Source organism: Pseudomonas sp. OST1909, from assembly GCF_015277575.1.
Taxonomy (GTDB): Bacteria; Pseudomonadota; Gammaproteobacteria; order Pseudomonadales; family Pseudomonadaceae; genus Aquipseudomonas; species Aquipseudomonas synxantha_A.
Genome location: NZ_CP063780.1, coordinates 3,912,987 through 3,970,657 on the forward strand (window position 1 = coordinate 3,912,987; position 57,671 = coordinate 3,970,657).

35 protein-coding genes and 1 pseudogene (2 of these 36 cut by a window edge) are annotated in these 57,671 nt (G+C 61.8%); 13 read left to right on the forward strand and 23 right to left on the reverse strand.

The genetic code is table 11. From position 1 onward, the window contains the following. The 5 genes from IH404_RS16935 to IH404_RS16955 all read left to right on the forward strand — a co-directional run. On the forward strand, positions 1 to 1,524 hold the final stretch of the coding sequence (locus tag IH404_RS16935) for an RHS repeat-associated core domain-containing protein (protein WP_194438526.1). It extends 3,189 nt beyond the left edge of the window; the window shows 1,524 of its 4,713 coding nt (coding positions 3,190-4,713); its start codon lies beyond the left edge, outside the window; the stop codon is at positions 1,522 to 1,524. Then, positions 1,521 to 1,850 carry a contact-dependent growth inhibition system immunity protein gene (locus IH404_RS16940; protein WP_194438528.1) on the forward strand — a complete coding sequence of 110 codons (330 nt, stop codon included), beginning with the start codon at positions 1,521 to 1,523 and terminating at the stop codon, positions 1,848 to 1,850. Before IH404_RS16935 ends, IH404_RS16940 begins: the two co-directional genes overlap by 4 nt. Positions 1,851 to 2,052: 202 nt before the next feature. Beyond that, the gene (locus IH404_RS16945; protein ID WP_242462611.1) at positions 2,053 to 2,418 is read left to right on the forward strand and encodes a hypothetical protein; all 366 of its coding nucleotides are present in this window, start codon (positions 2,053 to 2,055) and stop codon (positions 2,416 to 2,418) included. A 43-nt stretch (positions 2,419 to 2,461) separates the two neighbouring features. Further along, on the forward strand, positions 2,462 to 2,746 hold the full coding sequence (locus tag IH404_RS16950; protein WP_057703180.1) for a hypothetical protein: 285 nt from the start codon (positions 2,462 to 2,464) through the stop codon (positions 2,744 to 2,746). Then, positions 2,740 to 3,156, forward strand: coding sequence for a hypothetical protein (locus IH404_RS16955; protein ID WP_194438529.1), 417 nt, complete (start codon positions 2,740 to 2,742; stop codon positions 3,154 to 3,156). The genes IH404_RS16950 and IH404_RS16955 overlap by 7 nt, the downstream gene beginning before the upstream one ends. Positions 3,157 to 3,380: 224 nt before the next feature. Here the strand turns inward: IH404_RS16955 and IH404_RS16960 are convergent, their stop codons facing one another. The 3 genes from IH404_RS16960 to IH404_RS16970 form a co-directional block, all read right to left on the reverse strand. Beyond that, entirely contained in the window at positions 3,381 to 4,610 is a 1,230-nt protein-coding gene (locus IH404_RS16960; RefSeq protein ID WP_194438531.1) for a M20/M25/M40 family metallo-hydrolase, read from the reverse strand. Between the two features lie 46 nt (positions 4,611 to 4,656). Continuing rightward, positions 4,657 to 5,715 carry a diguanylate cyclase gene (locus IH404_RS16965; RefSeq protein WP_194438533.1) on the reverse strand — a complete coding sequence of 353 codons (1,059 nt, stop codon included), beginning with the start codon at positions 5,713 to 5,715 and terminating at the stop codon, positions 4,657 to 4,659. 80 nt (positions 5,716 to 5,795) lie between these two features. Further along, on the reverse strand, positions 5,796 to 6,428 hold the full coding sequence (locus IH404_RS16970; protein ID WP_194438534.1) for a LysE family translocator: 633 nt from the start codon (positions 6,426 to 6,428) through the stop codon (positions 5,796 to 5,798). A 172-nt stretch (positions 6,429 to 6,600) separates the two neighbouring features. On the opposite strand from IH404_RS16970, the gene IH404_RS16975 reads away from it, so the two are divergent. Next, positions 6,601 to 8,025, forward strand: coding sequence for a PLP-dependent aminotransferase family protein (locus IH404_RS16975; RefSeq protein WP_194438536.1), 1,425 nt, complete (start codon positions 6,601 to 6,603; stop codon positions 8,023 to 8,025). 56 nt (positions 8,026 to 8,081) lie between these two features. On the opposite strand, the gene IH404_RS16980 is transcribed toward IH404_RS16975, so the two are convergent. After that, positions 8,082 to 9,521 carry a serralysin family metalloprotease gene (locus IH404_RS16980; RefSeq protein ID WP_242462612.1) on the reverse strand — a complete coding sequence of 480 codons (1,440 nt, stop codon included), beginning with the start codon at positions 9,519 to 9,521 and terminating at the stop codon, positions 8,082 to 8,084. A gap of 118 nt (positions 9,522 to 9,639) precedes the next feature. Then, a complete protein-coding gene (locus IH404_RS16985; protein ID WP_005788981.1) occupies positions 9,640 to 10,110 on the reverse strand; it encodes an Lrp/AsnC family transcriptional regulator in 471 nt (156 codons plus the stop codon). 123 nt (positions 10,111 to 10,233) lie between these two features. On the opposite strand from IH404_RS16985, the gene IH404_RS16990 reads away from it, so the two are divergent. After that, the gene (locus tag IH404_RS16990; protein WP_194438537.1) at positions 10,234 to 11,478 is read left to right on the forward strand and encodes a methionine gamma-lyase; all 1,245 of its coding nucleotides are present in this window, start codon (positions 10,234 to 10,236) and stop codon (positions 11,476 to 11,478) included. Positions 11,479 to 11,706: 228 nt separating this feature from the next. Then, positions 11,707 to 12,378 carry a helix-turn-helix transcriptional regulator gene (locus tag IH404_RS16995; RefSeq protein ID WP_194440685.1) on the forward strand — a complete coding sequence of 224 codons (672 nt, stop codon included), beginning with the start codon at positions 11,707 to 11,709 and terminating at the stop codon, positions 12,376 to 12,378. Positions 12,379 to 12,447: 69 nt separating this feature from the next. Here the strand turns inward: IH404_RS16995 and IH404_RS17000 are convergent, their stop codons facing one another. The 4 genes from IH404_RS17000 to IH404_RS17015 all read right to left on the reverse strand — a co-directional run bounded on the left by IH404_RS17000 (position 12,448) and on the right by IH404_RS17015 (position 40,697). Further along, on the reverse strand, positions 12,448 to 14,406 hold the full coding sequence (locus tag IH404_RS17000; RefSeq protein WP_005788986.1) for a MacB family efflux pump subunit: 1,959 nt from the start codon (positions 14,404 to 14,406) through the stop codon (positions 12,448 to 12,450). A 3-nt stretch (positions 14,407 to 14,409) separates the two neighbouring features. Then, the gene (gene macA, locus IH404_RS17005; protein ID WP_194438539.1) at positions 14,410 to 15,561 is read right to left on the reverse strand and encodes a macrolide transporter subunit MacA; all 1,152 of its coding nucleotides are present in this window, start codon (positions 15,559 to 15,561) and stop codon (positions 14,410 to 14,412) included. An 894-nt stretch (positions 15,562 to 16,455) separates the two neighbouring features. After that, the gene (locus IH404_RS17010; protein WP_194438541.1) at positions 16,456 to 27,783 is read right to left on the reverse strand and encodes a non-ribosomal peptide synthetase; all 11,328 of its coding nucleotides are present in this window, start codon (positions 27,781 to 27,783) and stop codon (positions 16,456 to 16,458) included. Beyond that, positions 27,780 to 40,697 (reverse strand): non-ribosomal peptide synthetase, encoded by a 12,918-nt coding sequence (locus IH404_RS17015; protein ID WP_194438542.1) that lies wholly within the window; start codon positions 40,695 to 40,697, stop codon positions 27,780 to 27,782. The genes IH404_RS17010 and IH404_RS17015 overlap by 4 nt, the downstream gene beginning before the upstream one ends. Before the next feature lie 632 nt (positions 40,698 to 41,329). On the opposite strand from IH404_RS17015, the gene IH404_RS17020 reads away from it, so the two are divergent. Together IH404_RS17020 and IH404_RS17025 are read left to right on the forward strand one after the other, a co-directional pair. After that, positions 41,330 to 41,581 carry a DUF3077 domain-containing protein gene (locus IH404_RS17020; RefSeq protein ID WP_194438543.1) on the forward strand — a complete coding sequence of 84 codons (252 nt, stop codon included), beginning with the start codon at positions 41,330 to 41,332 and terminating at the stop codon, positions 41,579 to 41,581. Positions 41,582 to 41,782: 201 nt separating this feature from the next. Then, entirely contained in the window at positions 41,783 to 42,727 is a 945-nt protein-coding gene (locus IH404_RS17025; protein ID WP_194438544.1) for an aliphatic sulfonate ABC transporter substrate-binding protein, read from the forward strand. Between the two features lie 78 nt (positions 42,728 to 42,805). Here the strand turns inward: IH404_RS17025 and IH404_RS17030 are convergent, their stop codons facing one another. From IH404_RS17030 to IH404_RS17040, 3 genes are all read right to left on the reverse strand, one after another. Then, positions 42,806 to 43,987 (reverse strand): sugar transporter, encoded by a 1,182-nt coding sequence (locus IH404_RS17030; protein WP_194438545.1) that lies wholly within the window; start codon positions 43,985 to 43,987, stop codon positions 42,806 to 42,808. A 112-nt stretch (positions 43,988 to 44,099) separates the two neighbouring features. After that, the gene (locus IH404_RS17035) at positions 44,100 to 44,462 is read right to left on the reverse strand and encodes a type 1 fimbrial protein (protein ID WP_005789000.1); all 363 of its coding nucleotides are present in this window, start codon (positions 44,460 to 44,462) and stop codon (positions 44,100 to 44,102) included. Positions 44,463 to 44,548: 86 nt separating this feature from the next. Next, on the reverse strand, positions 44,549 to 45,547 hold the full coding sequence (locus IH404_RS17040; RefSeq protein WP_005789002.1) for a bile acid:sodium symporter family protein: 999 nt from the start codon (positions 45,545 to 45,547) through the stop codon (positions 44,549 to 44,551). Between the two features lie 85 nt (positions 45,548 to 45,632). On the opposite strand from IH404_RS17040, the gene IH404_RS17045 reads away from it, so the two are divergent. Further along, positions 45,633 to 46,421, forward strand: a complete 789-nt coding sequence (locus IH404_RS17045; RefSeq protein WP_194438546.1) for a helix-turn-helix transcriptional regulator — start codon at positions 45,633 to 45,635, stop codon at positions 46,419 to 46,421. Between the two features lie 94 nt (positions 46,422 to 46,515). After that, positions 46,516 to 46,947, forward strand: a complete 432-nt coding sequence (locus IH404_RS17050) for a hypothetical protein (RefSeq protein WP_194438547.1) — start codon at positions 46,516 to 46,518, stop codon at positions 46,945 to 46,947. A 29-nt stretch (positions 46,948 to 46,976) separates the two neighbouring features. Here the strand turns inward: IH404_RS17050 and IH404_RS17055 are convergent, their stop codons facing one another. The 11 genes and pseudogenes from IH404_RS17055 to IH404_RS17105 all read right to left on the reverse strand — a co-directional run bounded on the left by IH404_RS17055 (position 46,977) and on the right by IH404_RS17105 (position 57,167). Continuing rightward, positions 46,977 to 48,095, reverse strand: coding sequence for a carboxylate-amine ligase (locus IH404_RS17055; protein ID WP_194438549.1), 1,119 nt, complete (start codon positions 48,093 to 48,095; stop codon positions 46,977 to 46,979). Positions 48,096 to 48,101: 6 nt separating this feature from the next. Beyond that, positions 48,102 to 49,046, reverse strand: coding sequence for a class I SAM-dependent methyltransferase (locus IH404_RS17060; RefSeq protein WP_005789011.1), 945 nt, complete (start codon positions 49,044 to 49,046; stop codon positions 48,102 to 48,104). Between the two features lie 11 nt (positions 49,047 to 49,057). Further along, positions 49,058 to 50,437, reverse strand: a complete 1,380-nt coding sequence (locus IH404_RS17065) for an iron-containing redox enzyme family protein (protein WP_194438551.1) — start codon at positions 50,435 to 50,437, stop codon at positions 49,058 to 49,060. Positions 50,438 to 50,623: 186 nt separating this feature from the next. Next, positions 50,624 to 50,884 (reverse strand): annotated as a pseudogene (locus tag IH404_RS17070) (type II toxin-antitoxin system RelE/ParE family toxin); the annotation flags it as partial. 15 nt (positions 50,885 to 50,899) lie between these two features. Continuing rightward, the gene (locus tag IH404_RS17075; RefSeq protein WP_194438553.1) at positions 50,900 to 51,094 is read right to left on the reverse strand and encodes a stability determinant; all 195 of its coding nucleotides are present in this window, start codon (positions 51,092 to 51,094) and stop codon (positions 50,900 to 50,902) included. Positions 51,095 to 51,242: 148 nt separating this feature from the next. Continuing rightward, positions 51,243 to 52,985, reverse strand: a complete 1,743-nt coding sequence (locus tag IH404_RS17080; RefSeq protein ID WP_003192009.1) for an ABC transporter substrate-binding protein — start codon at positions 52,983 to 52,985, stop codon at positions 51,243 to 51,245. 32 nt (positions 52,986 to 53,017) lie between these two features. Further along, on the reverse strand, positions 53,018 to 53,290 hold the full coding sequence (locus tag IH404_RS17085) for a DUF2160 domain-containing protein (RefSeq protein WP_005789020.1): 273 nt from the start codon (positions 53,288 to 53,290) through the stop codon (positions 53,018 to 53,020). Positions 53,291 to 53,301: 11 nt separating this feature from the next. Next, the gene (locus IH404_RS17090; protein ID WP_005789022.1) at positions 53,302 to 54,102 is read right to left on the reverse strand and encodes a carbohydrate ABC transporter permease; all 801 of its coding nucleotides are present in this window, start codon (positions 54,100 to 54,102) and stop codon (positions 53,302 to 53,304) included. Positions 54,103 to 54,112: 10 nt separating this feature from the next. After that, on the reverse strand, positions 54,113 to 54,979 hold the full coding sequence (locus IH404_RS17095; RefSeq protein WP_005789024.1) for a sugar ABC transporter permease: 867 nt from the start codon (positions 54,977 to 54,979) through the stop codon (positions 54,113 to 54,115). Then, positions 54,976 to 56,073 carry an ABC transporter ATP-binding protein gene (locus IH404_RS17100; RefSeq protein ID WP_194438556.1) on the reverse strand — a complete coding sequence of 366 codons (1,098 nt, stop codon included), beginning with the start codon at positions 56,071 to 56,073 and terminating at the stop codon, positions 54,976 to 54,978. The genes IH404_RS17095 and IH404_RS17100 overlap by 4 nt, the downstream gene beginning before the upstream one ends. Beyond that, positions 56,073 to 57,167, reverse strand: a complete 1,095-nt coding sequence (locus IH404_RS17105; RefSeq protein ID WP_057703149.1) for an ABC transporter ATP-binding protein — start codon at positions 57,165 to 57,167, stop codon at positions 56,073 to 56,075. The genes IH404_RS17100 and IH404_RS17105 overlap by 1 nt, the downstream gene beginning before the upstream one ends. 377 nt (positions 57,168 to 57,544) lie before the next feature. Here IH404_RS17105 and IH404_RS17110 point away from each other — a divergent pair, with 377 nt between their 5' ends. Beyond that, positions 57,545 to 57,671: the start of a sigma-54-dependent Fis family transcriptional regulator gene (locus IH404_RS17110; RefSeq protein ID WP_005789029.1), read on the forward strand. Its footprint extends 1,688 nt past the window's final position; the window shows 127 of its 1,815 coding nt (coding positions 1-127); its start codon is at positions 57,545 to 57,547; its stop codon lies beyond the right edge, outside the window.

Below are 57,671 nucleotides of genomic sequence, written 5' to 3' on the forward strand. Positions count from 1 at the left end.
CTACAAAAACTGCGCCTGCCCGACAACAACCGCCTCACCTTCAACCACGACAAAGGCGGCCACCTCGCCACCGTCGAACTCAATGGTGAGGTGCTCACCTCGCACTTATTCAAGAGTGGTCGCGAGCACCAACGCCAACAAGGTCAACTGCTCAGCCATTACCACTACGACGACCAGAACCGCCTGCACGCCCATGCCGTTACGCAGCAGCAAAACTACCTCTACCAACGCCAATACGACTACGACAAAAGCGGCACCCTCACCCGCCTGCTCGACACCCGCAAAGGCGAACACCTTTACCGCTACGACCCACTGAATCGTCTGACCCGCGCCGATCATTCCCAAGACGTCCAGGAGCGCTTTGCCCACGACCCAGCGGGCAACCTGCTGATGCAAGACCGCCCCGGCCCGGACATCGTTGCCGGCAACCGCCTGATGATCCAGGGCGACCGCCATTACGACTACGACGCCTTCGGCAACCTGATCCGCGAACGGCGCGGCAAAGGCCAGCAACTCGTTACTGAGTACCGCTACGACTGCCAGCATCGGTTAATCAGCATCACAAAACCGAACGGCGAAACCGCCAGTTATCGCTATGACCCGTTTGGCCGGCGTGTCAGCAAGACCGTGGAGGGCAAGACCACCGAGTTTTTCTGGCAAGGCGACAAGCTGATTGCCGAGCACCACGCGGAACGCCATCGCAGCTACATTTACGAACCGAACAGCTTCCGCCCACTGGCACTGCTGGAAGGCTATGGCCCACAGGACACCACGCCCTACCACTACCAACTCGACCATCTGGGCACACCGCAGGAACTGACCGACACCGAAGGCGAAATCGTCTGGTCCGCCCACTACCGCGCCTACGGCCAGATCGCCCGCCTCGACGCAGGCAAAATCGATAATCCGCTGCGTTTTCAGGGTCAATACTTCGACGCGGAAAGCGGCCTGCACTACAACCGCCATCGCTACTACAATCCGGATATTGGCCGCTACCTGACGCCGGATCCGGTGAAGTTGGCGGGTGGGGTCAATGCGTACCAGTACGTGCCCAACCCTACGGGATGGGTAGATCCTTTAGGGCTGAGCTGTAAGGTTGGAATTTGTCCTGGCTCAAAAGTCGGGGCCCCAACAGAAAAAATACCCAGCGGCATACTAGACGAGCATGAAAAAGCAGGTGGACATCTGATTAAGAAGCACGTAGAGCGGACTGACTATCAATTGGTAGAAAGACTTGAGGCGGAGCCACATATACCTGCAGCATCTACGTTCAAAACTTTAGAAGACGCAGAAGCACTTGTATCCAAAAGCTTGGCTTCGCATAGTCAGGAAATATCCAAATTCCTAAAAGGAACGAAGGACAAGCATATTATCAGAGAGCATTCGAGCCAACCCGTAGGGTTGAGCGTTATAAGAGGCACCGTAGAATCCATACCTGTTTGTAAGTTTATGCTAGTTTTAATTCGAAAACCAAAAATGCCAGATGGCTACCTTTTACTGACAGGATACCCAATAGAAAAATGAATAACCAACTAACTGAACTTCAGCAATTTTTTGGAGCTTACTTCCATCAAGACTGGGTAGACGAGCACGCTACAGCTGACGAGGTCATTGATGCCTTTCTCCTAGACTCATCTACGGATGTAATCCTCACCGTAAAAAAAGAAACTCTAGAATTGATCAAATCCTATACAAACGAATCAAATCTTTTGGAGAACCTGTTACACAAACAGTATTGCTATTATTACTATCCGCACGAGTGGGCATCGGGACCGCTCTGGCTGAGCCACATCGCGAGCAAGTTTGAGAACTACTTATTGCTTCAACAAATAAATCAATTAGACAATTAAACAGTTAAAATAATGAATCACGCAGAAAAAGCCGATCGGTGCGGATTAGTTGCTCGCGCACCACCAGAAGCAACAACTGTAATAATCGCGGGAGCGATTGTAGGCGAAGGACATTCTGGCAACGAAATCAAATATAGCCAGCAACCTAAGTCCGAGCAATACTGAATAGAGATGGCAAACCCAAAACGGCTTATACGGAGTTATGACAGTGAAAACCAAAGCACCTAGCATGTCAATAATTCGCGGATTGTTATTCACTTATGACATTGAGAACACTGATGATTTAGAAAGAGAGGCGCGGATTGCTTCTGCAGACGTAAATGACGAAAAAGAGCTCACCGAACTTTTTGACGATCTGACCAAGCCAGAATTTCTGATATACACCACATCAGAGCAAGATTGGTTCATTACTTCAATAGAATATTTCTTGGCGGCCAGCGATAACTTCGATGATGCATTCAAAAAAATGACAACTTATTTTAGCGCTGAGATAGTTGACCAAAGAAAATTCATGCGAGTTCTACTACGCTGCTTACAGCACTACAAGATAGAGTCCGATGCGAGCTAATGTCCCTAAACAAATAAACACCTCCAACAAAAGGAAAAACCCTATGCAGTTAAGCACTCAGTTTAAAAGTCATCGAGCGCAATTCGCTGTACTAAATGAGGTAACCACAAGAGCAGAACGCAATCTACCGCCTTTTACCGGGGAAGATTACTACGGCAACCCAATTGTCCGAATCGAAATGCAGGGTTGCGGAAGAGGATATATACCAAACCCTACTGATCGGAATAATCCAATACTTGATGAAAATATGGATGCAGCGATCGCGAAATTCGATCGCGAAACCAAAGAACTTTATACCGTATTTCCTGTGAGCAATGACCAATGCTGAAACACCCTTTTCTAGATATCCCTTACGCACCGAAACTTCGCCACTTACTCAGCCCGTTCGATATTTATGATCGCGAAGAGACTGTAGGTGAAGAGCTTGCATGTTATGACATCAATCTTGACGCAGACAGAGAGCGGCTGATCAAAAAATACATAATTGAGAAATCTTCAGATCTAAGCTATCGACATCGCAAGGTCTTATGCGACAAATTGGGGGCTGCACTTAGCGACGAAACCTATAACTTTTCGCACTTATTGAGACAGGCTCCCGGCTATTACTGCACCCTGCCTTGGGGATGGAGTGACATGGACAATCCAAAAGGTTTTTTCGAAGAAATTTATAGATTAGCTAATGAGTGGTGGAAAGAAGACCTCCAAAAAGCCAGCCTCGAAGACCCTGCCACATGGTAACCCGCGGTATTGGACACACTGAGTATCCCATGTGGGAGAAGGCCTGCCCGAATGCCAGGCTTTTGTAGGAGCGAGCTTGCTCGCGAGAAACGCATAGACGCCACGTTTATTCAGGAAACACGCGCTATCGTTGACGTTTTTCGCGAGCAAGCTCGCTCCTACAAAGGGCGATGGCGCCCCCTCCCACATTTGAATCTCCTCAGTACGGCAATCCAACGCTCCGATCAGCGCTTGGCCAGCTCCATAATCATCCGGCTCAACAGATAAACCCGCGGCACCACGCTCTCCACCTCGGCATATTCCTCCGCCGTGTGGATATTGCCCCCCACAATCCCAAACCCATCCAACGTCGGCGTCCCTACCCCGGCCGACAAGCTGGCATCTGCGGCGCCGCCGCTGCCTTCGATGGTCAATTTGCGCCCCAGTTCGCCATAAATACCTTGGGCTATCGCCACCAACTTATCCGATTCGGCCGTCTGCGGCATCGGTGGCAGGCCGCGTTGCAGGCTGGTTTTCACTTCAGTGTCGGGGATCAACTTGTTGGTTGATACCCGCGCCAGATCCTTCTCGATTCGATCGAACTCTTCGGGCACCGCCGCACGTACGTCGGCCTTGGCAGTGGCCTGGTCGGGGATAACGTTAGTGCGGTCACCGGATTTGAGCACGGTGAAGTTGATGGTGGTCTTCTTCTCTTCATCACCGAGCTTGCCCAGTTGCAGGATCTGGTGCGCGGCCTCCATGGCGGCGTTGCGTCCCAGTTCCGGGGCGACGCCGGCGTGGGCGGACTTGCCTTTGACTTCGACCACCGCGGTCGCGCTGCCTTTGCGCCATACCACCAGGCCGTCCGCTGGGCGGCCGGGTTCCAGGTTGAGGGTCACGTCATGGACCTTGGCGGTTTTACGGATCAGTTCCGAGGCAGCCTCAGAGCCGGTTTCTTCGCTGGCGTCGAGCAGGAAGGTGATCTGTGCGTAGTCCTTGAAGCCCTGGTCTTTCAGGACTTTCAGCGCGTAGATGCCGGCGACGATGCCGCCCTTGTCATCCATCACGCCGGGGCCATAGGCACGACCGTCCTTGATGTGAAACGGGCGCTCGGCGGCGGAGCCTTCCTTGAAGACAGTGTCCATGTGCGCCATCAGCAGGATCCGGGCCTTGCCGGTGCCTTTGAGGGTGGCAACCACGTGGCTGTTATTGGCCGCCTTGTCCGGTACCAATTCAATGCTGAACCCCAATTGCTTCAACTCATCCACGGCGATGTCACGCACTTGGGTCAGGCCCGGCTCGTAGCCTGATCCCGAGTCGATATTTACCAGGCGCTCCAACAGCTTCAGGGCCTGGCCCTTGTACTGCTCGGCATCCGCCTGGATCTGCTTGTGAGGTTCGGCGCTGTAGGCCGGCATGACGAAGGACAACGCCAGGGTGGCGGCCAGCAGGGTACGCGGGAAAGTGAAGAGCATGGAGCGATCCTTTTTTGTTGGAATGGGCTCCCCACACCCTATCTCACTAGACCGACCGCAACCAACCCTCCTGCACGGCGTTCACCCGGTTGCGCCCGCTGCTCTTGGCTTCGTACAACGCCTGGTCGGCATCGTTGAGCCAGCCGATGGAGTCGGCGTGGCTCGGCTGGTACGGCGCCAGGCCGATACTCAAGCTGACGCGCAATGCCGGATCCTGGGCATAGGCCAAGGCATTGAAGCGATCGCGCAAGGCCTCCATCACCTCGGTGGCGCGATTGAGGGGCATGTCCGGCAGGATCACGCAGAACTCATCGCCGCCATACCGCCCGGCCAGATCGGTGGCGCGCAGGTTCTGACGCAGCACTTTGCTCAATTGGCGCAGGACGATATCGCCGGTCACATGGCCGTAGGTGTCGTTGATGGTCTTGAAGTGGTCGATATCGATCAGCGCGATGGCGGCGCCCGCCTGGTTTCGGCGGCAGCGTTGGAACTCGATGTCCAGGTGGTCTTTCCAGGCGCCGTGGTTGAGCAGGCCGGACAAGCTGTCGGTGCGGCTCAAGGCCAACAGCTCACGCTTGTGCCGGGCCAGGGTCACGGCCTGGCGGTAGCAGATCCAGCCCAGCACCAGGGGATACAGCATCAGGATCGGCAGGCAGGCATACAACTGGGCCTGGGTGGTCACGGCGATAAAAGCAGGCGCAAAAATCAGCAGCGCCGCCCCCAGCCCCAGCGCCTGCGCCGCCCACCCCGCCAGCATAAAGCGCGTGCCACCGATGGCCACGTTGTTCATGGTCATCATCGACAGGGTGGTGACGCTGGGCAGTGGGTTGAAGTGCATCGCGCCGACCCAAAACCCGCCGCAAAAAGAATCGAACAACAGGCTACGGCGCTCACTGCGCAGGGTATGGGCTGCATGCAAAGACAATTGAAACGCCACATGCGGCCACACAAAAGCGTTGATCAGCATCCAGGCCCACACCCAAACGGAAGGACTCAGCGGATACATGGCAAACACCACGCAGACGAAGCCGAGGCTCAGCCCCAGAAGACGAGATTTGTACAAGCGCGAAGCGAGCGGAAGTCCCTTTCCTCCTACGGCTGGCATGGTGGGGTGCGATCCTGAGTGAGTGCCTGGAGTCTAACAGGGCAACGTCAAATCGCCACTACTGCTTACACGCTAATCCTTCAGTGTGAAAAGCCACGCGCCAGCATCCATGCAACGCCCAACAGCAGCACTGCGGTGCCCCGCTGCAACAACACCCGCCGCTTGGGGTTTTCCAGCACATGCTTGATGCGCTGGCCGAAATAGCAATACAGGCACCCGCTGGCAAATTGCAGCAACAGGAAGGTTGCCCCGAGGATGGCGATGTCCGCCGCCGAACTGTGCTCCCCCGCGCCTGCAAACTGCGGGAAAACCGCGCTGAACATGATGATGGTCTTGGGGTTGGAAAAGCCGGTCAACAGCCCTTTGCCAAACAGGCTGCGCGAGCCCTCCACGGCGCCCGCGTTGTTGATCGACACGCCGCTGCTGGTCCACTGCTTGTAGGCCAGGTAGAGAATATAGGCCACCCCTACAAACTGGATGGTCTGGGTAATCGCAAGGTTGCCCTTGATCAGCTCCGAGAAACCGACGGCAAAAATCAGCATGGAAATCAGGTACGACACACTGGCGCCGAGCTGCGCCGGGATCGAACTGCGCAGGCCGTCCTTCAAGCCCAGGCTCAGCAACAACAGGGTCATGGGGCCGGGACTGAAGGTCATGGTGGCGCAAAACAGCAGGAAGTAGAGAAACGAAGACAGGGTTAATGCACTTGTCATGGCCGCGGACCTTGAATGGAAAGAAACGCGCCTCAAGCGCCCGCCCCAGGGCGGTCTTGGCGGTCTGGTTACGGCGCAGTCTAGGGCAGCGGCATTGCACAAGGCAGGTAAAGTGATGCCTAATTCGGCCTGACTTCACCGGTAAAAGCACCGGCAAACACAAGGACGCGTCATGTTTGTATCCGCCATCGCTTTTGTGAAAGGCACCCCCAAGGTCCAGCAGATCGTCGAGGCATTCAGCCAGGCCATCGAGAACGGCGAATGGGCGCCGGGCAGCAAGTTGCCGTCGGTACGGGAATTGACCCAGACCCTGGGCGTGAGCAAGTTCACCCTCAATGAAGCGCTGGACCGCCTGCGCGGGCGCCATTTGCTCACCTCCAGCCAGGGCCGTGGCTACTTCGTGGCGATGGACAGCGCCCGGCCGGCAACGGCGACCTGGGTCGACTTGTTGCCCCAGGACCTGCTCAGCATATTGCGTCGTCCGCTGGTCACCGCCAGTGGCGAACTGCGTCCCGGCGGCGGGCACTTGCCGGAGGAATGGCTCAATGGCGACGCGATCCGCCAGGCCATGCGCAGCGTGGTGCGTGCGCCAACGCTGCGCATCGCAGGCTTGGGCACGCCAGCCGGGCTGCTGCCGTTGCGCCAGGCGCTGCAACAGAAACTGCACGGTGAAGGTTTGTCGGTGCCCGTGGAACAGATCATCACCACGCCCAACACTGTGCAGGGCCTGGACATGCTTATGCGCCTGCTGGCCCGACCTGGCGACACGGTGTTGCTCGACGCGCCGTGCTACTTCAACTTCCACGCCAACCTGGCGCTGCATGGGGTCAAGGTCGTTACCATTGAGCGCCGCCCCGACGGTTTCGATTTCGCGGCCCTCGAACAGTTGCTGGCCGAACACCGCCCCAGCCTTTACCTGACCACCAGCGTTTTGCATAACCCCACCGGGCATACCTTCAGCCCCAGCCAAGCGTTTCGCCTGCTGCAACTGACCCAGCAATACCACTGCCATATCGTCGAGGATGATCTTTATGGCGACCTGCACCCCAACCCTCCCCCGCGCCTGGCTGCCGTCGCCGGGCTCGACCAGGTCACCTACTTGTCAGGGTTCTCCAAGATCCTCAGCGCCAACACCCGGGTCAGCTACGTCGTGGCGGCGCCGCAACTGGCCGCCAACCTCACCCATATGAAGTTGATGAGCGGCGGCGTAACCTCCGAACTGTTCGAACAGATCGTCTACCGCATGCTCACTGAAGGCAGCTATGCCAAGCATCGCAAGCGTATGGTGCAACGCCTGATGGAGGCCGGTGGACGCGTCGAACAATGGCTCAAGCACTGCGGCTGCGAACTGCCGATGGCCTATGAAGGCGGAATGTTTATCTGGGCGCGCCTGCCGAAGGGGGTAAACGGCGAACTGCTGGCCCAGGAGGCGTTGAAACGCAGCATGGTGCTGGCGCCCGGTGCGCTGTTTGGCTACGACCCGGCCCATCGCGACTCGATGCGCTTCAATGTGGCCCACAGTGATGAGCCACGGGTGCAGCGGGTGTTTGAGGCGTTGTTGTTGCATGGGGTCGCCCAGAGCAATTCCCGCGTGTAGCCGTCAGGATGCCCTGGGGGGGTGAAGGTCTGTTTGCCGGAGCCGCGGTACGACCTTCAACTGACGATATCGCTGCGTTGCATTTGCCCCTCCACATGGAGTACGAAATTTGGCTCGCCCGGTGCGCCGGATATCTCCAGGGTACTTATTTTCAACACAGGGTTGTATGCCAACACGACTTCCCCGCTGATGCCTGAAAATGCGTCAACAAAGGTCAACTGCCCTTTGCCCAAGGATACCCGGATACCTGACACATCGACCTTGTCCTCGCCACTGACAAAATCCATGATCCGGTCGGGTTCGGCCTGAGTCGACTCACTGAGCTTCCCGTAGACGAACTCGTCCTTGCCTTTGCCTCCCCATAACATATCTGCACCGCCTGCGCCGTACAGCCGATCATTGCCATCGCCGCCCTTGAGTTGGTTGGCCACTTCGTTGCCCACCAGCAAATCGTTGCCGGCACCGCCGATGGCGTTTTCGATAATTGCGTTATAAGCAATACCGACGTTGCCCTTCAGGCCACCGACATCTGAAAATGAACCGTCCTTCAAGCTGATTTTCTGGTCCTGCGTATAACCAGAAAAATCCAGCGTGTCATTGCCACCGCCGTCCCAGATAGCCGCCACCATTTTATCGCGGCCCGATTTGACGCTAAGGAAGTCGCGGTCCGTGTTGGAGTTGAAACCGTAGGTGGTGTCATCTTTGCGAGTCGCATGGTTGGCGCCGTATTTATCCTGGTAGGCACTGATATCGTCCAGCATCGGCGCTGAAGCACGCCAGCCACCGTGGTTCATGTAGCTGGTGCGTTCGCCCCTGTAGCTCATGATGGAGTGGCTTTGAGAGTCTTCGTGATGACTCACTTGAGTTTTCTTCATGCTGCCATTGTAATCACCAGGGTGGGCCAACCCCATGGCATGCCCCAGTTCGTGGACAATGGTATAGCGCCCCGCATTGCCCAGGGCGGCATTGGCAACGGACTTATCGCCGTCTTTATTCACGAACCACACATCGCCGCTGCGGGCATCGTTGGGTTTTGGCAATACCGCATGGGGATTGCCGTTATAGGGGTGCCCCTTGGTATCGATCTTCTGAGCGTAATTCCCGATCGTTATATGACCTTCGCTATTCGCCGTTTTCGCGCTCTCGGTAAACTTGACGTTCGCTACGTCTTCAATGGATTGCAACCCCAGCCGCGTCTGATGCCGTTGGTTTTCCAGCACATCGGTGAACCCGGTCTTATTGAACTGCTGTTTATGCTCGCTCTTTGGGGGCGTCCGGAATTCATAGGTGACGTCATAAAGACCATCCCCATTCTTATCCGACCAACCAGGACTCTGGCGCCAGAGTTGCTTGGTCGCGTCTTCAGGTGACTTGGACGGTAGTCCGTTATGCTTTATGTCACCCCCTCGCTCATCTCGAGACTGAAAAGTCTGGATAGCTCGGAATGTATTACTCGGGCCAGAAGGAACGGTCGCCATACTTTCACGCTCGTACATTTGAAAAACGCTATCTTCAGATCTCTGAAGCGAGTGAACTGTAGGAGTGTGACGAAACGTGGCGCAGTTTTTACCTGTGGCTGTGCGTGCCGATTCAGGGACCGCTGTAGGACGCCCCTCACCCCGGCAACGGAATTACCCGCAACGGCCGCACCGACTTGTACGAAAAGCTCGAATAGATTTCCTTGACGCAGGGCAAGGTCTGCAAGACTTCGCGGGCAAACTCGCCGAACGATTCCAGGTCCTTGGCCACCACCTCCAGCAAAAAATCATAGCGGCCCGACACGTTATGGCACGCCACGATTTCCGGAATCTCCAACAGGCGCTGCTCGAACGCGCGGGCGATTTCCTGGGTGTGGCTGTCCATCATGATGCTGACAAACGCGGTCACCCCATAGCCCAGCGCTTTGGGCGAGAGGATCGCCTGATAGCCGCTGATCACCCCGCTTTCCTCCAGGGTGCGCACCCGGCGCCAGCAGGGTGAGGTCGTCAAGGCGACCCGCTCGGCCAGTTCGGCCACGGTCAGGCGGGCGTTGCCCTGCAATGCGTTTAAAAGGGCTTTGTCGGTGCGGTCCAGCTTGATGGGCATAACGTGCCTCTAATCATTATTTTTATCGGTGTTTGATTCACAAACGCGGGTTTTTCCAGCAGTTTTTGCAAGGTTCGTCCGTGGTTATGAGCATAGCATTGTAGGAAATAAGGAGCGCCCGACATGACCAATAAACACAACACCTGCGGTTTTTCCACCCGTGCCATTCACCACGGCTATGACCCCAAGGACCACCACGGCGCGCTCGTACCGCCGATTTACCTGTCGGCCACCTTCGCCTTTCCCACGGTTGAATACGGCGCCGCGTGCTTTGCCGGCGAAGCCAGCGGCCACTTCTACACGCGCATTTCCAACCCGACCCTGGCGCTGCTGGAATCACGCATGGCCACCCTGGAAAACGGTGAAGCGGCGGTGGCCTTCAGCTCCGGCATGGGCGCGATTGCCGCGACGTTCTGGACCCTGCTACGCCCGGGCGACGAGGTGATCGTCAGCCAGACCCTGTATGGCTGCACCTTCGCCCTGTTGCACCACGGCATCGGCGAATTCGGCATCAAGGTGCGGCATGTTGACCTGACCGACCTGGCCGCCCTGCAAGCGGCCTTGTCCCCGGCAACCCGCATGATCTACTGCGAAACCCCGGCCAACCCCAACCTGCGCCTGATCGACATCGCCGCCGTGGCCAGGCTTGCCCATCAACAGCCGAATGTCACCCTGGTGGTCGACAACACCTACTGCACGCCCTACCTGCAACGGCCCCTGGAACTGGGCGCCGATGTGGTGGTGCACTCGGCCACCAAATACCTCAGCGGCCATGGCGACATCACCGCAGGCATTGCGGTGAGCAACCAGGCGCTGGCACAGCGCATTCGCCTGCAAGGCCTCAAGGACCTGACCGGCGCGGTGATGTCGCCCCAGGACGCATCGTTGCTGATGCGCGGCCTCAAAACCCTGGCCCTGCGCATGGACCGCCATTGCAGCAATGCCCAGGCGCTAGCCGAAGCCTTACAGGCGCACCCGGCCGTGGAGAGTGTGATCTACCCCGGGCTGCGGTCCTTCCCACAGTACGAACTGGCGACCCGGCAAATGAAACTGCCCGGCGGCATGATTGCCTTTGAACTCAAGGGCGGGATCGAGACGGGGCGGCGCTTTATGAACGCACTGCAACTATTCACCCGTGCGGTCAGCCTGGGGGATGCCGAATCGCTGGCGCAACATCCGGCGAGCATGACCCACTCCACCTACACCCCCGAGCAACGTGCGCAGCACGGTATCAGCGAGGGCCTGGTGCGTTTGTCGGTGGGGCTTGAAGACGTCGCCGACCTGTTGGCGGATGTGCATCAGGCCCTGGCCAAGTGCCGCCGCAACACGGTGCGTCAGGCCGCGACAGCGCCCTCTGCAGTGAGATAGCGCCTACACGTAAAGTGATTTTTATCCTGGCGGTGGTCGGACGGATCCGACTACCGTTATGCGTTTTTAATCTGAATTTTATCGATTGGATCCCCCTGCCTTCGCCAGCCTGTACTAGCATGGTGGCGGCGGGAAGGATTATCTGTGCAGGTTATTCATAGCGGTTACCTTGTTGACTCCCGCCGCTATAACGCCCAATACCTGTACCCGAAACTCATGGACGAATTGATGAACTCACACCTGTTCCCACATATAGGCAAGGTCATCGCCAGCACCGGCAGCCGCCATTTCCCACGTATGCTGCATGACCTCATCCTCACCCAACTGGCTGTGGACGCCACCCATATCACCCAGCTGCAGGTCAACAGCGAAGGCCACAGCCGCCGCAAGATCAGCCCGGTCTACACCGACTCGGTGGCAACCCTGGGGGCCGAGCAGCCCGCCGCACAATTGCACCTCAGCCGACGCAAGGACGATGTGCGCTACGTGCTGTCGGTGTACCGCTCGCACCCCTCGCAGAGTTTTTCCGCCCAAGAGCGCAGCATGTTGCAGGACTTCTCCACGCTGTTGCTGCCCATGGTGGAAAAACACATCACCGCGATCCAGCCTGGCCGTCAGGACAGCCCGCCGACAGTGCCACAGCACCAGGGCATCGAAACCCTGCGCCGACGCATCCAGGAGCGCCTGGTGCAATCGGGGCTGACCCTGTCCAACCGTGAACTGCAAGTGTGCGTGGGCCTGCTGGCCGGGCGCACCGCACCGGAGTTGGCCGAACAACTGGCATTGAAGGTCAACACCATCGAAAGCTACCTCAAGCGCGCGGCGATCAAGCTGGGGATCAGTGGGCGGCATTCCTTGTTGCGGTGGATGTACGCCACCGAAGGCAGCACCAGCTTCTAAGCTGACAGCGGCAAAAATGTGGGAGGCGGCTTGCTCCCTCCCACATTGGTTCTCAATTGGCAGTAGACATCAGTCCCGGGCCAGCGCCTCGATCGGGTCCAGGCGCGCCGCGTTCCTCGCTGGTACAAACCCGAACACAATGCCGATCAGCGTCGAGCAGGCAAACGCGGTAATGATCGAACCCACCGAAAACACCATTTCCCACTCCTTCACAAACAGCGAAAACAGGTAGCCGATGGCGTAGGACAACGAGATCCCGATGATCCCGCCGATCAAACACACCATCACCGCCTCCACCAGAAACTGCTGGCGAATATCCGACTGGCGCGCCCCCACCGCCATGCGGATACCAATCTCGCGGGTGCGCTCGGTGACCGACACCAGCATGATATTCATCACGCCAATGCCTCCCACCAGCAATGAAATCACCGCAATCAACGACAACAGCAGCGCCAGGGAACGGCTGGTTTTTTGCACCGTCTGCATGATGCTGTCGAGGTTGTTGGTGAAGAAGTCCTTGGTGCCGTGACGTTGCAGCATCAGCTTGTTGACGTTGTCCTCCACCACCTTGCTCGGCTGGCCGTCTTTGATGCGCACGGTGATGCTGTCCAGATGACGCTGGCCCAACAGGCGCCCCGCCGCCGTCTCATACGGCACCCACACGTTCAGCGCCTTGCTGGCGGCGAACATATTCTTGTTGTCCGCCGTCACGCCGATCACCGTACACGGCAGGTTGCCGACCAGGATCACCTGGCCCAGCGGGTCGATGTTCGGCCCGAACAGCCGCTGGCGAGTGTTGTGGTCGATCACCACCACCTGCGCCTGGCGCCGCGCATCGCTTTCACTGAAGGCAATGCCGGCTTCCAGCTTGAGGCCCTTGACCTTGAAGTAGCGGTCACTGACGCCGTTGACCTGGGCATCCACATCGATGTTGCCAAAGCGCAGCAACAGGTTGCGGCCCACCACCGGCGTGGCGCTGTCGACGTAATACAGCTGGTTCAGCGCGTCCACATCCGAGGGCATCAGCGTCTGGATCGCCGAGGCGCGACTGTCACCAAAGCTGGTGCCGGAAAAGATATCGATGGTGTTGCTGCCGATCGCCTGGATGTCCTTGAGCACATAGCGCTTGGCGCCTTCGCCGATGGCCGAGATCGACACCACCGAGGTGATCCCGATCACAATGCCGAGCATGGTCAGCAAGGTGCGCATGCGGTGCGAAATCAGCGCCACCCAGGCCATGTTGAAGGCTTCCTTGAATAGCCCCAGGCTCGCCACCAGGCGCCGCGCACCACTGCGCCTGGGCTCGATCGGCGCTTCGCTGGGCAGCTCCAGGCCAACGCTGTCATTGACCTTGTCACTGACAATCTCACCGTCACACACCTCGACAATGCGCTGGGCATTCGCGGCGACCTTGGGGTCGTGGGTGACGATGATCACCGTGTGCCCGGCCGCGTGCAGCTCTGCGAGGATACGCATCACTTCCTTGCCGCTGTGGGTGTCGAGGGCACCGGTGGGTTCGTCGGCGAGGATCACTTCGCCGCCGTTCATCAGGGCCCGCGCGATACTCACGCGCTGTTGTTGCCCGCCGGACAGCTGGCTGGGTCGGTGGGTGATATGACTCGCCAGGCCCAACCGCTGGAGCAACTCCCGCGCGCGGCTGTGACGCTGGCTTTCAGGAGTGCCAGCATAAATCGCTGGCATTTCCACGTTGTGCAAGGCGCTCAGGTGAGCAAGCAAATGGTAGCGCTGGAAGATAAAGCCGAAGTAATCACGGCGCAGTTCAGCCAGTTGCTCATCGCCCAGGGAGCGGGTTTCGATGCCATTGATCTTGTAGCTGCCGGCAGTGGCGTAATCCAGGCCGCCAAGGATATTCATCAGGGTCGATTTGCCCGAGCCCGAGGCGCCGATGATCGCCAGCATTTCCCCGGCATGAATCGTCAGGTCGATGCCTTTGAGCGCGATGAATTCACGCTCGCCGGCCATGAAGCTGCGGGTGATGCCCTTGAGTTCCAACAGAGGCTGGGTCATGGCTCAGCTCCCTGCCACGGCGGGTGTGGCGTCGCCGATCACCACCTTGTCGCCCTCGGCCAGTCCATCCAGAATCTGCACCTTGACGTTGTTATTGATGCCGGTTCTGACGTTGCGCTCTACCGCTTTGCCCTTGGCATCCAGCACCCGCACCGGGTAACTGCCGTCGGCATTGCGCGCTCCCAGCGCCGCCACCGGCACCATCAATGCGGCCTCTGCGGTGTCGAGCACAATGCGCACCTGTGCGGTCATGGCGATGCGCAGGCGATGGTCAGGGTTGGGCACGTCGAACAGCGCGTTATAAAACACCGCGGTGTTCTGCTTGGGGGTGCCGGCGGTCTGGGTTTCGAGGAAGTTCTGCGGGGCTGGTTCAGTGCCGCGCAGTTTGGCGTAATAGCGTTTGTCCGCCTCGCCGAGGATGGTGAAGTACACCTGCTGGCCGGGGCTGATATGAATCACATCCGCTTCCGAGACCTGGGCCTTGACGGTCATGGTGTCCAGGTCCGCCAGCTTGAGCAGTACCGGTGCGAGCTGGCTGGCGATCACGGTCTGGCCTTCCTGGGTGACGATGCCCACTACGTCGCCGTCGATGGGCGCGTTGATGCGGGTGTAGGCCAGGTTGACCTTGGCGGTGTCGATCTGGATGTGTGCGCTTTTGATCTGTGCGTCCAGGGACAGCAGGTTGGCCTGCTGCACCTGGAAGCTTGATTCGGCGTCTTCGAAATCCTGGCGTGACACCGACTCGTCGGCCTGCAGGCCCTTGTAGCGTTCATAGACAGACTTGGCCTGCTTGAGCTGCGCGGCGGTGGCGCGGCGTTGGGCCTGGAGGTTTTCTTCGTCGACCTGGGCTTTGCGCAGGGTGTTCTGCAGGATCAGCGGGTCGATTTCGGCCAGCCACTGGCCCTTTTTTACCTTGTCGCCGACTTTGACTTTCAGCGATTTGAGCTGGCCGGAGACTTGGGCGCCGACGTCGACCTGCTTGATGCCTTCGAGCAGGCCGGTGGCCAATACTGCGTTTTCGATATCGCCGCGTTCGGTGGTGGCGGTGAGGTATTGGGGGGCGTCGGCGGGGGCCTTTACGGTGTAGATGATCAGGCTGATGGCGACGGCCAATGCTGCCAGGAGGCCGATTTTGCGGAATTTAGACGTTTGCATGGTTGGCTTCTTGATTGAGTACAGATCCGTTATTCGGGTAGAGGCGGCATCGGGTTGCAAAAGCAGAGTGAGGTTTCATTGACTTGCACTGCTTAAAAATGTGGGAGGGGGCTTGCTCCCGATGGCGGCCTGACAGCCGACCAGGATGTTGGATCAGAACGAGTACATATCCGTTATTTAGGTAACGGCCACTATTGGTTCCGCTCTTACAGCGGCTCACTTTTGAAAAGCGCAAAAGTAAGCAAAACGCTCTTGCCCCACCACTCGGCACCTCGCCTAGGCTCGGTGTGCCCGTAATCCGACAGGGATTTGGGGGGCCGCCGCCACGCGCCATCCATGGCGCGGGGCGGCTAAACCGGCATCCCTGCCGGTTTACCCCCCAAATCCCTGTCGAATTCCGGCCAGCGTGGTTTAACGGGGCGCCTAAGATCAAAAGCAGATCAAGATCAAGATCAAGGGCGGCTCGCTTCGCATCGTGGTTACCGGGGGCAAGCCCCCTCCCATACTCCTGCCATTTCTGACCCACCTCGACAGCCAAAACCGGTCGGCTATAAGGCCGCCGCGCTGTGCTTTTGATCTGGAATCGCCCCGTTAAACCACGCTGGCCGAACGCGGACTTTGGAGCGTGGGTAACCCGGCAGGACGCCGGGTTAGCCGCGCTGGGCCATGGATGGCCCATCGCGGCGGCCCACGCTCCAAAGTTCGCGTTCGGGCACACCGAGCCTAGGCGAGGTGCCGAGTGGTGGGGCGAAGGCCTTTTGGTTACTTTTGGGCCTTTCCAAAAGTGACCCGCTGTAAGAGCGGAACCATAAGTGGCCGTTACCAAAGAAATGGATATGTACTCCGACAGACCGCAATCGGAAGCAAGCCCCCATTTGGATCGGTGTACAAGCATCAAGACACCACCTCCCCAACCCCAACCCCTTCCAACCACCACTTGGCCAAACCCGAAACATTCGGCACCTTGAGCAAGGTGAAGTGATTACCCCCGCCATACCAAACCTCCAACCCACTCCCCTGCTCCCGCCACCCCTCAACCATCAACCCCTGCTCACGCTGGTTCCCCGCCGCATCCAAGGCCGGATCCTGCGCCAGCACCAGGCGCACCACCCCGTCATACCGAGCCTGCGGCCGATAAACCGTGCGCAACGCCGCCGCATAAGTACGCGCAGGCCCATCCATTGCATCCACGGCAGCACGCGCCGGCAGCAACCCGACACCGACCATCCCCGTATGCAGCCACTGTCGCTGCGCCACCTCATCACCCCCGGCGAAGTCCACCGGATCAATCCCCAGCGACTTCCCGGCTGCCAACTGCATCGCCTCGATCAACCGCAACAGCGCCGTCGTCGAGGTATAGGGCTTGCCATCACGCCCCGGCGCCTCACTGTCGATCACTGTCAAAGAGCCCACCTCGCGCCCCATCGCCTGCAAGCGCAAGGCCATTTCCAGCGCAATCCAGCCGCCAAACGAATGCCCGACCAGATGCACCGGCCCGTCCGGGCACTCCTGCTCCAACGCCGTGAGATAACACCGCGCCGCCGCCTCCACCTGGCTATGGGGCACCGCCTCGCCATCCAACCCACGGGGCTGTAGGCCATACAGCGGCCAATCACGTCCCAGCGCGTCGCTCAAGCCCACGAAACCGGTCACGCTGTCACCTGCTCCCGGCACGCAGAACACCGGAGCATAGCCGGCGCGCCCAGTCTGGATGCGCAACAACGGCTGATGGGCCGCGCAACTCACCGGCGTACTCGTCGCCAGCGCCTCGGTCATCGCCCGGCCCAGGCCCTGGATATGCGGCGCCTGCATCATGCTCTGGTGATCCCCAGGCACGTGCACCTGGCGCAGTTGCCCGGGCGCCAAAGCCGTGTCCCAGCCCAACGCCATACTGCGTTGCGACAGTTCGGTGGGGCGCTGCTCGGCGCTGAACAAGTGCACCGGAATCGGCAGCGGGAACAGGCTGTAGTGGGCCAGGGCGTGCCCGTGCCCGACTTCGCGCTGAAGAAAACTCAACAGGTCTGCGTCCGACGCCTCCGCCATTTGCGCGTATAGCAAACCTTGATCGCGACAGCGTTGCAGCAGATCCGCAAAGTCCAGCTGTCCAATCCGCGCCTCCAGTTGTTCAAGGCTTGCCAGCTCATTTACACCTCCCTGTGCTTTCCAATAAGCCGTGCATTGCAGCAACAAATGCCGCTTGAATGCATCCGGCCCGCTCCAGCGTGCTTTGCCCTGGTCAGTCAGGCGCGGCACATAGCTGTCGATCAAACCGAGGAAGGCCACGCTTTCATCCAGCCCCAGCAGTTGCATGGCGATTTCATAGGCCAGCACCCCACCAAAAGACCAGCCCGCTACCCGATAGGGACCGTGGGGCTGAATCTCGCGGATCAGCCCGACCATGCGCGCCGCCAGGCCTTCCATGCTGTTCAGGTGGGTCTCGCCGAGCGCCAGCCCCGGCAGGCCGTAGATCGGATAATCACCCGGCAGATGCTGGCCCAGCGCCGGGAAATACACGTCCATGCCGCTGAACTCATGCACCAGAAACAGCGGTGCCTGCGCCCCGCTGCTGCGCACGGTAATCACGCGGGTGTCGGGCAGTACATCATCCCCGCGCTGACGCAGCATCGCCGCGACGCCGGCCACGCTGGCATGTTGGAACAGCTCGGCCAACGACACCGGCAAACCGGCCTCGTCCAGCAGGTTGACCAGGCGAATCGCCAACAACGAATGCCCGCCCAGTTCAAAGAAGCTGTCATGCCGCCCCACTTGTTCGAGTTTCAACACCTCGGCCCAGCGTTGCGCCAACGTCTGCTCCAGGGCGTCGGCCGGCGTTTCGAACGTGCGGCTGGTCGAGGCGTCCCAGGCAGGCACCGGCAAGGCGTTACGGTCGATCTTGCCGTTGGCGGTCAACGGCAATTGCTCCAGCGCGACGTAGGCAGACGGCACCATGTACTCGGGCAAGTGCGCGTGCAGGTAAGCCCGCACCGACTCGACAGCAACGGGTTCGCCCGCCCAGGTGAAATAGGCCACCAGGCGCTTGTGCCCCGGAACCTCTTCACGGGCCAGCACCACGGCATCCTGGATGCCTGCGAACGTCGCCAGTCGCGCCTGGATTTCACCCAGCTCAACACGAAAACCTCGAATCTTCACCTGGTCGTCATTACGCCCGATGCACTCCAGCAGACCGTCGGCCGTCCAGCGCCCGAGATCGCCCGTACGGTAAAGCAAGGCGCCTGGGTTGAACGGGTCCTGCACAAACTTTTCAGCCGTCAGCTCGGGGCGATTCAAATAGCCCAAGGCGACGCCATCGCCGCCAATGCAGATTTCACCGACGATACCCAGCGGTACCGGCTGCTGCTGCGCATCGAGCACATACACTTGGGTGTTGGAGATCGGCCGCCCCACCGGCACGCTGTCGGCATCATCGGCAATCGTGTGCACTTCGCAGGTGGTGGCGTAAGTGGTGGTTTCGGTCGGCCCATAGCAATGCACCAGGCGCAACGCGGGTGCCTGCGCCAACAGCGTGCGGAACGCCGCCGGATCGGCCCGCTCCCCGCCGCACAAAAGGATGCGCAAGCCAGCCAGTGCCTGGGGAATCAACTGCACGTATTGGTTGAACAGCGCGGTGGTGACAAACAGCACCGTCACGCCCTGCAACGCCTGGGCGAAAGCGCTCGGATCGAGCAAGGTGGCGTGGTCAATCACCTGCACCTGGCCGCCATTGAGCAGTGGCCCCCACACGTCCATGGTGCTTGCATCGAACGCTGGGTTCGACGCAAAGGCCACGCGGTCGGCGGCATTGAAATCGGCATAGCCGTTGTTGAGCACCAGGCGCGTAATGCCGCGATGGGGCACCAGCACGCCCTTGGGCTGGCCGGTGGAGCCGGAGGTGTACATGATGTACGCCACGCTGTCCGAGGGTTGCGACAGGTCCGGGTTGTGGCTCGGTTGCGGGGCGAGACCAAGCGTGTCCAGGTCCAGGCGACGCACCCCGCTCTCCATGACGCAATCGCTGCGGGTCAGCAACCAGGCGGCGCCACAGTCTTGCAGCATGAACCCCTGGCGTTCAGCCGGTGCATTCACGTCCAACGGCACATACGCGGCGGCGCATTTGAGGATGGCCAATTGGCTGACCAGTAACTCCAGCGAACGCGGCAGCAGGATCGCCAGGTGATCGCCAGGGCGCACACCCAGGCCGAGCAGGTGATGCGCCAAGCGGTTGGCGCGGGTATTGAGTTCGCCGTAGCTCACCCGCCGCTCGTTGTGCACCAGCGCCACCGCGTCGGGACGTGCCATGGCCTGGGCTTCGAACAGGCGCTGCACCGTGTGCTCACGCGCGAATGTACGGGCAGTGGCGTTGAAGTGCTCAAGCACCCGTTGGCGTTCGGCCTGCGGCAGAATCGGCAAGCGGTTGATGGCGATATCGCGATGACCTTCCAGGGCCTGCACCACCTGCGCCAGCGCGATTTCCAGGTAGTCGCACAAGCGCCGGGCGCCCTGCCCCATGACGGTCAGGCTGAACCCTTCACCGAGGTCATCCACGCTGACCGCCACGCCGTAGTGCGTGTGCTCCTCGGCCTTGAACAACTCGATCCCCTGCCACGCCTCGGCCACGCCACCGGCCTGGGGTGCGCTGTGACGATAGTTGAACAATACGCTGAACAACGGCGTCGCCACCGGCACACCACTGCAACGCTGGGCCAACGCCAGCGGCGCATGTTCATGACTGAGCAACTGAGTCAGGCGCCCATGGGTGGTACGCAGTGCCGTCAGCACTGAGTGCTCCCCCAGGTCGACCCGCAGCGGCAAGGTATTGATAAATACGCCCATGGCCCGCTCGGCGCCTTCGCCGCCTTGCAGGCGGCCGAGCATCACCGTACCGAACACCACCTGCTCGCGGGCGCACACCTTGCCCAGGACGTGGGCCCAGGCCAAATGCATCACGCTGGCCGCACTGACCCCCGCCTGGCGGGCCTGGCTGCGCAGGCGTCGGCTCAACGACAGGTCGAGACCCTCGCGCACGTTTTCCTCGGCCCCCAGATTGGGCACCTCGGTGGGTTCGTCGACCTCACCGAGCATCTCGCGGAAAAACGTCTCGTGATCCTCAGCGCCCAAACGGGTCTGGGCCACGTAGTTGCGATACGGCACGGGCGCGGCCAGCGTGTCCTGAGTGCCCAGCAGAAACGCCTGCAGCTCGTGCTGCTGGATATCCAGGGCAACGTGGTCCATCACCAGGTGATGAAACAGCAACGTCGCGACCACCCGTTGCGATTGCTCGGCGTACACCAGCCGCATCAGCGGCGCCTGGCCAAGGTCCAGGCGTGGCGGCAGCGGCCCGCTCTCAACGCTTAGCCGGGCGTGGCGCCACACCACCTGCACCGGTTCTTCCAGGCCATCCCAATGCAAGGATGAACGCAGGATGTCATGACGCTGGATCACCGCCTGCAATGCGCTGGCGAAGGCCTCCAGGCGTGCGCGACTGTCAAAGGCAAACTGCGCCTGTAACACATAGGCGTCATCACCTTGCACAGCGCGATGCTGATACAGGATGCCGGCCTGCAACGGCGCCAGCGGGTAGATATCCTGCACATTCGCTGCACCGCCGGGGATGCTGGCGACGATGCGCTCGATAGCCGCTTGATCCAGGCTGACCAGCGCCAGCATGTCTGGCGTGATGCGCGCACAATCGGCCGCAATGCCATTGGCCGGTACCGCCACTTCACGCCCGCCGCCCAAAGCTGCCGCCAGGGCAGCCAAGGTCGGTTGACCAAACAGCACTTTCACGTCCGCCGACAAGCCCAGGCCGCGCATACGCCCGATCAGGCTGACCGCCAGCAACGAGTGGCCGCCCAGTTCGAAGAAGTTGTCGTGCCGGCCCACGCGTTCCACGTTGAGCAACTCGGCCCACAGCGCGGCCAAGGTGATTTCCGTGTCGCCCAGCGGCGCCTCGTACTCGCGCACCACCAACGCCTCCAGGCCCGGTGCCGGCAATGCCTTGCGGTCGAGTTTGCCATTGGGGCTCAGCGGCAGCGCATCCAGGTGCACGAAGCTGGCCGGCACCATGAACTCCGGCAGGTGCAGGAGCAAATGGGCGCGCAGGCTTTCAGTTTCGCTCGGCACGCCGGTGTAGTAAGCGATCAGGCGCTGCTCGCGGGCAATCACGGCGGCTTCCTGCACCGCCGGATGCTCGGTCAGGCGTGCCTGGATTTCGCCCAGCTCGATGCGCAGGCCACGGATCTTGACCTGGTCATCATTGCGCCCCAGGTACTCGATGTTGCCATCCGGCAAGTAGCGCCCGACGTCACCGGTGCGGTACATGCGCCCAGGGGCAAACGGGTCATCGAGGAAACGCTCGGCGGTCAGTTCGGCACGGTTGAGGTAACCCCGTGCGACTTGCACCCCAGCGATAAACAATTCGCCCACCACGCCCAACGGCACAGGCTGCAACTGCCGGTCCAGCACGTACATGCGCGTGTTGGCGATCGGCTTGCCGATGGGGGTGTTGTCGGGCACGTCAAAGTCTGCGCAGTGCCAGGCAGTGACATCCACCGCCGCTTCGGTGGGCCCATAGAGATTATGCAACTGGCTGCCCGGCAACTGTTGCTTAAAGCGGCGTACCAGGCTGCCCGGCAAGGCTTCGCCGCTGCACATCACCCGCACCAGCCCGCCCGCTTGGCTGACGTCACCGTGGGCGAGGAAGACATCGAGCATCGACGGCACGAAGTGCAAGGTCGTGACCCCTTCGGCTGCGATCACCTGGCACAGGTACTCAGGGTCTTTATGCCCATCCGGGCGCGCCATCACCAGGCGTGCGCCGGTGGACAGCGGCCAGAAGAATTCCCACACCGACACATCGAAACTGAACGGGGTTTTCTGCAACACCGTATCGCCTCCCGTGAGCCGGTATTCGTCCTGCATCCACAGCAGGCGGTTGACCACGCCGGGGTGTTCGTTGATCACGCCTTTGGGCTGGCCGGTGGAGCCGGAGGTGTAGATCACATAGGCGGCCACCCCGGCCACCGCTGGGTTGGTGATGGGCTGGTGCTGCCAGGTGGGCTGGTCCAGATCGACCACCGGCACCTCGCCCAGCAGCCCGAGGGTGCTGCCCTGGGCCAGCACCACCGCTGGCGCGCTGTCGTGCAGCATGTAGGCGATACGCTCCAGCGGGTACGCCGGGTCCAGCGGCACATAGGCGGCGCCGGCCTTGAGGATCGCGTACAGGCCAATGACCATGTCCAGGCCACGCTCCACGCAGATCGCCACCCGCGCCTGCGGCTGCACGCCGAGGGCTTGCAGGTGGTGGGCCAGTTGGTTGGCGCGAGCGTTCAGTTCGGCGTAGGTCAGTTGCTGCTCGCCGGCCTTTACCGCCACGGCCTGCGGCGTGCGCAGTACCTGCGCTTCGAACATCCCGTGCAGGGTCTGGTCGAGCGGGTAGTCCACAGTGGTAGCGTTGAAATCCACCAGCAACTGCTTGCGCTCACGCTCATCCACCAGCGGCACATGCGCAAGCACCGCCTGGTCGTTAGCGACCATGGCCTGCAACACGCGGGTGAAGTAGCCGAGGTAACGCCGTATCGTCGATTCATCGAACAGCGCCACGGCATATTCCAGCGCGCCGAGAATACTGCCCTGCACTTCCCCCAGGTTCAGCGACAGGTCGAACTTGGCGAAGTGACTGTTTTCGACAATGCCTTCCAGGGCCAGGTCGCCCAACGCCAGGGTCGGCGCGCTGCTGTCCTGCCAGCTCAGCAGGGTCTGGAACAGCGGGCTATGGGCCAGGCTGCGCGGCGGCCGGGTGATTTCCACCACCTGTTCGAACGGCAAATCCTGATGGGCCTGGGCCGCCAATGTCAGCGCCTTGACCCGAGCCAGCAGGGCCTCGGTGCTCAACTCGCCTGAGGTGTCGATGCGCAGCGCCAGGGTGTTGACGAACAAACCGATCAGCCCTTCCACCTCGGTGCGCGTGCGGTTGGCCACCGGCGTGCCGATCACCAGCTCCGGCTGCCCGGACAAGCGCGCCAGCAATGAAGCCCAGGCGCTCATCAAAGTCATATAGAGGGTGGTGCCATGGCGCTGGCTCAAGGCCTTGAGCCCGGCAGTAAGGCGTTCGTCCAGGCGCACTTCGACGCTGCTGCCGGCGTAGTCCTGCTGCGCCGGGCGCGGGCGGTCGGTGGGCAGGGTCAGCAACGCCGGCGCGCCGGCCAGGGTCTGTTGCCAATAGGTGCTTTGGCGGTGCAACACTTCACCGCTCAGCCACAGGCGTTGCCACACGGCAAAGTCGGCGTACTGGATCGGCAAGGGCGGCAACGGGTCGGATTGGCCGTGGCTGAAGGCTTGGTACAGCGCCATCAGTTCACGGGTCAGCACGCCCATGGACCAGCCATCGGAGACGATGTGGTGCAGGGTCAGCAGCAGCACATGGTGATCGTCGGCCATCACCACCAGGCGGCCGCGCAGCAACGGGCCACGCTCCAGGTCGAAGGGCGCCGAGGCTTCGCCGTGGATCAGCGCGTCCAGCGCCTGTTGCGGTTGCGCGTGGCAACGCAAGTCTTGCACCTGCAGCGGTAACACCTCCTCGGCCGGCACGATCAGCACCTGGGCCTGGTCGCCGTGTTGGGCAAAGCGGCTGCGCAGGGTTTCATGCCGCGCCACGATCCGCGCCAGCGCCCGTTGCAGTGCCTGCACATGCAACTGCCCGCGCAAACGCAGGCCGATAGGAATGTTGTAGGCGGTGTTGGCGCCCTCCATCAGCGCCAGGAACCACAGGCGCTGCTGGGCAAACGACAGCGGCATCTCTTCATCACGATTGGCCGGCAGGATATCCGGCAAGGTGCTGCGCCCGGCCTGGGCCAGCAGTTCGGCGACCGCTGCCAGTTCGGCGTTGGCGAACAGGTCGCCCAACGCCAACTCGACCCCCAGCCGCTGGCGGACCTGGGAGACCATGCGCATCGCCAGCAGCGAGTGCCCGCCCAACTCAAAGAAATGGTCACGCCGCCCGACCCGTTCCACTTGCAACACCTCGGCCCAGATCTGCGCCAGCACGGTTTCGATCTCGCCCTGGGGCGCTGCGTATTCGCGGGTAAACACTGCGGCCATGTCCGGTGCCGGTAGCGCCTTGCGGTCGAGCTTGCCATTGGTGGTCAGCGGCAGCGCGTCGAGCTTCATGAAGGCGACCGGGACCATGTAGTCCGGCAACTGCGCCACCAGGTGAGCGCGGATTTCGCCTACCGTCAGCGCGTCAAGTTGCGGGTTTTCGGTGAAGTAGGCCACCAGCCGCTCTTCACGCACCAGCACCACCGCTTCCAGGATGCCAGGCAATTGGTTGAGCCGGGTTTCGATTTCTCCCAGCTCAATGCGCACGCCACGGATTTTGACCTGGTCATCGTTGCGCCCCAGGTAGTCGAGCGTGCCATCGGGCAACCAGCGCACCAGGTCGCCGGTGCGGTACATGCGCCCGGGGTTGAATGGGTCGCGCAGGAAGCGCTCGGCGGTCAGTTCCGGGCGGTTCAGGTAACCTCGCGCCACGCCCTTGCCGCCCACGTACAACTCCCCCGCCACCCCTAGCGGCACCGGGCGCTGGTGTTCGTCGAGCACGTAGACGGTGGCATTGGCGATGGGCTTGCCGATATGCAACGGCTGGCCCGCCTCGACCTTGCCCGACGTGGCGACCACCGTGGCTTCGGTGGGGCCATAGTTGTTGATCAATTCAAAGCGCTGCGCCCGGCCGAACTGGCGCAGGCGATCGCCGCCGACCAGCAGGGTGCGCAATGTCGGGTGCTCGATAGTCTGGCTGAACGCGTACTCGGCCACCGGCGTGGGCAGGAAGCTTACGTCCAAAGGTTGTGCGCACCACCAGGCCAGCAGCGCGTCGATATCTTCAGCACCGTCATGGGCCGGCGGCAGGTGCAGGGTGGCGCCCACACACAGCGCCGGCCAGACTTCCCAGGCCATCGCATCAAAGCCGAAACCGGCAACACTGGCGGTATGCCGCCCGGCGCGCAGGTCAAAAGCGCTGCAATGCCAGTCCACCAGGTTGGCGACGGTGTGGTGCTCGACCATCACACCTTTGGGCAAGCCGGTAGAACCCGAGGTGTAGATCACATACGCGAGGTTCGTCGGGCCGACGGCGACCTTGGGGTTGCTCGCCGAATGATGCTGCCAGGTGAAGCGATCGAGGTTGATCACCGGCACCTCGAGCTCGGGCAAACGAGCCAGCAACGCGTGTTGGGTGAGCACCGCCACCGGGGCGCTGTCGCTGAGCAAGTAGCTCAAACGCTCGGCCGGGTGGGACGGGTCTACCGGCACATAACCGGCCCCCGCCTTGAGGATCGCCAGCAGCCCGGCCAAGGTGTCGAGCCCACGCCGCGCCACAATGGCCACGCGATCATCGGGCCGAACCCCCAGCGCCAGCAGATGATGGGCCAGCAGGTTGGCTTGCTGGTTGAGTTCGGCGTAGGTCAGTTGCCGCCCTTCGTGCACGGCGGCGATGGCGTCCGGCGTGAGCACAGCCTGGGCTTCGATACGCCCGTGCAAAGTGGTGCCTTGCGGGAACACTGCCTGGGTGGCGTTGAACTGTTGCAACAGCAGGCGCTGTTCGGCGGCGGGCACTACCGAAAGTTGCTCAAGCGCAGTGTGCGGCGCCTGCTCCAGCGCGGTGACCAGGTTTTCCAGCGCGGTGTGCAGGTAGGCGCAGACGCGGTGGGGGTCGACCTGGGTGCTGGCCAGCAAACTCAGGCCGAAGCCTTCGCCCAGGTCGTCCACACTCAGGGTCAACGGGTAGTTGGTGCGTTCCTCGGCGCGCAGTGCGGTAATGCCGTGCCAGGCCGACACTGCCTCGGCACTGGCGGCGGGAGCGCTGTGACGGTAATTGAGCAGCGCACTGAACAGCGGCGTCGGGGCGATCACGCCGCTGCAACGCTGGGCCAATGCCAGGGCCGCGTGCTCATGGCGCAGCAGCGTGGTCAAACGTGCGTGGGTGGCCTTGACCCCGCTGCGTACATCCTGGGCGTCGATGTCCACACGAAACGGCAAGGTGTTGATGAAGATCCCCAAGGCGCGGTCAGTCGCATGGCTGCCTTGCATACGCCCCATCAACACGGTGCCGAACACCACCTGCGCCTTGCCGGCCAACACCGCCAGTACCTGGGCCCAGCCCAGATGGAACAGGCTGGCGGCGCTCACCCCCAGTTGCCGGGCCTGCATGCGTATACGCTGCGCCAGCTGCGGCGCCAATGGCAGGCTGACCTCGGCAATGGCGCGAGCATCGCCCTGCACATCCTGCAGCCCGAACGGCAAGGTCGGCTCGACGATATCGCCGAGCATCTGCCGGAAGAAACTTTCATGCTCCTGCTCGCTGATGCCCAGCCGCGCCTGTGCCACGTAGTTGCGAAACGGTACGGCCTGGCCGAGGGCCGCGCCCTGCCCCAACAGACACGCCTGCATTTCATGGCATACCACTTCCAGGGCGCTGTGATCCATCGCCATATGGTGGAACAGCAAGGTAGCGACGATGCGCTGGTGGGTCGGGTCTTCAGCATGTACCAGGCGCAACAACGGTGCCTGGGTCACGTCGAGGCGATAATGACGGGCATCGAACAAGTCATGCAGTTGTGCGGCGATATCGCCGTCGGCCGGGTCGAGCATCAAGGCTTGCACCGGCAGGCGCGCCTGGCGCCACACCACTTGCGAAGGTTGCGCCAGGCCATCCCAGACCACCCCGGTGCGTAAAATGTCGTGGCGGTCCATCACGCTTTGCAGCGCCTGGGCAAACGCCTCGAAGCGCTCCAGGCTGTCAAACGCGAACTGCGACTGCATCACGTAGGGGTCGCCCTGCTCGGCGCTGGCATGGTGAAACAGAATGCCTTCCTGCAATGGCGCCAACGGATAGATGTCCTGGATATTCGCCACACCGCCCTGAACGGTAGCGATAATGCGCTCGATCTCGTCCTGGCTCAGGGTCGAGAGGGTCAGCATGTCGGGGGTGATGCGCTCGGCATTGGCGGGAATGCCATTGGCCGGTACGACCACTTCGCCAACCTTGGCAGCCGAGTACTCACCGGCCTTGATCAGCTCGATCAGCGCCGGTTTGTGCTCGCGCAAGGCGGCCAATATTGCCGGGTCGCTCAAGGCTTGCCGGTTGCCGTTCACCGACAACTGTTCGCCCTTGAGCGCCAGTTGCACGTCCTTGGTTTTCAGGGTTGCCAGCAGCTCGAGGATGTTCACAGGACGATCTCCATTCGTTCGGTCATTGCGGCGTAGCCGGCCAGGGTCGGTTGTTCGAACAACGCTCGCACATCGGCTTCCATGCCTTCCTGGCGCAGGCGCCCGATCAAGCTCACAGCGAGCAGCGAGTGCCCGCCCAGTTCAAAGAAATTGTCATGCCGGCCTACCCGCTCCACCTTGAGCAGCTCGGACCACAACCGGGCCAGCAGGATTTCGGTATCGCCTTGGGGTGCTTCGTACTCACGCACCGTCAGTGCTTCCATACCCGGTGCGGGTAACGCTTTGCGGTCGAGCTTGCCGTTGGGGCTCAGGGGCATGACGGGCAGGTGCACGAACAGCGCGGGCACCATAAAGTCCGGCAGGTGCTGCAACAACTGGGCACGCAGGCCGTCGATGTCACTTGGCAGGCCAGTGTAATAGGCGACCAGGCGCTCATCACGAACCACCACCACCGCGTCGTTGACCGCCGGATGCTCGATCAGCCGCGCCTGGATTTCCCCCAGCTCGATGCGCAGGCCACGGATTTTCACCTGGTCATCGTTGCGCCCCAGGTATTCGATATTGCCGTCCGGCAAGTAGCGGCCCACGTCACCGGTGCGGTACATCCGGCCAGGCGCAAAAGGGTCATCGAGGAAGCGCTCGGCGGTCAACTGCGCACGGTTCAGATAACCCCGCGCCACTTGCACGCCAGCGATGAACAGCTCACCGACCACGCCCAGGGGCACCGGCTGCAACTGCCCGTCCAGCACGTACATGCGCGTGTTGGCAATCGGCTTGCCGATGGGGGTGTTGTCCGGGACGTCCGGGCGGGCGCAGTTCCAGGCCGTCACGTCCACCGCCGCTTCCGTGGGGCCATACAGGTTGTACAAACCAATGCCCGGCAACTGCTGCTTGAACCGACGCACCAGGCTGCCCGGCAGCGCCTCGCCGCTGCACATCACTCGCACCAACCCGGCCGCCTGGCTCACATCGCCATGGGCCAGGAACACGTCAAGCATCGACGGCACAAAGTGCAGGGTGGTGATATTTTCTGCCTCGATTACTTCGCACAGGTACGCAGGGTCTTTGTGCCCACCCGGGCGCGCCATCACCAGGCGTGCGCCGGTAAACAGCGGCCAGAAGAACTCCCACACCGACACGTCGAAGCTGAACGGGGTTTTCTGCAAGACCGCGTCATGGGCCTTGAGGCCATAGGCGTCCTGCATCCACAACAGACGGTTGACCACCCCGGCGTGTTCATTGATCACGCCCTTGGGCTGGCCGGTGGAACCGGAGGTGTAGATCACGTAGGCCGTGTGCCGGGCAGTGAGGCCCGCGACCTGCGGGTTGACGCAAGGCTGCTGGTGCCAGGTGCTCTGGTCGAGGTCGATCACGGTCACATCGCCCAGCAAGGCACGAGTGGCGGATTGGGCCAGCACCACCACCGGCGCGCTGTCTTGCAGCATGTAGGCGATACGCTCCTGCGGGTAGGCCGGGTCCAGCGGCACATAACCACCACCGGCCTTGAGGATGGCGAACAGGCCGATCACCATATCCAGGCCACGCTCCAGGCAAATGCCTACCCGTGAGTCCGGCTGCACGCCCCTTTCGCGCAGGTGATGGGCCAGGCGGTTGGCGTGCTCATTGAGCTGTTGGTAACTCAGTTGCTGTTCGCCCGCCTTTACCGCCACGGCGTGCGGCGTGCGCAGAACCTGGGCCTCGAACATCCCGTGCAGGGTCTGGTCGAGGTTGTAGTTGACCTCGGTGGCGTTGAACCGCACCAGCAGCTGTTGCCGCTCTTCTGGTCCCAGGATCGACAGGCGATTGATCGCCTGCTGGGGTGCCTGCTCAAGGGCCTCGACCAGCGCGGACAAGGCGTTGTGCATATAACCGCAGAGCCGTTGCGCATCCACCTGGGCCAAGGCCGTGAACGCGTAACCATCACCCAGGTCATCCACGTTCAGGGTCAACGGGTAATTGGTGCGCCCGTCATTGACCAGGGTCTGCATACCTTCCCACGCCAAGTGCGCGTCCGCCGAACGGGTGGCGGCGCCGCGATGGCGATAGTTGAGCATCGAACTGAACAACGGCGCCGGTGCCGCCACGCCGCTGCAACGTTGAGCCAGGGCCAGCGAGGCGTGTTCATGGCCAAGCAATTGCGTGAGTCGCGCATGGGTAGCCCGCACGGCGGCGCGGGCGCCCTGGTCATTGATGTCCAGGCGCAGCGGCAAGGTATTGATAAACACGCCCAGGGCCCGGTCAGCACCCTCGCCACCTTGCAGGCGGCCCACCAGCACGGTACCGAATACCACCGTGTGGCGCGCCGATACCGCGGCCAGCACCTGTGCCCAGGCCAGATGAAACAGGCTGGCGCCGCTGACGCCCAACAGCCGCGCCTGGCTGCGCAGGCGCCGGTTCAGGTGGTTGTCCAGTTGCAGGGTATGTTCTTCAATCGCACTGCCGTCGCCACGTACATCCTGCCAACCGAATGGCAGCGTCGGTTCATCCACATCGCCGAGCATTTGGCGGAAGAAGGCTTCGTGCTCCTGCTCGCTGACACCCAGGCGCGCCTGGGCCACATAGTTGCGATACGGCATCGGCGCGGTGGTTGGCGCGGCGTGGCCGAGCAGGTAACCCTGCATTTCCCGCAGCACCACGTCGAACGCGGTATGGTCCAGGGCGATATGGTGGTAGAGCAACACCGCCACCACGCGTTGGTTGGCCGGGTCCTGGGCATACATCAGGCGGATCAACGGCGCCTGGCTGATGTCCAGGCGATGATGCCGCGCATCGAAACGCTCATGCAGGCCGGCGAGTACGTCGCCGTGCAAATGCAGTTCCTGAACGCTCAACGCCGCCTTGCGCCACACCACTTGCAACGGTTGCGCCAGCCCCTCCCACACCACCCCGGTGCGCAGAATGTCATGGCGGTCGATCACCTGTTGCAGCGCCTGCGCGAAGGCTTGCAGACGCTCGACACTGTCAAACGCCAGGTGCGATTGCAGCAGGTACGGGTCGCCCTGCGCGGCCGTGAGGTAGTGGTAGAAAATGCCTTCCTGCAGCGGCGCCAGCGGGTAGATGTCCTGCACGTTGGCAGCGCCGCCTGGCACCTGGGCGACTACCTGATCAATCGCGCACTGGTCAAGGGTCACCAGCGCCAGCATGTCCGGGGTAATGCGCTGGCACTCGGCACTGATCCGGTTGGCCGGCACTTGCACCTCGCGACCACTGCCGACAGCAGCGGCCAGCGCGGCCAGGGTTGGCTGGCTGAACAGCACGCGCACGTCGGCGCTGAGGCCCACCTGGCGCATACGCTCGATCAGGCTGACGGCCAGCAATGAATGACCGCCCAGTTCGAAGAAATGATCATGACGGCCCACCTGCTCCACTTGCAGCACCTCGGCCCAGATACGCGCCAGGGTGGTTTCGACCTCGCCCTGGGGGGCCTGGTACTCGCGGCTGAGCACGGCGGCCTGATCGGGGTCGGGCAGTGCCTTGCGGTCCAGCTTGCCGTTGGCGGTCAGGGGCAACACATCGAGGCGCATGTAGGCGACCGGCACCAGCGCATCGGGAAGCTGGGCCTGCAATTGCGCGCGCAAGGTCTCGATGGGGAGTGCGCGTTGCTCGGTGAACCAGGCCAGCAGCCGGCCTTCGCGCACCAGCACCACCGCTTCGCGAATGCCGTCCAGGGCGGCCAGGCGGCTTTCGATTTCGCCCAGCTCAACCCGCACGCCACGCAGTTTGACCTGGTCATCATTGCGGCCCAGGTACTCCAGATTGCCGTCGGGCAACCAGCGCACCAGGTCGCCGGTGCGGTACATGCGCCCCGGGCTGAACGGGTTTTGCAGGAAGCGTTCGGCAGTCAAGTCCGGGCGATTCAAGTAACCCCGTGCGACACCGCTGCCGCCTACATACAGCTCACCGGCCACACCGACCGGCACCGGGCGCAACTGCGCATCCAGCACATAGCTGCCGGCATTGGCGATGGGTCGACCAATATGCAACGCCTGCCCGGCCCGCACGCGACCGGAGGTGGCAACCACCGTGGCCTCGGTGGGGCCATAGTTGTTGATCACGGCAAAGCGCCGTTCCTGGGTGAACTGGCGCAGGCGATCGCCGCCAATCAGCAGGATGCGCAAGGTGGGGTGTTGCAGGTGTTGGCTGAACGCGTACTCGGCTACCGGCGTGGGCAAAAAGCTCACGTCCAGCGGCTGCGCCCGCCACCAGGCCAGCAATTCATCGATGTTTTCATTGCCCAGTTCGGCGGGCGGCAGGTGCAGGGTCGCACCGACGCACAAGGCCGGCCAGACTTCCCAGGCCATCGCGTCAAAACCAAACCCGGCCACACTGCTGGTGTGACTCGCAGCGGCCAGGCCAAAGGCTTCAGAGTGCCAATGCACGAGGTTTTCCACGTTGTGGTGTTCCACCATCACGCCTTTGGGCTGGCCGGTAGAGCCTGAGGTGTAAATGACGTAGGCCAGGTGCGCGGGCGTCAGTGCGGGCAACTGTGGATTGTTGACGGGCAGGTGCTGCCAGACGGGGTCATGCAAGTCGAGCAGCGTGACCGTGCCCAGCAGGTCACGGGTACTGGCCTCAGCGAGTACTGCCACCGGGGCGCTGTCGCGCAACAAATAAGCGATGCGTTCGGCGGGATACGCCGGGTCAATCGGCACATAGCCGGCGCCGGCCTTGAGAATGCCCAATAGCCCCACCAGCATCTGCGGGCCACGACGGCAGCACAGCGCCACGCGGTCATCCGGTCGCACGCCGAGTGCCAACAGGTGATGGGCCAGTTGGTTGGCACGCTGATTGAGCTGCTGATAGGTCAGCGCCTCGCCGCCCTGCTGCACGGCAATGGCGTGGGGTTGGCGCTCAGCCTGTACCTCAAATGCGCCGTGCACGGTGTGGCCACGGGGGAAATCCTGGGCCGTGGCATTGAATTCGCGCAGCAGGGTTTCACACTCCGCCGCGGGCAGGATCGGCAGGCGATTGAGTGCCGTGTCCGGCGTGCACTCCAAGGCTGTGAGCAACTGCGCCACAGCGTTGTGCATGTAGTCGCACAGGCGTTGCGCGCCGATCTGCGGCACCGCCAGCACGCTCAGCCCGAAGCCGTCACCCAGGTCATCCACGCTCAGGGTCAACGGGTAATTGCTGCGTTCCTCACCGCCCAGCAGTTGCACGCCCTCCCAGATGCCGTGGCCGTCGCGGGCCATCTCGGCGGGGTTGCTGTGACGGTAATTGAGCAAGGCACTGAACAATGGCGTGCTGGTCGGCACACCGCTGCAACGCTGAGCCAGGGCCAGCGAGGCATGTTCATGCCCGAGCAAGGCGCTCAGGCGTGCATGGGTGGCCTTGACCGCCGCTGACGCCCCGGCGGCAACATCGACCCGCAGCGGCAAGGTGTTGATAAACATCCCCAGCGCGCGGTCTGCACCTTCACCGGCTTGCATACGGCCCATCAGCACCGTGCCGAACACCACGTCATCGCGGCCCGACACCAGCCCCACCACCTGGGCCCAGGCCAGGTGCATCAGGCTCGCGGCGCTCACACCCAGCTGTCGCGCCTGCTGGCGGACCCGCTGCGCCAGCGCGGCGTCCAATGGCAGCCCGGCCTCCTCGATGGCGCGGCCATCGCCCTGCACATCCTGCAAACCAAACGGCAAGGTTGGTTCATCCACATCGGCGAGCATGTCGCGAAAGAACTGCTCATGCTCGGCCACACTGACACCCAGGCGCGCCTGGGCCACATAGTTGCGAAATGGCGCGGCAGCGGGCAAGTCCTGGGCCTGGTTGAACATGAAGGCGCGCATTTCCTGGCCAACCACCTCCATGGCTGTGTGGTCCAGCGCCAGGTGGTGAAACAGCAGGATCGCCGCAACACGGTTGTGCGCCGGGTCCTGGGCATAGACCATGCGCAGCAACGGCGCCTGGGTGATGTCCAGCCGGTAGTGCCGGGCATCGAAGCGGGCGTGCAGTTGCTCGATGATGCCGCCGTCGGCCGGGTCCAGATGAACCTCCTGCACCCCCAGTTGCGCCTGGCGCCACACCACTTGCAGCGGGCTGTCCAGGCCCTCCCAGACCACGCCCGTGCGCAGGATATCGTGGCGGGCAACCACCTGTTGCAGCGCCGCCATGAACCCGTGCAAGCGGTCGAGATTGTCGAACGCCATGCGCGATTGCAGCAGGTACGGGTCGCCCTGTTCGGCGCTGAGGTGGTGGTAGAGAATGCCTTCCTGCAACGGCGCCAGCGGGTAGATGTCCTGCACATTCGCCGCGCCACCCGGCACGCTGGCGACGATACGCTCGATGGCATCCGGAGTAAGCTGCACCAGGCTCAGCATGGACGGTGTGATCTGTGTGCAACCGGCCGGGATGCCATTGGCCGGCACCACGATTTCGCGACCACTGCCCACCGCCGCCGCCAACGCTGCCAGGCTCGGCTGGTTGAACAGCACCCGCACATCGGCGCTCAGGCCGACTTGGCGCATGCGCTCGATCAGGCTCACCGCAAGCAGCGAATGCCCGCCCAACTCGAAGAAATGATCGTGACGCCCGACGCGTTCGAGCTTGAGCACGTTCTGCCAGATCTGCGCCAGCAAGGTTTCCACCTCGCCTTGCGGGGCTTCGTAGCCACGACTGAGCAAGGCCGACGGGTCCGGTGCCGGCAAGGCTTTGCGGTCGAGCTTGCCATTGTTGGTCAGGGGCAGACTGGCCAGCGGCATATAGGCCGACGGCAGCATATAGTCCGGCAACTGCCCTTGCAGGTGGGCGTGGACCAGCTCAATGCCCAGGTCTGCCGCGGCCCAGGTGAAGTAGGCGACCAGGCGTTTTTCACCCGGCATATCTTCCCTAGCCAGCACGGCGACATCCTGGATGCCCGGGCAACTGGCCAGGCGTGCCTCGATCTCACCCAGCTCGATACGAAAGCCACGGATTTTCACCTGGTCGTCGTTGCGACCCAGGCATTCGAGCAAGCCGTCTTGCGTCCAGCGCCCGAGGTCGCCGGTGCGGTACAGCAAGGCGCCCGGGTTGAAGGGGTCCTGCACAAACTTTTCAGCCGTCAGCTCGGGGCGGTTCAAATAGCCCAGGGCGACGCCATCGCCGCCGATGCAGATTTCACCGGTGATGCCCAGCGGCACTGGTTGCAACTGTGCATCGAGCACATAGATCTGTGTATTGGAAATGGGCCGCCCCACCGGCACGCTGTCGGTATCCGTACCGACCTCGCGCACTTCATGGGTGGTGGCGTAGGTGGTGGTTTCGGTCGGCCCGTAGCAATGCACCAGGCGCAGCGCCGGCGCACGCGCCAACAGGCTGCGAAATGCCGCCGGGTCAGCACGCTCACCGCCGCACAGCAGGATGCGCAAACCGGCCAACGCCTCGGGGATCAATTGCACGTACTGGTTGAACAGTGCGGTGGTCACGAACAACACCGTCGCGCCCTTAAGCTCGGCGCCGAACGCCAACGGGTCGAGCAAGGTGGCATGGTCGATCACCTGCACTTGCCCGCCGTTGAGCAATGCGCCCCACACATCCATGGTGCTCGCATCGAACGCCGGGTTGGAGGCGAAGGCCACGCGGTCGCTGGCATTGAAGTCGGCATAGCCATTATTGATGACCAGGCGCGTGATGCCGCGATGGGGCACCAGCACGCCCTTGGGCTGGCCGGTGGAGCCGGAGGTGTACATGATGTACGCCACGTCTTGCGCAGACCGGGCCAGCCCCGGGTTGTCCGCCGGCAGGTCGGCCAGGTCCAGTTCGGCAAGATTGTCCAGCACCTGGCGGGCGCCGCTGTCCTGCACCATGAAGGTTCGACGTTCGAGCGGCGCGTTGACGTCCAGCGGTACGTACACCGCCGCACACTTGAGCACCGCCAACTGGCTGACGACCAGGTCGATGGAGCGCGGCAGCGCCAGGGCCACCGCCTCACCTGGCCGCACGCCACGGCCAATCAAATGATGGGCCAGGCGATTGGCGCGGCGATTGAGGTCACGGTAGCTCAGCGACAGCAGGCCATGCACCACCGCGACCGCTTCAGGCCGGGCCAGTGCCTGGGCTTCGAACAGTTGCGCAACGGTGAGCTGCGACGGGTATTCCCGGGCGCTGGCATTGAAGTCTTCAAGCAATAAGCGCCGCTCGGCGGGCGGCACAATCGACACCTTGTGCATGGCGGTGGTGGGCGCGTGTTGCAGCGCGCTCACCACATGGCGCAACGCGGTGAGCATGTACTCACCCACGCGTTGCACATCCAGGTGGGCGACACCCTGTACCGTCAGGGCAACCCCCCTGCCCAGGTCATCGACGTTGAGTACCAGCGGGTAGTTGCTGCGCTCTTCTGAGCTGAGGATCTGGATACCGAACGCGGCAAAGGGGTTGTCCCCCGGCGCTTCATCGGGTGCGCTGTGCCGGTAGTTGAGCAAGGTGCTGAACAACGGCAACGAACCCGGCACGCCGCTGCAGCGCTGGGCCAGGGACAGCGCGGCGTGTTCATGCGCGAGCAACTGCGCCAGGCGCGCATGGGTGGCGCGCACGCCGGCCTGCACGCCGACGCTGCCGAGGCTGACCCGCAGCGGCAAGGTATTGATGAACATCCCCAGCGCGCGGTCAGCGCCCTCGCCGCCCTGCATACGCCCCAGCAAGACCGTCCCGAACACCACGTCCTGCTGGCCCGACACCTGGCCCAGCACCTGGGCCCATGCCAGATGCACCAGGCTCGCCGTGCTGACGCCCAGCTGCCGCGCCTGCTCGCGCAGGGCCAGGCTGAGGGCCGGTTCCAGCGGCAGATGGGCCTCATGGATGCCGCTGCCGTCGCCGTTCACATCCTGCAAGCCGAAGGCTAGGGTTGGCTCGTCGATATCGCCGAGCATCTGGCTGAAGAAGGCTTCGTGCTGCGCCTGGCTCAGGCCCAGCCGCGCCTGGGCCACGTAGTTGCGGTACTGCACCGCATCAGGCAGTTGCACGCAGTTGCCGTGCAGGCTGGCGCTCATTTCTTCGACCAGCACTTGCAGCGCCGTGTGGTCGAGCAGGATATGGTGCAGCAGCAGGATGCCGACCAAGCCTTCCGCCTCTTCAGCGTAGGCCAGGCGCATCAGCGAAGCGCGAGACAGGTCCAGGCGGTAGTGGCGAGGGTCGAAACGCTGTTGCAACTGCGCCAGGGCATCGGCGCCCTGGGTGTCCAAGCGCTCAACGGCCAGCGGCGCCTGGCGCAACACCACTTGCACCGGTTCCTCCAGGCCCTCCCAGAGAATCGCAGTGCGCAGGATATCGTTGCGTTCGATGACACTGTGCAGCGCCTGAATAAAGCCATCCACCGCGCCCTGGTCGTTAAAGCGCAACTGCACCTGCAACACGTAGGGGTCGCCCTCGCTGGTTGCCAGGTGGTGGTAGAAAATACCGGCCTGCAACGGCGCGAGAGCGTAGATATCCTGCACGTTGGCCACGCCACCGGGCACGGCCTGAAGGATGTGATCGATGGCGGCCTGGTCCAGGTTGACCAAGGGCAGCATGTCCGGCGTGATGTGCTCACTGTGTTCCTGGATCAGATTGGCCGGGACCTGCACCTCATGGTGCCCGCCCACCGCCGCCGCGAGGGCTGCCAGGGTCGGCTGGCCGAACAGCACGCGTACATCGGCACTCAGCTCTACCTGGCGCATGCGTTCGATCAGCTTGACCGCCAGCAGCGAATGCCCGCCCAACTCGAAGAAGTTGTCGTCACGCCCCACCCGGTCGAGCTTGAGCAGGTCCTGCCAGATCATCGCAATGGCGTTTTCCACCGCACCTTGGGGCGCGGCATAACTGCGCCGGGCCAACGCCTCGGCATCGGGTGCCGGCAAGGCTTTGCGGTCGAGCTTGCCGTTGGTGGTCAGGGGGAACGCCTCCAGGCGCACGAAGGCGCTGGGCACCATATGTTCGGCAAGGCTCTGCAGCAAGTGATCGCGCAAGGCGGCAACGCTGGGCTCACCCTCGGTGATCACGTAGGCCACCAGGCGCTTGTCACCCGGCTCATCCTCACGGGCGATCACCACCGCATCGCGCACGCCGTGGGCGGTTGCCAGGTGCGCCTGGATTTCGCCCAGCTCGATACGGAAACCGCGGATCTTGACCTGGTCATCGTTACGCCCCAGGTACTCGACACTGCCGTCGGCCAGCAGGCGGCCGAGGTCACCGGTCTTGTACATGCGCAGGCCGGTGGCTGGGTCCGCGAGGAAGCGTTCGGCGTTGAGTGCCTCGCGGTTCAGGTAACCGCGCGCCACCCCGGCGCCGCCCACGTACAGCTCGCCCACCACACCGTATGGCAACGGCTCGTGTTGTTCATCCAACACATACAACTGCAAGTCGGGGATGCGTACGCCAATCGGGCTGACGCCCACCAGTTGGGCATCCGCCGCCTCCAGCGCACGATAGGTCACGTGCACGGTGGTTTCGGTAATACCGTACATGTTTACCAGCTGCGTACCGGCATTCACCGCCCGCGCATACCATGGCTTGAGCATGGCCGGTTCAAGGGCCTCACCGCCAAAGATCACCTGCCGCAACGAATGCGCCTGGGTGCTGTGGCCCTGGGCCGCGATCAACTGGCGGAACGCACTCGGCGTCTGGTTGAGGATGCTCACTTCGGCTTCGCAGAGCAGCGTGTAGCACTCATCCGGCGAGCGGCTGATCAGTTGCGGCACGATCAGCAACTGGCCGCCGTGCATCAGCGCGCCCCAGATTTCCCACACAGAAAAATCGAATGCGAAGGAGTGGAACAGTGCCCATACATCGTGCGGGTTGAACCCGAACCAGTGTTGAGTGGCACTGAACAGGCGCGCCACCTGACGATGCTCGATCATCACCCCCTTGGGTTGGCCGGTGGAGCCGGAGGTGTAAATCACATAGGCCAGATTGGCCGGGCTCAGGTGCAGCCGTGGATCGGTGATTGGCAACTGGCCCAGGCTGTCGAGGTCAAGCTGCGCCAGTTCGCCTACCCGGTGACGAGTGCCGGCCTGCACCAGCACAACCACCGGTTGACTGTCGGCCAGGGTGTAGGCAATGCGTTCCTGCGGGTAAGCCGGGTCTATCGGCACGTAGCCGGCACCGGCCTTGAGGATACCGAGCAGGCCGATGATCATCTGCGGGCCGCGCTCCACGCAGATCGCCACGCGGCTGTCAGGCTCCACGCCCTGGGCCAGCAGTGCATGGGCGACCTGGTTGGCGCGCTCGTTGAGTTGACGATAGGTGAGACGCTGCTGCTCAAAGCGCACGGCAATGGCTTCAGGCTGGGCGGCGGCGTGGGTTTCGACTTGCTGGTGGATCAACGCGGTATCGGCGTAGTGCGTGGAGCTGTGGTTCAAGGTATGCAGCAGGGCGTGGCGTTCAGCGTCGGGCAGGATGTTCAGGCCGCAGAGCGGCTTGTCCGGTCGCTGCTCAAGGGCGTCGGCCAGGCTTTGCAGCGCGGTGTGCAGATAGCCGGCAACCCGCAGTGCTCCGATGGTCGCATCCACCATCACCGTCAGCGCGAAGTCTTGCCCCAGGTCGTCAACGTTGACCGTCAGCGGGTAGTTGGTGCGCTCTTCGGCGCCCAGGACCTGGATGCCTTCGGCAACCTCGATCACGGCGGCCATGTCGGTGGCCGCACTATGGCGATAGTTGAGGATCGCGCTGAACAACGGTGTGGGTGCTGCCACCCCGCTGCAGCGCTGGGCCAGTGCCAGGGACGCATGTTCGTGATCGAGCAGGCGCGTAAGACGCTCGTGGGTGACTTGCACCGCAGCGCGCACGCTTTGCGCGCCAACATCAACCCGCAACGGCAAGGTGTTGATGAACATGCCCAAGGCCCGCTCACCGCCCTCGCCTGCGCCCATGCGCCCGAGCATCACGGTGCCGAACACCACCGCCTCGCGACCGGAAACCACGCCCAACACCCGCGCCAACGCCAGGTGCATCAGGCTCGCCACACTCACCCCCAACGGCCGCGCCACACTGCGCAGGCGACGACCAAGGGCGCTATCGACGGGAATGCGCGCTTCATCAATGCCCTGACCATCGCCCTGCACATCTTGCAGGCCGAACGGCAGCGTCGGTTCATCGATATCGGCGAGCATGTCGCGAAAGAACGCCTCATGGGCCTGTTCGCTCACACCCTGGCGCACTTGGGCGATGTAGCTGCGAAACGCCACCGGCGTGCCCGCTTGCGCGTGCTCACCGGCCAAGTACAGCTGGATTTCATGGCGCACCACATCCAGTGCGGTGTGATCGAGAATGGTGTGGTGGAACAACAGCATCGCCACCACACGCTGGTTGGCCGGGTCCTCGGCGAACACCAGACGCAGCAGCGGCGCCTGGCCAAGGTCCATGCGATAGGCACGGGCGTCATAGCGCGCGAGCAATTGAGCGAGACGGTCGCCGCCATCAAAATGCGCTTCTTCACACGCCAGCTGCGCCTTGCGCCACACCACTTGCAGCGGCTCGTCGAGGCGCTCCCACACCATGCAGGTGCGCAGGATATCGTGGCGGTCAATCACCCATTGCAGCGCCTCGGCAAAGGCTTGCAGGCGTGCACGGCTGTCGAACACAAACTGCGCGTGCAGCACGTAGGGGTCGCCCTGCGCGGCAGAAAGATGGTGGTAAAGCATGCCTTCCTGGAGCGGCGCCAGGGGGTAGATATCTTGCACATTCGCCGCGCCGCCGGGGATGGACGCGACGATGCGGTCGATGGCCGGCTGGTCGAGGTTGACCAGCGCCAGCATGTCCGGGGTGATGCGATAAGCCGGGCTCAGCCAGTCACCGCCATGCTCGGCGACCAGGGCCAGCAACTGGGGTTTATGCGCGATCAATTGATCCCAGAGCGCGTCATCCAACGCCTCGTCATCGCCCAGGACGATCAGGTCGCCTTCTTCAGTTTGCAGACGGATCGCATGGGTGGAGATCGCTGCCAGTAAGTCGCTGAACTGCATGGGGTAACCTGCCTGATAAGTCACGGTTTAAGAGAATGTCCGTATTCAGTTTTGCCGCTAGGCGCGGCGCCCTTGAAAAACAACGGGCGCAGCCGGGGGCCTGGAGAGGCTTCCGGCAGGCTTGAAAAATTAAGGGATTTGCGCGGTGGGGGGTGACATGGGAAGCGGGGACAAGTGTCGGGTGGGAGGGTTCCCGTGTTTGCTCGCGGCTCTTCAACCTAGCTGAGTTTTGCCAGTACTGCGGTGATGATCGCCCAAGTCACATCTGTGGTAGGGGGCTTGCTCCCTCCCAAATTTTGGCCTGTGTCGCCTGTTTGACATGCATTGTTAAAGGCCAGCAATCCATATCCCTTTAATTTGCAGGACGTTTCCTAGACAATCCTTCGGCCTTGCGCCTGCTCAATCCACTGGCTAGCCTTCGCTTCGTCGCTGCATATCAGCGATCGGGTGTGGAAACCCGGGAATGAGTAGGCGTCATGATCGTATGCAAACGCTCAATGGCGGCTGTGCGCGGGCAGACTTCGGTCTGACTGGGTCCTACTCCCCGGTTTCCACCCCGCGTATGGCTGCCACCCAATCTGCCGTGTGGAAACGGCACCGGATGGCGCCCCAACTGAGTAGGAGCTATATCCATGAGCAAAATCGTCCCCGACCCACCCTACCCCGTTTTTGTCGTCCACGAAGACCTGAGCTTCGAAGACGCAATCGCCAGCATTTCCTCGCTGCTACGCTGCGCCACCACCACAGCAACCGAAACCGCCGAGGGCCTCAAAGGCACCCAACGCGACATGGCCTGCTCCACCTCCCACTTGATCGACATGGCCCGCACTCTCGCCGACCGCGCACTGGATTGCCTGCAACCCACACCCCCCAACACCCCATAACTTTTGTGGGAGGGGGCTTGCTCCCTCCCACATTGGCCTGTGTCGCCTCAACGAATGATTGCTCATGGCCCGATCTGGCAGATGTACATTCAGTCAACGGACACTGCCTCAAGTGTCCTTAAGCTCAGATCGAAAGAGTATTTATCAAGCGGTTTTCAGAACCTTATGCTTCGGCTCATTTCGTTGAATATCGAGCCGCTCATGACCCTCCGCCGCCCGCTTGCCGCTGTATTAGGATTGCTGGTTTTCTCCATCGCCGTGAGTGCCGACGCCCAGGAGACCCTGCGTATCGGCTATCAGAAATCCTCAACCCTGATCACCCTGCTGAAAACCCGGGGCACCCTGGAAAAAGCCCTCAACGCCAACCACATCGACGTCAGCTGGCATGAGTTTCCCAGCGGCCTGCCATTGCTCGAAGCATTGAACGTTGGCAACGTGGATATCAGCGCCGACGTCGCCGACACGGTGCCGATCTTCGCCCAGGCAGCCGAGGCCCAGCTCACCTACTTTGCCCAGGAAGCGCCCTCACCTGCGGCCCAGGCCATCGTGGTGCGCAAGGACTCGCCGATCCAGCAATTGGCGGACCTCAAAGGCAAGAAAATCGCGGTGACCAAGGCCGCCGGCGCCCACTATTTACTCATCGCCGCGCTGAACAAGGCCGGCCTGGCGTTCACCGATATCCAGCCGGCGTACCTCTCGCCAGCTGACGGTCGCGCCGCCTTCGAAAACAACAAGGTGGATGCCTGGGTCACCTGGGAGCCCTTCCTCACCAGCGTGCAGCGGCAACTGCCGACCCGCACCCTAGCGGACGGTGCCGGGCTTGCCAGCTACAAGCGTTATTACCTGACCGGCACGCCTTACGCCAAGGCCCATCCTGAAGTGCTGAGGGTGGTGTTTGCAGAGCTGGAAAAAACCGGCCAATGGGTGAAAGCGCATCCGCAGGAGGCGGCAACAGTGCTCGGGCCGTTATGGGGTAACCTGGACGCTGCGACGGTGGAAGCCGCTAACGCGCACCGCAGCTATCAGGTGCAGCCGGTGACGCTGGAACAGTTGGGTGAGCAGCAGCAAATTGCCGATGCGTTCTTCAAGGCTGGCCTGCTGCCCAAGGCGGTGGATGCCAGGGCGGTGCAGACCTGGCAACCCTAGGTAAACAAGGCGTGCGGGTGGTCTGATGCCGACCCCCTCCCACATTTAGTCTGTGGTCACCCGCTGGATACTGGTCGATCAGCTCGGCACACCCTGCCCAAACCGCCGAATCGCCAGGCAATATCCCACCAACGCCAGCGTCGCCAGCAACCCGCCCGCCGCGCCGATCCAGGCGAAGCCGAAGTGGCTGCCGACCCAACTGCCCATCAACGCGCCACCGCCGATGCCGATGTTGTAGATACCGGAGAACATCGCCATGGCCACGTCGGTGGCGTCCGGTGCAAGCACCAGCACTTTGGACTGCATGGCCAGGCCAAAGCCCATGATCGCCATGCCCCAGAAAATGCTCAACACCACCAGGTAGGATTCAGCGCCGCTCAACGGCAGCATCAGCGCCAGACACGCGGCGAGGATAAACACTGCGCCGATCACGAACAGGTGCGGGTTGAAGCGGTGCACCAGGCTGAACAACAACGAGCCGATAATGCCGGCCCCCCCGAACACCAAGAGGATCAACGTCACCGCACTGCCCCCCAGCCCGGCGACGCCTTCGACGAAGGGCTCGATATAGCTGTAGGCGGTAAATTGCGCGGTGACGGTCATCGCGGTCAGCACGTAGAGCGCCACCAGTGCCGGGCGCTTGAACAGCAGCGGCAGGCTACGCAGGGAGCCGGAGTTCTGGCTCGGCAACAGCGGCAAGGTGCGCGCCAGCCAGAACACCAGGGCCGCGGCGAACGCGGCGATCACCAGGAAGGTAGTGCGCCAGCCCATGGCCTCGCCGAGCAGGCGCCCCAAGGGAATGCCGAGCACCATCGCCAGGGACGTGCCCGTGGCCAACAGGCCAAGGGCCTGCACCTGCTTGCCTTCGGGCGCCAATCTTACGGCCAGCGAGGCGGTGATCGACCAGAACAGCGCGTGGGCCAAGGCAATGCCGACACGACTGACCATCAGCAGGCCGAAGCTGGTGGCGACGCTAGAGAGAATATGGCTGGCGATAAACAGGCCGAACAGTACGATCAGCAGCTTGCGCCGTTCGACGTTGCGGGTCAGCAGCATCACCGGCAGCGAGGTCAGGGACACGATCCACGCATAGATGGTGAGCATCAGACCGACGCTGGCCACGGGCATGTCGAAGCTGGCGCCAATGGCGCTGAGCAGCCCCACAGGGACGAATTCGGTGGTATTGAACACAAACGCGGCCAGCGCCAGGGCGATGACCGGTTGCCAATTGGCTTGGGGGGTTGCGGCTGAAAGGCTCATTGACGGGCGGGGTACTCTGGCGATGATCAAGCGGCCACCCAGGACAAGCGCCGCCGCCGAGCATTCTATAGGTTTCTCGCGCGGCTGTTGATGCGGATCGTCGCCCGATGGCTTATGGCGACGTCATGGTAATGATGTAGTTGCCGGACTCAATGGGCTTGCCGGCGGTGTCTACCAGCAGATAGCGCTGGTCGTAATAGCGCCCCTCGCCGCTGTCTGCCACCAGCTGCACATGGGCCGCGTTGACGCTGGCCACCGGCGCCACATGGCGCACCTCGAAGCGGCTGCCGCGACTCACTCTGGCACAGCCGCGCAGTTCCATCACCGACCCGCTGCGCGCATTTGTCGCACACCCCGGCTCGACGATGGCGCCAGTGAACCTGATGGTGCCCTGCCCGACTGTCTGCGCCGCGCCGCAGGTGCTTGCCCACAGGCAAAGAAGGCCTGTCACTACCGCAAATCGACGAACGTTCATGCCGAGACTCCTTCTTGGGTTAGTAAGAAGTTAGTCGTCGGCGCAGCGGTTAACTTGAGCTTATTTGTCTGGGAATGAGAGGTGCATCACGGATCCACCTGCCCCATCAACTCGGGGATGCTTTCCGGGCGCTGGGCATATCGCTGAGCCAGCGCCGCGCACACCATCAGTTGGATCTGGTGAAACAGCATCAACGGTAAAATCAGCACGCCCATGCTCGCCCCGGCGAACAGCACCTGCGCCATCGGCACGCCGGTCGCCAGGCTTTTCTTGGAGCCGCAGAACAGGATGGTGATGCGGTCTTCCTGGCTGAAACCGAATGCCTTACCCAACAACGCGGACGCTACCAGCACCAACGCGAGCAATACGCAGCAGGCAACTACCAGACCGCCCAGTTGCCACAGCGGGATCTGATGCCAGATGCCCTCATTGACCGCTTCGCTGAATGCGCCGTAGACCACCAGCAGGATCGAGCCCTGGTCGACAAATTTCAGCCAGGCTTTGTTGCGCCCGACCCAGTCGCCGATCCAGCGGCGGGCGATTTGCCCGGCAATGAATGGCAGCAGCAACTGCACGCTGATCTTCAGGATCGCGTCGACGGTGGAGCCGCCATCGCCGTGTACGTTCAGCAGCAGCGCCACCAGCAGCGGGGTCAGGAAGATACCGAACAGGCTGGAAGCCGCCGCACTGCAAATCGCCGCCGGGATATTGCCGCGGGCCAGGGACGTGAAGGCAATCGCCGATTGCACAGTGGCCGGCAACGCGCACAGATAGAGCATGCCCATGTACAGCTCGGTGCCGATCAGCGGCGACAGCACCGGCTTGAGCGCCAGGCCCAGCAGCGGAAACAGCACAAAGGTCAGGCTGAACACCAGCAGGTGCAGGCGCCAGTGACCTGCACCGGCAACGATGGCCTGGCGCGACAGCTTGGCGCCGTGCAGGAAAAACAGCAACGCGATGGCCAGGTTGGTCACCCAGCCGAACGCCACGGCGGTCTGGCCGCTGGCCGGTAGCAGGGAGGCAAGGATCACCGTGGCGATCAGGGTCAGGGTGAAGTTGTCGGGCAGAAAGCGCGGGCGGGTCATAAGCAGATCTTCCAGGGGTTGCCAAGAGCGTCCCGGCGACTCTAACGTAACGATCCTTTACCGACTAACGCCAATGAGCCAGTAAATGCCGCCAAAAGGACATGAAAAAACCGTGCGCCGCAGTGTGCCCGGGCTTTCCAGCCTGCCACGGCCGGTGTATGGGCGTACCGAGTCCTTGCCCAACCGGGCGCTGACAAGACGGCACAGCCACCCGTGGGTGCAGTTGTCCTACGCGATTTCCGGGGTGCTGGAGATCCACACCAGCGTCGGCCGTTTCGTCGCGCCCCCGCAGCGCGCCGTCTGGATTCCGGCAGGCATGCCCCATCGGGTGTTCAGTTCGCCCCATACCGAAATGCGCAGCTTGTACCTCGATTGCAGCGTCACTGCCTGGGCGGCCGAACGGTGTCAGGTGCTGGAGGTGAGCAGTTTGTTGCGCGAGTTGATCCGTAATTTCAGCCAGGTGCCGGTGGAATATACCGAGGACGGGCCGGACGGACGCCTGGCTCAGGTACTACTCGATCAGCTCGCCGCCGCGCCACAGGTGGATTTGATGTTGCCACTGCCTCACGACCCACGGCTGCGACAGATCTACCGCAGCCTCAACCTGCATCCCGAGCAGCAGACGACGTTGGGCGAGTGGAGCCGCAAGCTGGAGGTGAGTGAAAAGACCCTGAGTCGGGTGTTCCTGAGTGACACCGGCCTGACGTTTCGCGCATGGCGCCAGCGCCTGCGACTGCTGAGCGCCCTGCCCGCCCTGGAACAAGGCGAGCGGGTGACGGATGTGGCATTGGGGTGTGGCTATGAATCGACCTCAGCGTTTATCAATGCGTTTCGTCAGCAGTTCGATTCCACCCCCGGTGAATTCTTCCGCTAACCCTCCCTCACGACGCAAATAATCCCCAAACTCACGCTCGGCTGGTATTGTGCCGCGCTTTGAAACACAGCAACCGACTGCGAGGAAATGGACGTTGAACACTGACGAAAAAATGACCGGGGACCTGTTCGAGGTCGATAAGCGCCTGTCACTCAAGCCCGTGGTGGACTTCAACGCCTACCTGCGCAGCGCGTTCGGCGATGGCCCCTGCACGTGCGTGCGTTGCGCTGCCAGTGGCGGTGACGAAAGCGGCTATGAGTTCCAGCACGCCTTCACTTTCGACGCCAAGCCAGTGCATCGCCGTTTCGCTTCGACGGCGGGCAGCGATGTGTTGATGGCGTTGAAAAAGGCATGGCTGTCGTACACCAAGGCCGAGTTGGCGCTCAGTGGCGTGCTAGTGCTGGACACGGTCAAGGAGTTTGTCGAGCCGCAGTTGCACAAGCGCCTGGCGCCGTTGTTCGTGGCCAGTGGCTTGGTCCAGGATGTGGACGGCGAGTTGCGTATTCAGCCGCAAGCCATGGCCTGACACATCAAAATGCGCCGGTGCGCAGCCCATCAATGGTCGCCGCGACTCTGGGCGAGCAAATGGTCGACCACACTGCCCAGGCTGCCCACCTCATCGGCACCGTCGGCACGGGCCTGGGCGTACCAACGCAACTGTTCGGTGGCACTGTTGCCGCGCCGCAGCAGCGCTTGCAGCGTATCGAACAGCCGTGGTTCGCCCATGGCCTCTGCGGTGGCACCGAACGTCTGGCGCGCGCAGTGCAACCATTGTTCGGCGCTGCCCATCGCGCCGGTGTCGTCAAACGCAAAGTGGCCGCCCGCGCCGTAGCGTTTGGCCTGCCAGCGATTTTCCTTGAGCAGCCAGCGCGTTTGCGCACTGAACCCGGCGCCGGGCCGCTCCAGGCCGCAGGCATGGGTGACCATGACGCGAAACAGCGTGGCCAGGGCCAAAGCATCCGCCAACCGCGGGCAGGCGTCGGTCATGCGCAGTTCGAGGGTGGGGTAACGCGCCGCCGGGCGGATGCCCCACCAGCCGTTGCCGTCGGCCTTGATTGCCCCCATGCGATGCAGCAACGCGAGGTAGCGCAGGTATTCGTTCCAATCGGCGAAATGTTCCGGCACGCCCATGCGCGGCCATTCATCACAAGCGGCCTGGCGGTAGCTCATAAAGCCGCTGGGCGCGCCATCCCACAATGGCGAGGAGCAACTGAGCAGCAACAGCAGCGGCAGCCACGGTGAAACCTGGTTCATCACGGCGATGCGGTCATGGGTGTGCGGCACCTGCACGTGCACATGCAGCCCGCACAACACGCTGCGCCGTGCTACATACTGAATATCGTCGAACAACTGCTGGAAATGGGCTTGGTCAGTAGGTCGCTGTTCGCGCCAGTCGGCCAATGGATGGCTCCCCGCACACACCACGCCGAGGCCAAATTCACCCAGGCGCTGCGCCAGATTGCGGCGCACTGTCGCCAGGTAATCCGCGGCTTCAGCGCTGGCACTGAATACCGGTGACGCGACCTCGATCTGGCCCTGGAACATTTCATACGCAAAGCCCGCGCCGATCGCCTCGCGACAGGCCGCCAGCACCGCCGCCGAAGGCTCGCCGAGCATCCGGCGGGTGTGCAGATCAGTGATGAAGTATTCCTCTTCGATGCCGAAAGTGAGCATCGAGGGTCAACGCAGTCGGGTAACGGTGAGCGCAACCACCGCGATGCGCTCCACACGTTCATAGCCAGGTTTTTCCAGCTCCTCGCCGAAGACATCAGGATCCAGTTCGCGGTAGGTCCAGCCGTAGACATCACTGCCCAGCAACGGCTTGACCGCGTCAAGGAAAGGATCGCCACCGGCCACCATCGCCACTCCGGTATACAGCAACAGGCTGCCGCCCAGGGCCAGGCGTGCGAGGGACTCGCTGACGATGCGCACCGACAACTGCTCCCCCAACGCCCCGCCACCATGGCGATAGGCACGCTGGCGGTCATCGTTCATGTACGGCGGGTTGGCGACGATCAGGTCGAATTGCCCTTCGACGCTGGCCAGCACGTCACTGTGGTACACGCTGACATTATTCAACCCGGCCAGCTCGGCGTTCACGGCGGTCAGGCGCAGGGCACGCGGGTTGATGTCCACCGCCAGCACCTGGGTGTCATGCCAGGCCCGGGCAACCACCAAGGCACCGACACCGGCGCCACAGCCGATGTCCACCGCACGCTTGAGCGGTTCGAAACGCTGCTGCAAATGGGCTTCGATGACCTGGGCAAAACGGTAGCTGTCGGGGCCGAAGAACACCGCGTCCGCTTGCACCGTGGGATACGGCGAATGGGCGAACAGCAGATCGTCGAGGCTCGACCAACGCACCGTGCTGCGCCATAAGGCATCGTGCTTTTCGATCACATCGGCTTGCTGCAACTCTTCGCGAAACGCCTCGGGCAACAGGTCGTGGTCGAACGGCATCGACCAGCCGAATACGTCGCGCAACGTCATCGCCAGCGGCGTCGCCAAACGCCGGTAGACGCGCTCATGGGTCAAGGGCGTCGGCGTAATGAAGCGGTAACCGCTTTCCTTCAACCCCCGGCCCAGGTTCAGCAAGGCGCGATCAGCGAGTTGTTGGGCAGACATAGGCACATTCCTTAGCGCAAACGCGCACGCAGTTGGATAAAGCGGCGGGTGGCGTACAAGCCTGCGGGGCTGCTGTGGCGCCGCGCCGACATCCATGGGATCAGCGCATTGAGCTGTTGCTCGTCGGGCAGATTCCACAGTGAATCGGCCAGGGCCTGGGTGTCAGGGTCCGCCGGGCATTGCTGCTCGCGGGCAAGTCGACTGCCGCGCCCCGGTCGAACCGGCGGAACGCGCTGGCCGCTGGCCCAGTCACCGGCGATCCAGTCATGCAGCAGCTGTTTTTCCGCCGCGCTGAATACCCCGAACATCGCCGCGCCGGCCCCCTCGATCAACTGCCAGAAACGGCTGTCGGCGGGGTCCTGGTTGCGCTTGATCCAGCCCTTGTCCTGCAAGGCGGTGAGGAAATCGCCGATCTGCCCCGGCTTGGCCAGCCATTGGTTGACGGTCTGGCCTTCGAAGCGGCAGTAGTCCGAGTGCATGTGCTGGCCGAAGGTGCGTTTGCGCTCAAGCATCGCAATCACTTCGTCGTGCAGGTTGAACTGCTGGATGACAGCCGTGGTACCCGGGCCAAGATCGTTGAGGCGATACCCAGCGGCGACGCGGCGGTAGAACGCTGCCCTGCCCTCGCCCAGCGGCAGCAACCCCAACACCGATTGCGCGGCCTTGCTGGCGTGGCCGCTGCTGGCGTTGTCGATGGTCACGTGGAGGGTGAAGTAATAGGGGTCGATGCCCAGTTCGCTGAGTTCGTAAGCGGTGATCAGCAGGTGCAGCGGCAACTGTTCGTAGCCCAGGTTGTAGCCGATGACTTCCGGCAGGAATTGGTCGGCGCACAGGCCCAGGGCCAGTTGCAGCGCACCTTGGAGGTAGTGCTCATCCTCAAGGCCGGCGTCGCTGTCGGCATCGTGGTCGTTGAGCAACTTGCGATAGATCACCACGTGGTTCTGCGCGGCTTCACCGTCGCCCAATTCTTCCAGATAGGTAGTGAGCAAGCCGTCGAAGCGCTGGTCTTGCCAATAGCGCAGCAGGCCATAGAGCCAGGCGCCATCCACCTGTTTGGTCGGCGCCACTCGCTGCAGGACATACAACGCGTGGGCTTTGTTGTGAAAATAGCGCCGTGGCCGGCCTTGCTGGCGCTGCTCAAGGTAGTCGGCATAGGCCTGGGCCACAACGGCGCAGCGCTGTTCGACCCAGGCCGTCAGGTGTTCGGGCGACTCAGGCAAGTCGCAGTCGGTTTCCTCTACCTGGGCCAATTGATCCTGCAGGTAGTCATGCGCCAGTTCGGCGGCGTCTGGCGTTTCGCCGTACAGCTGTCGATACACCCGTTGATGATGGCCCTGGACCGAGTCGGTGAGAGAGGCCGGCTGGCCCGACAGCGCTGTAAGGAGTGTCATGATGGCAGTTTCCGCAAAGTCCGTTACAACGGGCCTCCCACAAGGTGGCCCCGCAAGAGCGCTCAACTTCACGCGCCTCTAGAATGCAGAGCGTCGGGGCGTGCGGAAAATTCAAATGAGGTTATGAAGGGGGGGATAAGCGGTCGCAGTAAAGGCGCTCGCTGATGAAATACGAAGGCGGGAGGCTCAGGGATATTCTTGCCTGGCGTGCAATACGTTGACTATTTCGATCCGCTCGGCAGTCACTCTATACACCAGCACATAATTGGGATGTACAACCACCTCACGAGTACCTGGCACCCGGCCGCACGGATATAGACAGGGGTGCTCAGCCAGTGGTAGAGGCGCGCCTTCCAGGCGGGTCTTGATGCGTCGTGCAGCGCCGGGGCTTTCTGCTGCGATAAAAGTCACGATATCAATCAGGTCGCCGATGGCTTCGTCAAGCCAAACAAACGGCCAACATCAAGCCTTGGCCCGCTGCTCAAGCTCTGCTTGCAGAATAATCGCCTCAACTCGTGCCATGACCTCGTCATGAGGTACACCGAGGCCGGGGTTGGCCAAGCTTTTTTCGACTTTTTTACGAAACCAGAGATCATGACTACTCGCCTGCTCTTCGGTTTCAAACTCGGAAACAATTGGGGAAAGTTGAACACCCATCAGATAACCTCCTGTATGAATGCTCAGCAGTTTAGTCGCAACCTGGCGGGCTGTCTCGAACCACCGGATGAAATGCAGGGCGTCGCACTTCAAGCTTCAAACAAAACGGCACGTAAACGTGCCGTTGCGTCGTACTCACTCAGCGCTGTTACTTGCGCGCCGCCTCCCACTGTTTGAGCAGATCGTTGTAGTTCACGGTTTCACCCTTGGGCTTCTCGTTGGCCAGTTTCGGCTTCGGCGCGCCCGGCTGGTCGAACCAGTATTGCGCGTCACGCTCGGGGTTCATTTTCGGGCCGCACACCGGTTGCACCTTGGAGCGTTCCAGGCGCGTCATGATCGCGTCCTGCTCCTTGGCCAGATTGTCCAGCGCCTGTTGCGGGGTTTTCTCGCCGCTGGCGGCGGCGGCGATGTTGCTCCACCACAGTTGCGCCAGGCGTGGGTAGTCCGGCACGTTGGTGCCGGTCGGCGACCATTCGGTGCGGGCCGGGCTGCGGTAGAACTCCACCAGGCCGCCGAGTTTGGGCGCCATGTCGGTCATGGCCTGGGAGTTGATATCCGACTCACGAATCGGCGTCAGACCGACGATGGTTTTCTTCAGCGACACGGTTTTCGAGGTCACGAACTGCGCGTAGAGCCAGGCCGCGAGTTTCTGCTTCTCGGGGGTGGACTTGAGGAAGGTCCAGGAGCCTACGTCCTGATAGCCCTTTTTCATGCCCTTTTCCCAGTAAGGCCCGACCGGTGACGGCGCCATGCGCCATTTCGGCGTGCCGTCGGCATTCACCACCGGCAGGCCCGGCTTGACCATGTCGGCGGTAAACGCGGTGTACCAGAAGATCTGCTGGGCGATGTTGCCCTGGGACGGCACCGGGCCGGATTCGGAGAAGGTCATGCCCGCCGCTTCCGGCGGCGCGTAGGCTTTCATCCAATCCACATATTTTTGTGTGGCGAACACCGCCGCCGGGCCGTTGGTGTCGCCGCCGCGGGTCACGCTGGAACCCACCGGGTGGCAGTCCTCCACACGAATGCCCCACTCGTCCACCGGCAAGCCGTTGGGCAAGCCCTTGTCACCGCCGCCGGCCATGGAGAACCACGCATCGGTAAAGCGCCAGCCCAGGGACGGGTCTTTCTTGCCGTAGTCCATGTGCCCGTAGATGCGCTTGCCGTCGATTTCCTTGACGTCTTCGCTGAAGAATTTGGCGATGTCTTCATAGGCCGACCAGTTCACCGGTACGCCGAGGTCGTAGCCGTATTTTTCCTTGAACTTGGCTTTCAGCTCCGGGCGTTCGAACCAGTCGGCGCGGAACCAGTAGAGGTTGGCGAACTGCTGGTCGGGCAATTGGTAGATCTTGCCGTCCGGTGCGGTGGTGAAGGACAGGCCGATAAAGTCCTTGAGGTCCAGGGTTGGCGAGGTGAAGTCCTTGCCTTCGTTGGCCATCAGGTCGGTGATGGATTCGGTCTTGCCATAGCGAAAGTGCGTACCGATCAAGTCGGAATCGTTGACCCAGCCATCATAGATATTCTTGTCGGACTGCATCTGGGTTTGCAGCTTCTCCACCACGTCGCCTTCCTGCAGCAGGTCGTGGGTCAGCTTGATGCCGGTGATTTCACTGAACGCCTTGGCCAGTACCTTGGATTCGTACTCGTGGGTGGTGAGGGTTTCCGACACCACGTTGATCTTCATCCCACGGAAGGGCTCCGACGCCTTGATAAACCACTTCAACTCCTCAAGCTGTTGGGCTTCGGTGAGGGTCGAGGGTTTGAACTCGCTGCCGATCCATTTTTTCGCGGCATCTTCATAAGCATCGGCCCAGGCCGAAGCGCTCAAACCGCTGAGGGCCAGTACGGCGGCCAATGAAATGCTATGTCGCAGCTTATTGTTTTTATTCAACATAGAGACCTCCTGGTTGTTTATTCATAAGGGCACTAGCCCCAACGCATCACACTCAACAGCCATACCAGGGAGAGCGCGGACGCCACCCAGATGCTCCAGTCGGTAACGCCGATCACCAGCAAATGCAGGTAGGCGCTGCCGAGAAGTCCGATAAACAAGCGATCACCACGAGTGGTACTGATCGGTAGAAAACCGCGCCGGGCGATGCTCGGCGAGCGCAGTTCCCAGGTGGTCATGCCCGCCAGGATCAGCGCGATGCCGCCAAAGAACAGCGCAGTGGGGGTGGTCCAGGCCATCCATTCCATCATCGATTCCTCTAGACCCGGCCCAGGGCGAAGCCCTTGGCCACGTGGTTGCGAACAAACCAGATCACCAGCATGCCCGGCAGGATCGTCAACACCCCCGCCGCTGCCAGCACGCCCCAGTCAATGCCCGAGGCCGAGACCGTACGGGTCATCACCGCCGCGATGGGCTTGGCGTTGACTGAGGTCAAGGTGCGCGCCAACAGCAGCTCGACCCAGGAAAACATAAAGCAGAAAAACGCCGTGACGCCGATGCCGGAGCCAATCAGCGGGATAAAAATCTTCACAAAGAACTTGGGAAAACTATAGCCATCGATGTAGGCGGTTTCGTCGATTTCCTTGGGCACGCCGGACATGAAGCCTTCAAGGATCCACACCGCCAACGGCACGTTGAACAGGCAGTGAGCCAGGGCCACGGCGATGTGCGTATCGAACAGGCCGATGGAGGAATACAGCTGGAAAAACGGCAGCAGAAACACCGCCGGCGGCGCCATGCGGTTGGTCAGCAGCCAGAAGAACAGGTGCTTGTCACCCAGGAAGCGGTAGCGCGAGAACGCATAGGCTGCCGGCAGCGCCACGCTCAGAGAGATCACCGTGTTCAGGCTCACGTAGTACAGCGAGTTGAGGTAGCCGGTGTACCAGCTTGGGTCGGTGAAGATCACCTTGTAGTTGGCCAGGGTGAACTCCTGGGGAAACAGGGTCAGGCCGCCGAGGATTTCGGTGTTGCTCTTGAACGACATGTTCAACAGCCAGTAGATCGGCACCAGCAGGAACAGGATATAAATCAGTAACGGAATAAGCTTGCGCTTGCTCATGTTGGCGGCCTCAGCGGTTGGCGTCGGAATGGGTCATGGCGGTGTAGAACAGCCAGGACACCAACAGGATGATCAGGAAGTACACCAGGGAAAACGCCGCCGCCGGGCCCAGGTCGAATTGGCCTACGGCCATCTGGGTGAGCGTCTGACTCAAGAAGGTGGTGGCGTTCCCCGGCCCGCCGCCAGTGAGGACGAAGGGCTCGGTGTAGATCATGAAACTGTCCATGAACCGCAGCATCACCGCGATCAGCAACACGCTTTTCATCTTCGGCAATTGAATATGCCGGAACACCGCCCAGGCCGAGGCCCGATCAATCCGTGCGGCCTGGTAGTACACATCGGGAATTGCGCGCAAGCCGGAGTAGCACAGCAGCGCCACCAATGAGGTCCAGTGCCATACGTCCATCACCAGCACGGTGACCCAGGCGTCCATGGTGTTAGCCGCATAGTTGTAGCTGATGCCCATGGCGTTGAGGGTCGAACCCAGCAGGCCGATGTCGGCACGGCCAAAGATCTGCCAGATGGTGCCGACCACGTTCCATGGAATCAGCAGCGGAATGGCGAGGATAATCAGCACCAGTGATGACCAGCGTCCTTTGGTCGGCATGGTCAAGGCGATGGCGATGCCCAGCGGGATTTCAATCAGCAGCACACAGGCCGAGTAGATGAACTGGCGCAGCAACGAGTCGTGCAGGCGCGGATCGAGCAGCACCTGCTTGTACCAGTCGGCCCCGACGAAGTAGCGGCTGGACTGGTCGAAAATATCCTGCACCGAGTAATTGACCACGGTCATCATCGGGATCACCGCACTGAACGCCACCAGCAGGAACACCGGCAACACCAGCCACCAGGCCTTGTTGTTCTGCACCTTGTTCATGGCGCCACCTCCAGCAGGTAATCGTCGGCGTAAAGCATCAGCCATTGCGCGGGGAAGCTGATGGACGCCCTGCCCTCCGGCACCGGTTTGTCTTCGGCCAGGCGCACTTTGAGCGTGGCGCCGTCGAGGTTGAGGGTCATGATCTTGTAGGTGCCCAGGTCTTCCACATGCATGACGTCGGCTTGCAGGGCGTCAGGGTTGTGGTCATCCCATACATGGATAAATTCCGGGCGGATGCCGACCTGGAGCTTTTTGTAATCGGTAGCATTGATGCGTTGCTGCAACGCCTGCGACAGCGGCAGAAAGGTATTGGCAAACCCCACACCACCCGCCCTGGCCTGCACCTCGATCAGATTCATCCCTGGGCTGCCGATGAAATAGCCGACAAAGGTATGACTCGGCCGCTCGAACAATTCACGCGGGGTGCCGAACTGCACAATCTGCCCGCCGTACATCACCGCGATCTTGTCGGCGAAAGTGGAGGCTTCCAGTTGGTCATGGGTGACGTAGACCATGGTGATATTGAACTGCTCATGGATCTGCTTGAGCTTGCGCCGCAGTTTCCATTTCAGATGCGGGTCGATCACCGTCAGCGGCTCGTCGAACAGGATCGCCGACACGTCATCACGCACCAGACCACGGCCCATGGAGACTTTCTGTTTTTCGTCGGCGGTGAGGTTGCGGGCCTTTTTGCTCAGCAGGGTTTGCAGGTCCAGCACTTCGGCAATTTCCTGCACCTTGCTGTGAATTTTCGCCTCGGCCATGCCCTGGTTTCGCAGCGGGAAGGCCAGGTTATCGAACACTGTCATGGTGTCGTACACCACCGGGAATTGGAACACCTGGGCAATGTTGCGTTTCTCCGGCGTGAGGTCGTTGACCACCTGGGTATCGAACAGCACCTGGCCCTCAGAGGGGCTGAGCAGGCCGGAGATGATATTGAGCAGCGTGGATTTGCCGCAGCCCGACGGCCCGAGCAACGCGTACGCACCGCCCTGCTCCCACACATGGTTCATTTCCCGAATGGCGTAGTCCTCAGGCCCTTTTGGCGTGGGGCTATAGCTATGGGCAAGGTTACGCAAATGGATCTCGGCCATCAGGCAACCCTCGCGACACGGCGCCCGGGGGCCTGGACCAAACGGCCCTGGCCATCGAACACAAACAGTTTATGGGTGGGGATATACACGCGGATCGGCGCGTCCACATCGTACTCATGCACCCCCGGCAAGTGCAGCACCAGCAGGAAGTGCTCGCTGCGCACATGCAGGAAGGTTTCCGAGCCGCTGATCTCGGCGACTTCCACGGTCACCGCCAGCTCCAGGTCATCGTCATTGCTCGGTACCAGGCTGATATGGCTGGGACGCACGCCGAAACGGAACTCGCCCTCACCGATGGGGCGCAGGTCGACGTTGAGTGGGAAATGCACGAAATTGGCGAAGCTCACTTCGTTGCCGCTGATGCGCCCTGGCATCAGGTTGATCGGCGGTTCGGAGAACAGCTCGGCGGCCAGCACGGTTTGCGGCTGGTGATAGACCTCGGCGGCCTTGCCGCTCTGGATCACCCGGCCTTCGTGAAGAATGGTGGTGGTGCCACCCAGGGCCAGAGCCTCGTTGGGTTCGGTGGTGGCGTAAATGGCGATGGTGTGGCGCGCCTTGAACAGTTCGCGCATTTCCTGACGCAGCTCTTCGCGCAGTTTGTAGTCCAGGTTGACCAGGGGCTCATCGAACAGAATCAGTTCGGCGTCTTTGACCAGGGCGCGGGCCATGGCGGTGCGCTGCTGCTGGCCACCGGACAGTTCCAGCGGGTGGCGTTGCAGGAACTTCTCGATGCGCAGCATCCTGGCGGTTTCCAGCACCTTGCTCTGGATCAGCTCGTTGGACACACCGGCCTGGCGCAACGGCGAGGCGATGTTCTCGAATACGGTCATGGTGGGATAGTTGATGAACTGCTGGTAGACCATCGACACATTGCGCAGGCGTACCGGCTTTTGCGTAACGTCTACGCCGTTCATCAGGATGCGCCCGCTGTCGGGCTTGTCCAGACCGGCCATCAGGCGCATCAGACTGGTTTTGCCGGACAGGGTGCGACCGAGCAAGACGTTGAAAGAGCCGGCTTCAAAACGCAGGTTGGCGTCGTCGATCCAGGTTTGGCCGTCGACAACGCGGGAGACATGTTCCAGGGTCAATGACATGACACGACCTTTTTATTATTGGAATGAATCTGGCCAGGTGTCAGAGCGAGTTTCGTGCCAAAACTGCAAGCGCTTGATGCATAAGGAAATGGGTTAATCGGGATGTTCAGGAGTGAACAAAGTGGCTGAACAACTGAACACTTTCGGGGTTGACAATGAACAGTTCTGAACAACACTGTTCGAACCCGGTTCAAGCCTCACATAGGACAAATGTGGGAGGGGGCTTGCCCCCGATGGCGAAGTGTCAGCCAGCATTTCTGTCACTGATATACCGCTATCGGGAGCAAGTCGAATCGTCGCACCGCCCCTCCCACACTTGAACCCATTTCAATGGTTGAATGTGCACATCCAATAACAATAAAAATGAAGGTCGCACCATGGCCGAACCACTGGCACACGACACCCTTATCCAGGAATCCTGGCGACGTTGCCGCGCCTTCGGCCTGGACCACCAGAGCACGCCAAGCTTTGACCAACTGCCCGCCGAAGGCATCAGTCAACTCC

Coding starts and splice junctions, on each gene's coding strand:
- IH404_RS16940 (WP_194438528.1), top strand. CDS start 1,521: ATGAATAACCAACTAACTGAACTTCAGCAATTTTTTGGAGCTTACTTC.
- IH404_RS16945 (WP_242462611.1), top strand. CDS start 2,053: ATGACAGTGAAAACCAAAGCACCTAGCATGTCAATAATTCGCGGATTG.
- IH404_RS16950 (WP_057703180.1), top strand. CDS start 2,462: ATGCAGTTAAGCACTCAGTTTAAAAGTCATCGAGCGCAATTCGCTGTA.
- IH404_RS16955 (WP_194438529.1), top strand. CDS start 2,740: ATGCTGAAACACCCTTTTCTAGATATCCCTTACGCACCGAAACTTCGC.
- IH404_RS16960 (WP_194438531.1), bottom strand. CDS start 4,610: ATGCTCTTCACTTTCCCGCGTACCCTGCTGGCCGCCACCCTGGCGTTG.
- IH404_RS16965 (WP_194438533.1), bottom strand. CDS start 5,715: ATGCCAGCCGTAGGAGGAAAGGGACTTCCGCTCGCTTCGCGCTTGTAC.
- IH404_RS16970 (WP_194438534.1), bottom strand. CDS start 6,428: ATGACAAGTGCATTAACCCTGTCTTCGTTTCTCTACTTCCTGCTGTTT.
- IH404_RS16975 (WP_194438536.1), top strand. CDS start 6,601: ATGTTTGTATCCGCCATCGCTTTTGTGAAAGGCACCCCCAAGGTCCAG.
- IH404_RS16980 (WP_242462612.1), bottom strand. CDS start 9,521: ATGTACGAGCGTGAAAGTATGGCGACCGTTCCTTCTGGCCCGAGTAAT.
- IH404_RS16985 (WP_005788981.1), bottom strand. CDS start 10,110: ATGCCCATCAAGCTGGACCGCACCGACAAAGCCCTTTTAAACGCATTG.
- IH404_RS16990 (WP_194438537.1), top strand. CDS start 10,234: ATGACCAATAAACACAACACCTGCGGTTTTTCCACCCGTGCCATTCAC.
- IH404_RS16995 (WP_194440685.1), top strand. CDS start 11,707: ATGAACTCACACCTGTTCCCACATATAGGCAAGGTCATCGCCAGCACC.
- IH404_RS17000 (WP_005788986.1), bottom strand. CDS start 14,406: ATGACCCAGCCTCTGTTGGAACTCAAGGGCATCACCCGCAGCTTCATG.
- macA (WP_194438539.1), bottom strand. CDS start 15,561: ATGCAAACGTCTAAATTCCGCAAAATCGGCCTCCTGGCAGCATTGGCC.
- IH404_RS17015 (WP_194438542.1), bottom strand. CDS start 40,697: ATGCAGTTCAGCGACTTACTGGCAGCGATCTCCACCCATGCGATCCGT.
- IH404_RS17020 (WP_194438543.1), top strand. CDS start 41,330: ATGAGCAAAATCGTCCCCGACCCACCCTACCCCGTTTTTGTCGTCCAC.
- IH404_RS17025 (WP_194438544.1), top strand. CDS start 41,783: ATGACCCTCCGCCGCCCGCTTGCCGCTGTATTAGGATTGCTGGTTTTC.
- IH404_RS17030 (WP_194438545.1), bottom strand. CDS start 43,987: ATGAGCCTTTCAGCCGCAACCCCCCAAGCCAATTGGCAACCGGTCATC.
- IH404_RS17035 (WP_005789000.1), bottom strand. CDS start 44,462: ATGAACGTTCGTCGATTTGCGGTAGTGACAGGCCTTCTTTGCCTGTGG.
- IH404_RS17040 (WP_005789002.1), bottom strand. CDS start 45,547: ATGACCCGCCCGCGCTTTCTGCCCGACAACTTCACCCTGACCCTGATC.
- IH404_RS17045 (WP_194438546.1), top strand. CDS start 45,633: ATGCCGCCAAAAGGACATGAAAAAACCGTGCGCCGCAGTGTGCCCGGG.
- IH404_RS17055 (WP_194438549.1), bottom strand. CDS start 48,095: ATGCTCACTTTCGGCATCGAAGAGGAATACTTCATCACTGATCTGCAC.
- IH404_RS17060 (WP_005789011.1), bottom strand. CDS start 49,046: ATGTCTGCCCAACAACTCGCTGATCGCGCCTTGCTGAACCTGGGCCGG.
- IH404_RS17065 (WP_194438551.1), bottom strand. CDS start 50,437: ATGACACTCCTTACAGCGCTGTCGGGCCAGCCGGCCTCTCTCACCGAC.
- IH404_RS17075 (WP_194438553.1), bottom strand. CDS start 51,094: ATGGGTGTTCAACTTTCCCCAATTGTTTCCGAGTTTGAAACCGAAGAG.
- IH404_RS17080 (WP_003192009.1), bottom strand. CDS start 52,985: ATGTTGAATAAAAACAATAAGCTGCGACATAGCATTTCATTGGCCGCC.
- IH404_RS17085 (WP_005789020.1), bottom strand. CDS start 53,290: ATGGAATGGATGGCCTGGACCACCCCCACTGCGCTGTTCTTTGGCGGC.
- IH404_RS17090 (WP_005789022.1), bottom strand. CDS start 54,102: ATGAGCAAGCGCAAGCTTATTCCGTTACTGATTTATATCCTGTTCCTG.
- IH404_RS17095 (WP_005789024.1), bottom strand. CDS start 54,979: ATGAACAAGGTGCAGAACAACAAGGCCTGGTGGCTGGTGTTGCCGGTG.
- IH404_RS17100 (WP_194438556.1), bottom strand. CDS start 56,073: ATGGCCGAGATCCATTTGCGTAACCTTGCCCATAGCTATAGCCCCACG.
- IH404_RS17105 (WP_057703149.1), bottom strand. CDS start 57,167: ATGTCATTGACCCTGGAACATGTCTCCCGCGTTGTCGACGGCCAAACC.